At 46.4% G+C, this 57,671-nt stretch carries 49 protein-coding genes and 1 tRNA gene (2 of these 50 running past the window's edge); 26 read left to right on the top strand and 24 right to left on the bottom strand.

Going from position 1 to position 57,671, the window contains the following annotated elements; all coding sequences use genetic code 11:
• The 5 genes from Q369_RS0118200 to Q369_RS0118180 all read right to left on the bottom strand — a co-directional run.
• The coding region annotated (locus tag Q369_RS0118200; protein WP_051664136.1) for a ligand-binding sensor domain-containing protein crosses the window boundary (this coding region is incomplete at its 3' end): on the bottom strand, positions 1 to 2,249 show 2,249 of its 2,441 nt. Its footprint begins 192 nt before the window's first position.
• A 1,135-nt stretch (positions 2,250 to 3,384) separates the two neighbouring features.
• Positions 3,385 to 5,640, bottom strand: a complete 2,256-nt coding sequence (locus Q369_RS28420; protein WP_051664135.1) for a ThuA domain-containing protein — start codon at positions 5,638 to 5,640, stop codon at positions 3,385 to 3,387.
• Between the two features lie 31 nt (positions 5,641 to 5,671).
• The gene (locus Q369_RS0118190; RefSeq protein ID WP_031529211.1) at positions 5,672 to 6,856 is read right to left on the bottom strand and encodes a CehA/McbA family metallohydrolase domain-containing protein; all 1,185 of its coding nucleotides are present in this window, start codon (positions 6,854 to 6,856) and stop codon (positions 5,672 to 5,674) included.
• A gap of 91 nt (positions 6,857 to 6,947) precedes the next feature.
• Positions 6,948 to 9,116: a cation:proton antiporter gene (locus Q369_RS0118185; RefSeq protein WP_031529210.1), complete on the bottom strand. Its 2,169-nt coding sequence runs from the start codon at positions 9,114 to 9,116 to the stop codon at positions 6,948 to 6,950.
• A gap of 5 nt (positions 9,117 to 9,121) precedes the next feature.
• A complete protein-coding gene (locus Q369_RS0118180) occupies positions 9,122 to 10,048 on the bottom strand; it encodes a carbonic anhydrase (protein ID WP_084165778.1) in 927 nt (308 codons plus the stop codon).
• A gap of 347 nt (positions 10,049 to 10,395) precedes the next feature.
• Between Q369_RS0118180 and Q369_RS0118175 the strand changes: the two genes are divergently transcribed.
• From Q369_RS0118175 to Q369_RS29530, 5 genes are all read left to right on the top strand, one after another.
• Entirely contained in the window at positions 10,396 to 10,824 is a 429-nt protein-coding gene (locus Q369_RS0118175) for a hypothetical protein (protein WP_051664133.1), read from the top strand.
• Positions 10,825 to 11,257: 433 nt separating this feature from the next.
• Positions 11,258 to 11,788, top strand: coding sequence for a DUF421 domain-containing protein (locus Q369_RS0118170; protein WP_031529207.1), 531 nt, complete (start codon positions 11,258 to 11,260; stop codon positions 11,786 to 11,788).
• 65 nt (positions 11,789 to 11,853) lie between these two features.
• Positions 11,854 to 13,098, top strand: coding sequence for a cation:proton antiporter (locus Q369_RS0118165; protein ID WP_031529206.1), 1,245 nt, complete (start codon positions 11,854 to 11,856; stop codon positions 13,096 to 13,098).
• An 84-nt stretch (positions 13,099 to 13,182) separates the two neighbouring features.
• Positions 13,183 to 13,896 (top strand): aspartate/glutamate racemase family protein, encoded by a 714-nt coding sequence (locus tag Q369_RS0118160; protein ID WP_031529205.1) that lies wholly within the window; start codon positions 13,183 to 13,185, stop codon positions 13,894 to 13,896.
• A 101-nt stretch (positions 13,897 to 13,997) separates the two neighbouring features.
• Entirely contained in the window at positions 13,998 to 14,132 is a 135-nt protein-coding gene (locus Q369_RS29530; RefSeq protein ID WP_229206884.1) for a DUF1016 N-terminal domain-containing protein, read from the top strand.
• A gap of 283 nt (positions 14,133 to 14,415) precedes the next feature.
• Here Q369_RS29530 and Q369_RS0118150 read toward each other — a convergent pair whose 3' ends face one another.
• Positions 14,416 to 14,670, bottom strand: a complete 255-nt coding sequence (locus Q369_RS0118150) for a hypothetical protein (RefSeq protein WP_157488240.1) — start codon at positions 14,668 to 14,670, stop codon at positions 14,416 to 14,418.
• A 20-nt stretch (positions 14,671 to 14,690) separates the two neighbouring features.
• A complete protein-coding gene (locus Q369_RS27825) occupies positions 14,691 to 15,215 on the bottom strand; it encodes a DUF6934 family protein (RefSeq protein WP_035333655.1) in 525 nt (174 codons plus the stop codon).
• A gap of 313 nt (positions 15,216 to 15,528) precedes the next feature.
• Here Q369_RS27825 and Q369_RS0118140 point away from each other — a divergent pair, with 313 nt between their 5' ends.
• Positions 15,529 to 15,819, top strand: a complete 291-nt coding sequence (locus Q369_RS0118140) for a hypothetical protein (protein ID WP_031529201.1) — start codon at positions 15,529 to 15,531, stop codon at positions 15,817 to 15,819.
• A 199-nt stretch (positions 15,820 to 16,018) separates the two neighbouring features.
• Positions 16,019 to 16,708, top strand: coding sequence for a hypothetical protein (locus tag Q369_RS0118135; protein ID WP_031529200.1), 690 nt, complete (start codon positions 16,019 to 16,021; stop codon positions 16,706 to 16,708).
• A gap of 109 nt (positions 16,709 to 16,817) precedes the next feature.
• Here Q369_RS0118135 and Q369_RS0118130 read toward each other — a convergent pair whose 3' ends face one another.
• Positions 16,818 to 18,566 (bottom strand): RagB/SusD family nutrient uptake outer membrane protein, encoded by a 1,749-nt coding sequence (locus Q369_RS0118130; protein ID WP_031529199.1) that lies wholly within the window; start codon positions 18,564 to 18,566, stop codon positions 16,818 to 16,820.
• A 46-nt stretch (positions 18,567 to 18,612) separates the two neighbouring features.
• Positions 18,613 to 21,696 carry a SusC/RagA family TonB-linked outer membrane protein gene (locus tag Q369_RS0118125; RefSeq protein WP_031529198.1) on the bottom strand — a complete coding sequence of 1,028 codons (3,084 nt, stop codon included), beginning with the start codon at positions 21,694 to 21,696 and terminating at the stop codon, positions 18,613 to 18,615.
• A 198-nt stretch (positions 21,697 to 21,894) separates the two neighbouring features.
• On the opposite strand from Q369_RS0118125, the gene Q369_RS0118120 reads away from it, so the two are divergent.
• Positions 21,895 to 22,938 carry a phosphatidylinositol-specific phospholipase C1-like protein gene (locus Q369_RS0118120; RefSeq protein WP_031529197.1) on the top strand — a complete coding sequence of 348 codons (1,044 nt, stop codon included), beginning with the start codon at positions 21,895 to 21,897 and terminating at the stop codon, positions 22,936 to 22,938.
• Between the two features lie 53 nt (positions 22,939 to 22,991).
• On the opposite strand, the gene Q369_RS0118115 is transcribed toward Q369_RS0118120, so the two are convergent.
• From Q369_RS0118115 to Q369_RS0118100, 4 genes are all read right to left on the bottom strand, one after another.
• A complete protein-coding gene (locus Q369_RS0118115) occupies positions 22,992 to 25,352 on the bottom strand; it encodes a GH92 family glycosyl hydrolase (RefSeq protein WP_031529196.1) in 2,361 nt (786 codons plus the stop codon).
• Positions 25,353 to 25,579: 227 nt separating this feature from the next.
• Positions 25,580 to 26,542 (bottom strand): sodium-dependent bicarbonate transport family permease, encoded by a 963-nt coding sequence (locus Q369_RS0118110; protein WP_031529195.1) that lies wholly within the window; start codon positions 26,540 to 26,542, stop codon positions 25,580 to 25,582.
• A 10-nt stretch (positions 26,543 to 26,552) separates the two neighbouring features.
• On the bottom strand, positions 26,553 to 26,876 hold the full coding sequence (locus tag Q369_RS0118105) for a hypothetical protein (protein WP_031529194.1): 324 nt from the start codon (positions 26,874 to 26,876) through the stop codon (positions 26,553 to 26,555).
• On the bottom strand, positions 26,873 to 27,109 hold the full coding sequence (locus Q369_RS0118100) for a hypothetical protein (protein WP_031529193.1): 237 nt from the start codon (positions 27,107 to 27,109) through the stop codon (positions 26,873 to 26,875). Before Q369_RS0118100 ends, Q369_RS0118105 begins: the two co-directional genes overlap by 4 nt.
• An 86-nt stretch (positions 27,110 to 27,195) precedes the next feature.
• Here Q369_RS0118100 and Q369_RS0118095 point away from each other — a divergent pair, with 86 nt between their 5' ends.
• From Q369_RS0118095 to Q369_RS0118085, 3 genes are all read left to right on the top strand, one after another.
• On the top strand, positions 27,196 to 28,122 hold the full coding sequence (locus tag Q369_RS0118095) for a LysR family transcriptional regulator (RefSeq protein ID WP_031529192.1): 927 nt from the start codon (positions 27,196 to 27,198) through the stop codon (positions 28,120 to 28,122).
• A gap of 174 nt (positions 28,123 to 28,296) precedes the next feature.
• Entirely contained in the window at positions 28,297 to 29,226 is a 930-nt protein-coding gene (locus Q369_RS0118090) for an alpha/beta hydrolase family protein (RefSeq protein WP_031529191.1), read from the top strand.
• 9 nt (positions 29,227 to 29,235) lie between these two features.
• Positions 29,236 to 30,150 (top strand): helix-turn-helix domain-containing protein, encoded by a 915-nt coding sequence (locus tag Q369_RS0118085; protein WP_031529190.1) that lies wholly within the window; start codon positions 29,236 to 29,238, stop codon positions 30,148 to 30,150.
• A 205-nt stretch (positions 30,151 to 30,355) separates the two neighbouring features.
• On the opposite strand, the gene Q369_RS0118080 is transcribed toward Q369_RS0118085, so the two are convergent.
• Together Q369_RS0118080 and Q369_RS0118075 are read right to left on the bottom strand one after the other, a co-directional pair.
• The gene (locus Q369_RS0118080) at positions 30,356 to 30,772 is read right to left on the bottom strand and encodes a hypothetical protein (RefSeq protein ID WP_031529189.1); all 417 of its coding nucleotides are present in this window, start codon (positions 30,770 to 30,772) and stop codon (positions 30,356 to 30,358) included.
• A 275-nt stretch (positions 30,773 to 31,047) separates the two neighbouring features.
• Complete coding sequence (locus Q369_RS0118075) at positions 31,048 to 31,677, bottom strand: hypothetical protein (protein WP_157488239.1); 630 nt, start codon at positions 31,675 to 31,677, stop codon at positions 31,048 to 31,050.
• A 10-nt stretch (positions 31,678 to 31,687) separates the two neighbouring features.
• Between Q369_RS0118075 and Q369_RS0118070 the strand changes: the two genes are divergently transcribed.
• The 3 genes from Q369_RS0118070 to Q369_RS0118060 all read left to right on the top strand — a co-directional run bounded on the left by Q369_RS0118070 (position 31,688) and on the right by Q369_RS0118060 (position 34,326).
• Positions 31,688 to 32,065 (top strand): hypothetical protein, encoded by a 378-nt coding sequence (locus Q369_RS0118070; protein ID WP_031529187.1) that lies wholly within the window; start codon positions 31,688 to 31,690, stop codon positions 32,063 to 32,065.
• A gap of 86 nt (positions 32,066 to 32,151) precedes the next feature.
• Entirely contained in the window at positions 32,152 to 33,126 is a 975-nt protein-coding gene (locus Q369_RS0118065) for a T9SS type A sorting domain-containing protein (RefSeq protein WP_031529186.1), read from the top strand.
• A 9-nt stretch (positions 33,127 to 33,135) separates the two neighbouring features.
• Positions 33,136 to 34,326, top strand: a complete 1,191-nt coding sequence (locus Q369_RS0118060) for a tail fiber domain-containing protein (protein WP_051664132.1) — start codon at positions 33,136 to 33,138, stop codon at positions 34,324 to 34,326.
• Positions 34,327 to 34,627: 301 nt separating this feature from the next.
• Here Q369_RS0118060 and Q369_RS29775 read toward each other — a convergent pair whose 3' ends face one another.
• The gene (locus tag Q369_RS29775) at positions 34,628 to 35,101 is read right to left on the bottom strand and encodes a choice-of-anchor Q domain-containing protein (protein ID WP_310589012.1); all 474 of its coding nucleotides are present in this window, start codon (positions 35,099 to 35,101) and stop codon (positions 34,628 to 34,630) included.
• 207 nt (positions 35,102 to 35,308) lie between these two features.
• Here Q369_RS29775 and Q369_RS0118050 point away from each other — a divergent pair, with 207 nt between their 5' ends.
• Complete coding sequence (locus Q369_RS0118050) at positions 35,309 to 35,782, top strand: DUF1572 family protein (protein WP_031529183.1); 474 nt, start codon at positions 35,309 to 35,311, stop codon at positions 35,780 to 35,782.
• Positions 35,783 to 36,031: 249 nt separating this feature from the next.
• Here Q369_RS0118050 and Q369_RS0118040 read toward each other — a convergent pair.
• Positions 36,032 to 36,115: transfer RNA gene (locus Q369_RS0118040), tRNA-Leu, on the bottom strand.
• A 114-nt stretch (positions 36,116 to 36,229) separates the two neighbouring features.
• A complete protein-coding gene (locus Q369_RS0118035; protein ID WP_031529182.1) occupies positions 36,230 to 37,474 on the bottom strand; it encodes an ABC transporter permease in 1,245 nt (414 codons plus the stop codon).
• A 147-nt stretch (positions 37,475 to 37,621) separates the two neighbouring features.
• Between Q369_RS0118035 and Q369_RS0118030 the strand changes: the two genes are divergently transcribed.
• The 9 genes from Q369_RS0118030 to Q369_RS0117990 all read left to right on the top strand — a co-directional run bounded on the left by Q369_RS0118030 (position 37,622) and on the right by Q369_RS0117990 (position 49,228).
• Positions 37,622 to 38,908 carry an asparagine synthetase B gene (locus Q369_RS0118030; RefSeq protein WP_374754357.1) on the top strand — a complete coding sequence of 429 codons (1,287 nt, stop codon included), beginning with the start codon at positions 37,622 to 37,624 and terminating at the stop codon, positions 38,906 to 38,908.
• A 167-nt stretch (positions 38,909 to 39,075) separates the two neighbouring features.
• Positions 39,076 to 40,320, top strand: coding sequence for an efflux RND transporter periplasmic adaptor subunit (locus Q369_RS0118025; RefSeq protein WP_031529180.1), 1,245 nt, complete (start codon positions 39,076 to 39,078; stop codon positions 40,318 to 40,320).
• An 8-nt stretch (positions 40,321 to 40,328) separates the two neighbouring features.
• Entirely contained in the window at positions 40,329 to 41,771 is a 1,443-nt protein-coding gene (locus Q369_RS0118020) for a TolC family protein (RefSeq protein WP_035333680.1), read from the top strand.
• 160 nt (positions 41,772 to 41,931) lie between these two features.
• Positions 41,932 to 42,594: an ABC transporter ATP-binding protein gene (locus tag Q369_RS0118015; RefSeq protein ID WP_031529178.1), complete on the top strand. Its 663-nt coding sequence runs from the start codon at positions 41,932 to 41,934 to the stop codon at positions 42,592 to 42,594.
• A 114-nt stretch (positions 42,595 to 42,708) separates the two neighbouring features.
• On the top strand, positions 42,709 to 43,953 hold the full coding sequence (locus Q369_RS0118010) for an ABC transporter permease (RefSeq protein ID WP_031529177.1): 1,245 nt from the start codon (positions 42,709 to 42,711) through the stop codon (positions 43,951 to 43,953).
• Positions 43,954 to 44,252: 299 nt separating this feature from the next.
• Positions 44,253 to 45,419 carry an ABC transporter permease gene (locus Q369_RS0118005; RefSeq protein ID WP_031529176.1) on the top strand — a complete coding sequence of 389 codons (1,167 nt, stop codon included), beginning with the start codon at positions 44,253 to 44,255 and terminating at the stop codon, positions 45,417 to 45,419.
• 207 nt (positions 45,420 to 45,626) lie between these two features.
• Positions 45,627 to 47,000 (top strand): sigma-54-dependent transcriptional regulator, encoded by a 1,374-nt coding sequence (locus tag Q369_RS0118000; RefSeq protein WP_031529175.1) that lies wholly within the window; start codon positions 45,627 to 45,629, stop codon positions 46,998 to 47,000.
• A complete protein-coding gene (locus Q369_RS0117995) occupies positions 46,997 to 48,292 on the top strand; it encodes a sensor histidine kinase (RefSeq protein ID WP_031529174.1) in 1,296 nt (431 codons plus the stop codon). The genes Q369_RS0118000 and Q369_RS0117995 overlap by 4 nt, the downstream gene beginning before the upstream one ends.
• Before the next feature lie 114 nt (positions 48,293 to 48,406).
• A complete protein-coding gene (locus Q369_RS0117990; protein WP_051664131.1) occupies positions 48,407 to 49,228 on the top strand; it encodes a class I SAM-dependent methyltransferase in 822 nt (273 codons plus the stop codon).
• Between the two features lie 5 nt (positions 49,229 to 49,233).
• On the opposite strand, the gene Q369_RS0117985 is transcribed toward Q369_RS0117990, so the two are convergent.
• The 5 genes from Q369_RS0117985 to Q369_RS0117965 all read right to left on the bottom strand — a co-directional run bounded on the left by Q369_RS0117985 (position 49,234) and on the right by Q369_RS0117965 (position 54,607).
• Positions 49,234 to 50,259 (bottom strand): phosphotriesterase family protein, encoded by a 1,026-nt coding sequence (locus Q369_RS0117985; RefSeq protein WP_031529172.1) that lies wholly within the window; start codon positions 50,257 to 50,259, stop codon positions 49,234 to 49,236.
• Positions 50,259 to 51,458, bottom strand: a complete 1,200-nt coding sequence (locus Q369_RS0117980) for a site-2 protease family protein (RefSeq protein ID WP_031529171.1) — start codon at positions 51,456 to 51,458, stop codon at positions 50,259 to 50,261. The genes Q369_RS0117985 and Q369_RS0117980 overlap by 1 nt, the downstream gene beginning before the upstream one ends.
• A complete protein-coding gene (locus Q369_RS0117975) occupies positions 51,448 to 52,083 on the bottom strand; it encodes an HAD family hydrolase (RefSeq protein ID WP_031529170.1) in 636 nt (211 codons plus the stop codon). Before Q369_RS0117975 ends, Q369_RS0117980 begins: the two co-directional genes overlap by 11 nt.
• 117 nt (positions 52,084 to 52,200) lie before the next feature.
• Positions 52,201 to 53,154 (bottom strand): acetyl-CoA carboxylase carboxyltransferase subunit alpha, encoded by a 954-nt coding sequence (locus tag Q369_RS0117970; protein WP_031529169.1) that lies wholly within the window; start codon positions 53,152 to 53,154, stop codon positions 52,201 to 52,203.
• A gap of 34 nt (positions 53,155 to 53,188) precedes the next feature.
• Positions 53,189 to 54,607, bottom strand: a complete 1,419-nt coding sequence (locus tag Q369_RS0117965) for an MBL fold metallo-hydrolase RNA specificity domain-containing protein (RefSeq protein ID WP_031529168.1) — start codon at positions 54,605 to 54,607, stop codon at positions 53,189 to 53,191.
• 140 nt (positions 54,608 to 54,747) lie between these two features.
• Between Q369_RS0117965 and dacB the strand changes: the two genes are divergently transcribed.
• Both dacB and Q369_RS0117955 read left to right on the top strand, forming a co-directional pair.
• Complete coding sequence (dacB, locus tag Q369_RS0117960; RefSeq protein ID WP_031529167.1) at positions 54,748 to 56,214, top strand: D-alanyl-D-alanine carboxypeptidase/D-alanyl-D-alanine endopeptidase; 1,467 nt, start codon at positions 54,748 to 54,750, stop codon at positions 56,212 to 56,214.
• A gap of 45 nt (positions 56,215 to 56,259) precedes the next feature.
• Complete coding sequence (locus Q369_RS0117955) at positions 56,260 to 57,294, top strand: hypothetical protein (protein WP_031529166.1); 1,035 nt, start codon at positions 56,260 to 56,262, stop codon at positions 57,292 to 57,294.
• A gap of 39 nt (positions 57,295 to 57,333) precedes the next feature.
• On the opposite strand, the gene hslV is transcribed toward Q369_RS0117955, so the two are convergent.
• Positions 57,334 to 57,671, bottom strand: the 3' portion of a protein-coding gene (gene hslV / locus Q369_RS0117950; protein ID WP_031529165.1) for an ATP-dependent protease subunit HslV. The gene runs 202 nt beyond the window's last position; the window shows 338 of its 540 coding nt (coding positions 203-540); its start codon lies beyond the right edge, outside the window — the gene reads right to left on this strand; it ends in the stop codon at positions 57,334 to 57,336.

Raw genomic sequence — 57,671 nt, 5'->3', positions numbered from 1 at the left:
GTCTGATACCATAGTGGTGGGACCGTTATCTCTATACTCACGTACTCGTTATTGCCTCTTCCAAAGCCATTCTGCTTGCGAACATGTAAAACATACTTGCCGTGTTTCAACTGCAAAATGTTAATAACGTCACTGGAAGCGTCGATAGGCAACCATTCCTGGTGGCTGGGCGTAGTGTTCGGGGCAGTTAATGCGTAAGAAAAGTGGATATTTTCCGGACTTCCAAAATATGGCGTGGTTACAAAGACTTTTAACTCTCTTTGATCCTGCCTGAAAATGACATTATTATTTTTCAGTATAGCAGCCTGCCCGTTTATTTGAATTCGGTCCACCATAATCCTTTTGTCGGGCAACTCGGTAGAGATTTGCTCGGGTTTGAACCAAACCAAACCTTTGATTGAAGGTAAAGATAAATACCCATTAGCGAGTCGGACTGCACAAGGTGAACAGCCGCCATTAAATTCATTGGTGTAGAAGCCGTCGGCCTTGGAGTAATAATGATAATATGGTTTTACCTGTGTTTCCGAATAGTCTAAGAGATCTTTCTTGAGTATTTGAAACAGGCCCCGGTTTGTAGAAATCCAGAAGAATCCTTTCTCATCTTCAACAATGCAGTGCGCATTAGCCAAGTGTCTGTTCCTATCGAGCGGAAAGCTCGTTAGTTTCCCATCTTTAAGCAGGAAAAAACCATCCTTATAGGTTGTGACCCAAATCTCATCGCTGTTACGGGGGATGTATAAGCTACGGATGTAAGAGTTTTCCAAGCCTTTGATGTAAGAGACCTTTCGGCTGGGGATATGTATTTTATACAATCCCATGCCAGTTCCCACCCAAAGTATATCTTCGGTTTGCTGCTGAATCCAGGAAGCGTGTGTCATGGGGTGCGCCACGAAAAGCTTGGGCTCGGCAGCAGGGTCGGCGGGATCCAGCGTGTATAACCCGGCAGATCTTAGCCCAATCCAGATTCTTCCATCTTTTCCCTCGTACAGTTGGGTTATTAACTCTGGTAAAGTCCACTGTCTTTTGATTCTGCCACCTGGTTCCGTTTCAAAGATGGTGTTGCGCTTCTCACACCATAGATTACCCCTGCGATCAACGAGTAAAGTCGTAAGATCTGTGGTACTAAGACTTTCTATTTGACGGGCTGAGATCTCATCACTTGATTCATCGTGGGAGAACACAGTTCCATGGCTTGTAAAGACGCTGTTGTTAATCGCTACCTGACTATAGAAGACATTATCTGCTCCTTCGAAACGTGCATAGACAGGCCGGAATGGCTTCTTCTTCAATACAAACAAGCCATTTATCAAACTTCCCAGGAAGATCCGGCCTGTTTGCTGATCAAAGTGTACCTTGGTAATTTGATTGGTCTCAAAATCGAACCCTTCCAGTATGAGACTCGTTTTAAGTTCACCTTTTGATCCCTCATGTACCGTATACAGTGATTTCCCGAGCTGGATATATACTTGGTCTGTACAGTTGTTCCAGTGAATCACGCGTTTGTTACCTTGGACATGCAAGGGATCATCGAGAATGTTGCCCGAAAGGCTTACATACTCACGGAAGGAAGGTGACGTATCTGCCAAGCGAGAAAACACGCCGTTCTCAAAAAGGTATAAGTTGTTCTTCAATCGGAAAAACCCCCAGAAATCCCTGCCTGCTAACGGAAAAGATCTGATTCGTCTTTGGCCCTTAAAGAACTCCACGTTCTTCTTATCATATACAAAGAAGTGATTATCACCAGTTGGAATGACGAGCTTCGATTGGAAAATGTGATCTCGTCCAAGACTTGGCAAACCTTCTGTCAAATAGAATTCTTTGCCTTGCAGGTTGAGGGGTAGTGGTGCCATTCCCTTCGTGTACCAGCTGCTGTCTACTGCCGCTTGACCATTGATAATCCGGATAAAGGTTTTCTCGTCATTAGCTGCAAAGAAGCTTCCGTCAGGATGTGCGGGATTTATATGAAAGGATGCGATACTCCGGTCGAAATGCCCTTTTCCGAAGTTATCAAAAATCTTAAATCTCCTCCCGTCAAACCTGGCCAGTCCACCGTCAGTCGCTAGCCAAACATTACCCTGAGCATCTGAGGTGATCGATTTGATACTATTTTGAGGCAGGCCATTCTCATCGGTATATTGACGCACCTCGTATGCGGAAAGGCCGCTTACCTCTGCAAACTGGGCTTGACTAACAAAGAAATGAAAAGACAACGCAAACGCTAAGAGATATGAACTAATGGTGAATTTCACTTTAACTACAATTTCATTTGTAAAGAATTCCTGAGACCAAATATAGAAAGCGTACTACAAGGGAATGTTATGAAAGCGAGAAATGTGACTCAAAATTGAGATCCAGGCAACAATTAAGTACAAGGTTTCTTGGGTAAGTCTTATTTAGTAAGAAAGATCCGGCAGCCGCCTTGTAGGAGTGGGGTTACGGGAAAATAGCGTCTCCAAAAAAAAGACGCACACTTTACTTTGCAGTTGAATACCAAAGTTCCCGGTGGTACGGAACTGAGGTTCAATGTGGTAAAGAAGGTTGCTTTAAGTGCGTCGTTCCTGAGAAGTGATCAGCAAAAATTGTGTAAGTCAAGAAGTCCGAACGGATGAATGGCTTCAATCCCCAGTCAGCCGCTGTGAAGAAGCTTGTGAAAGAATTAAGGAACAAGTTTGAATAGAAGTTGAACAAATCACTAACCTAATCCAGCTTTCCTGCCCATTGGATACCGCTGATGATGTGACGCATTGCGTTGGGATTCGTGAAGGTGCTGGCATGATTGCCAACTTTCCACCATCAAAGCGGCCTTCTGCCTAAAGGTCGAGTGAAACTGCGGGGTTCAGATGCGCCCCGGAAATACAAATATAGATGCGAGGTACTAAAAGATAAATGCCTGGCGATAGCTATGTCCTGGACAGGTACACAAGCATGAGAAGAACGATGAATATCAAGGTATATGTCCAGTCTCTCCTGCCAAAACGAGAGGGATCGTCATGGGTCATTTTTTGTCCGGTGTGTGATTCAAATAAAAAATAGTCCGGGCTGGATTTCCAGCCCGGAGTGGTAAACGTTACCTGGTAACGGCTACTCCGTGTGTGCTGATAGTGCGGTCGAGATCGATCTGATCGAAATCATCGCCTCTGAGATGTGGGAGTATCCTTCAAAGATCAGTGTGTGCAGTTCAGTTACTGGGGCAAAACTAGAAATAGTTTCTATGGAGTTCAAGAAAAAAGCATTGAGATGTAATTACATGTTTGTAGTAATTATTTTACATATATTGTAGCGTGGTAAAAACTGTACTTAGTGAGCTCCTCCCGATGATGCAGTCCCACGCACTGCATTTCCCGGACGGGCAATCTGCCGGAGCTAACCTGAACAAATCACTAACTAATCCAGCTTCCCTGCCCATTGGATACCGCCGATGATGTGACGCATTGCGTCAGGATCCGTGAAGGTGCTGGCATGATGGCCCAGTGCGGTATAGAACATTCTTCCCTTCCCGGCCGCGTGCGTCCAGGAAATAGGGTGGTCACCGTCCATTTTACGCCAGATCGACGGGTATGAACTTTCATTGAGACTTAGCAGCACCTGGAACCCTGCTTTGCCCCGGACGTTTTCTTCGAAATTGTACCATTCATCTTCCTTTTGCCAGCGGGCAGGAAGTCCGCTGGTGGAAGGATGGTCTGGCGCTTCGGTGATAAGCTCTGCGTGCGGGGTATGGACGGGGAAAAACGTATGATCCCGAAATCTCGTCCCCAGCATTTGCCCATACCAGTCCCAGTGATGCTCGGTATCGGAAGCCGAGTGAATGCCCGCATATCCGCCGCCGTTTTTCATGTACATTTCAAAAGCTTGTTTTTGGGTGGTAGTCAGGATTTCTCCCGTTGTGGAAAGGAATACAACCACCTTAAAATGGGGCAGGTATGTTGAGTTGATCAGCGCGGCGTTTTCAGTGGCGTGCACATCCCAGTCCCGTCGCGCGCATTCGGCTTTGATTGCAGTAATTCCGGCTTCAATGGAGCTATGACGAAATCCGGCAGTTTTGCTGAAAATGAGTATGCTATTGGCTTTATCCACAGTCGGCGGTGCAGGAATATCACGGCCGGCAATCGCATTTTTCAGCCTGTATACATACCATTTTCTGGCCACCTGATTATTTCTTTTTTGAACGATTGTTGCCGCTTTTTCGATGGATTGAAACTGTCCGGAATAAATTTTCGCAGGATCAGTAAAGTTGTTGGATGGAGAAACGAAGTAAGCATGGGTGCCCGGCAGGATGCGGTCATACTTTTCGTTGAGCCATTTGAATTTGTGCAAATCATTCAGCTCGCCCAGACCTACCAGGTTCATTCGCAATGGATAAGCCAGATAATAGTATAAATGTCCGCCCGGAAACCAACGGTTAACTACCAGCGGCGCATCGGCAGACATGCTATTTTGCTGCATATCCTGGTCCCTGATTTTCTTGAATGCGGGCAGGAGCTGGTCCCAGCCATAAAGGTCCAGCGTGGGATCGTCACTTCCGACTTGCAGCGCCGACTTTTTGCCAAAGGTTCCGGGATAATAATGGATTATGGGAAGACCTGCCAATACAACCAGCAGGATCAGCCCTGCGGAGGTCGTCACCAGCCGTTGCGGAATCTTGCTTCTGGCAGAAGCGAAGCTTTGATCCACAAATGCGGCTGACAGGAGCATTAAACCAATGTATCCAGGTCCGCTCCAATGCGGGAGTGTATCGCGGAAAAGGGAGCTTGCAGTGGTACAAACGATGAGCGGCAAGCTGCACCAAAGCAGCAGCTGCACATCCATGCGCTGGACATACAGGCGCCTTTTGACAATGGCATACAACAACAGCACGTAAATGCTGAACTGAAAAGGATTGCAGTACAGCATTTGTCCGATAGTGGTTCTCAGAAAGGACTTCGCATTCACTCCCATTCCGTTGGGCTGGACCCGTTCGCTGTGAAAATGCCAGGTGATAAAATCGTTGTTGATATTCCAGATCAGAATGGGAGAAATCAGGACTGCTGTAATGATCAGCGACAAATACAAGGATGGTTTTTTGAGCCAGGTTGGCTTGTTGAAAACTATAAACGCCAGAAAGCCTGCCCAAAGAAAAACGCCGTGAACCTTGCTCATCACAGCAAGCCCGATCCAAATGCCAATCCATACCAGATACCTGTTTTGCTTTTGAGCGGATTGGCTGCGGATACTTTGAAGCATACAAAAAAGAGCCGCAAGCCAGGAAACAATCTGAACAGAATCGGGTAGGATAAAGACGCCGGAGATAATGCTGGTATAAATGGAGGTATTATAAAGAAGCGCCGCAATAACCCCGGCCTGCACATTTCGGATCATTTTGCCGCATCTGGCAATGAGCCAGGTATTGATTGCCGCGCCGAGAATAGCGGGCAGGCGCATCAGGAATTCGTTGTAGAAGTGGAGATTAGCCGTAAAGACCCGGATGAAAATACCGACCAGAGGCGGGTGATCGAAATGGTTCAGATCCGGCTGGACGGCGTAGGTGAAATAATACACCTCATCATTCCCCAGATTTGTGCACCAGGCAACGACACTGCGTATCAATGTCGAAATCACGACTATCCAGAATACTGCGGACTTCTTGTTGTGTGGGAGCAGCATAAGCAATCTCGTTTACTGACTCATCCTTATTTCACCTGAGCGACAAGCGCCTGCGTCCAAACTGCTGACTCTTCTTACCGGAAATCTGTACGAATAAAACCAATGCCCAAAGAGAAAGCACGGCGACACCAAGTGCCCGGTAGAAAATGGTTTCTCCTACATTTTCATGTGAGACAGGTGCACGGTACCCCGTTTTTGGAATAAAAAATACCGGGTTCAGATAAACAGTTGTACCGTTCTCAAATTCAAAGGTGGCGCGGGCGTAATGATCGGAAGGAGAGAGCCGGTAAACAATCTGGTCGGTATCGTTAGTTGATGTCAGTACCTTCCCGTTCTGACCAAACAATGTCACGCGGTTTGCAGCCTGGCTCATTCTTATCAATATAGAATCACCCTTTACATTGACGCTTTGCAAGAATGGTAAGGAATTAATCAGCTGTCCGGGGCCGATCTCAACACCGTAGCTTCGTCCCGTTCTTAATGCAGTTAAAACCTCTTTTGCTGAATTGACAGCAACATTAACGAATGTACACATGCGGCCCACACGATTTTTCGTCAGCACATTATGGGTGTCATCATTGCCAACTACAAACACTGCTTTTCCCGCCGAAAGGGCTGCATCCCATTGTTTGGTAGAAACCACCGACGGACTAAGCACTTCCATACAATTGTATCCGGTCAGCTGCGCCAGGTCTTCTTTTGTATAGCCATTTTTTAAAGCAGGGTGGTTCAGAATCACAAGCTCTCCCGATTCGCTGAGGTGTTTGAGTACATGCTGTTTGTTATGGACCGACTGCGGGAAAAGGTAATCAAGCCAGAGCACCTTATCCGAGCCGAGGACAAGCTGATGTGTTTTGTTGATATTGTATCCATGCTCATAGGCGGGAATGTAGTCGGGATTGGATGAATGGGTTGTGTCGATGTAATGGTAATTTGAAACACAATGCACACCATAGTTCAGGGCTTTATACGCCTCGTGAATGTCTTCTGCACTTCCATGTCCATTGGTAAAACCCTCCCAGGCACGCGAATGCGCATGGAAATTACACTTCACCCATTGAGATGCAGCGGCTGAGTCGTAGGGGTTGAAAATGGTTGAACCTTCAAACGGCACAGGATCATCGAATTGAAAACGGGCGCAAAAAAGGTACTGCGAAACGAACAGCCAGAGTACCCATGTGAGGAATGCGAGCAGAATGAAGCCGGGTATTTTCATGCCGGCAAAGATGGCTTTCTCGTGTTACTTCAATATTACCCTAATAAGATATGTGCTGCTATTTCCTCCATTATCAAAATAGCTACCCGGCTCAATTACCCGGTTTCAAAATATTACGGATCAGTTTATCTCCTGTTTTACTAATTTGGTTAATGCCTTTTTGAAGAATTTCCCCGGTACGTTCAGTCTGACCTGTTTGTAGAAAATCTGCTTGAAGATCCGGATACATCAACAGATAGTTGTAGTCACTGAAATATCTGGCGAGATGGCGGGGAACTTCTGCCAGAGCATCATGATAACTTATATTGCCTGGCCGCGCGCCGATGACGACAAACAGATCCTCTGTCCGAACTTCCCGGGACAGGATCAGGAAATCACTCCAATTGTCGAAAACTGTAAACTGTGCGCCCGGCCCCTTGTTGGCCTGGTTATAAGCCTGGATTGATGCAAGTGTACTTTCTGTGCTGTGATAATGGACATCACAATTCAGCTGTTTTCCAATGGTCGATATCCGTTCTATCAGCAGGGGGAACGACGCTTCCATTTCCACCCGCTCAGAACATACTACTGTGATTTTCCCGATGGTGTTGAGAGGTTGCATGCCATGGATCAGGTACACAATCTGTGGGCATCTGGCTAATAATTTCTGTGATTTTAAGCCGGTTACCGAACCAGGGTTTTTCTCGCCTTTCTGCTGGCCTATAATCACTTCATGAATCCTTTTTTCTTCCAATGTGTGCTGAATGCCGGAAACGTAGCTGACATCGTAGCGGATCAGCGGAGATATGATTACATCCGTCGCAGCTGCTGTGGTAACCATTTTGTCCTGGTATTTTCTAAGTCTGCGTTCCTCCGACTCGCGGTCTGCGGTTTCTGAACTGATAACTGACAGCACAAAAATATTCTGTTCCTGTTTTCTGGGCTGCATTAGCAATGCCAGCTCAATCATCGGATCTATCGTATCTTCCTTGGAAGCCGCAATGAGGATATTCCGGGCGTCTTGTCCCGCCGCCTGGCTTGCGCCTTCATTGAGTTTGCGGGCTAACCTGACAGCTGCGCGACTGGTTTCGATAGAGGCGATTGTACAGGTAATGAGGATCATGATCAAACAGCCATTGAGCACATCTTCATTCAGTAAACGAATCGGTTCACCCAGTTCATTTTGCCCGATAATAATGTTGTAGCCGACCAAAACTGTCGCCAGGGTAGCCGCAGCACGCGCGGCGCTTAATCCGAAGATCAATGTACGCTCGTCGCCATTCATTTTGAATGATTTCTGAGTTAATAACGCCGCCAGCCATTTTGATCCCAAAGCAACAACGGTCATGATACCGGCCACTTTCAACGATTCAGTACTCTTGAAAAGCACCTGGATATCGACCAGCATGCCGACACCTATTAAAAAGAACGGAATGAAAAGCGCATTGCCGACGAAATCAATCCGGTTCATCAAAGGGGAATGATGCGGGATGAGTCTGTTCAGTGCCAGTCCGGAAAGGAATGCGCCGATAATGGGTTCAATGCCGGCAAGCTCCGCCAAAAATGAACCCAGAAATACCATTGCCAGCACAAATGTGTACTGCGCAATGCTATCATCGAAATGCTTGAAAAACCAGCGCGCTATAATTGGAAACACAAACCAGACGATCAATGCGAACACAATGACCGACACGATAAGCTGTATCCAAAAAGCCTGGTTGATCTCGCCCTGGCTCATTTTGGCAATAACAGCCAACACGAGCAACGAAAGAATATCTGTAATAATCGTCCCGCCGACTGCGATAATGGCCGCTTTTGTCTTGTGAACATTAAAACGTGCCGCGACCGGGTAGGAGATCAGCGTGTGTGAAGCCAGCATACTGGCAAACAGGATACTGGAAATCCAGCTAAACCCAAGCAGGAAATGGGCAGCGGGGGCCGCGATGACCATTGGAACTGCAAAGGTAAAGACTCCAAAAATCAGGCTTTTCGAGCTGTTCTTCTTGAACTCTTTCATGTCAATTTCCAGTGCGGCCAGAAACATGATGTAGATCAATCCTACTGTTCCAAACAGGACAATGCTGCTGTCACGCCGGAGCAGGTTTGCGCCATGTTCGCCGACAGCCACGCCAGCCAGGATGAGTCCAATCACATAAGGGACCTTGATTTTATTGAGCAGCAGCGGAACGAACAATATGATGAAAAGCACCAGAGAAAATATGAGTACCGGATTGCTGAGCGGAAGCTCAAACATGCTTTCTGCATTTAATAATATGGCCATACGGTCTATTTTTTAGCTGATGGAGTGATGGGAGCTTCACGTTCCAGAATGGTAACCGAACGTTTGCTGGCGTCGTAAAAAGCGCTTTTCAGAGCAACCTTGCCGCTGTCTGCCAGCATTTTGATCTGCGGGCTGCTTTGAAGAATCTTTTCTAGCGTAAGCCGCGCCTGGCTTTGCGCGATGTTGTTTACAAAATCTTTGTTAGCGGAAGAACGATCCGCGAACTCCGGCGCCGTCTTCGTGGCTGGCGACAGTTCATTAACAATGCTTGCGAAATTGGCAGTCTGAACATTGTCCACAGCTGCTCCTATCATGCGGCTGCTGCTGCTGGAAAGTACAAATATCACCTTTGTGCGACTATAATTAACCGCATATTCCATGACCGCGATCTGTTTGGAATCAACCAGACAAGCTGGGCTTGATAACTGCATAAACATGGAGCGATGCAGATCAAAAATTTTTTCGACTGATTGGTCAAGATCAATGTCTGTCACTAGCAGAATGGGTTTTACTCTGGCCAGGGTGTCGGGGACTTTATTGTTCGCACTATAAACAAAAGAGGAGTCTTTGAAAAAGCGGCGATGCCCCGCCATTAAGGCTTGAAAAACACCCTTGGGCGAGTGCTGATATACAGAGTCAAACACCATTTCGCTGGTCAGTCTTGCGGAGTCTTTACCGCTTAAACTGATCGTGCTGTCGGCTGCGGCTAGTGCAGTACTATCTGGCGTCCCGGCCGTTTTTTCATCAGCAGAATTGCAAGACAAAAACCCGAAGATTATCAATGGTAAAAAAAATGGCAAGAGATATTTATTAGCAAAGTGTAGCATATGTTTTTCAAAGATTTCGCGAATTGCATTTACTATAATACACAAAAACATCGGTTTGTATGTGGAATAATCGAATAGATGATATATTCTAAAAATATCAGCCATGCAGTCGCCGGTGAAGACGAGGTTTTACATCTTGGTCTGACTGGAAAATATTTCCTCAAAAGTTCCTGTTTAAGCCTCACTGAGAAAATTGTTCCCGGTGTAGCAGTTCGGACTCGGGCAGCAAGCGTGACAATCCTATTTCGAAAGGGGTACACACAGCACCGGATCACAACAAAAGCCTAATTTTTATTTTAAGTCAGGTATTTAAGCGGCGGGCACGACAGTTTTGGATAGTTTTCCTATGTGGCGCAACAGTAAGGGTAACAACCGTAAGTAAGGTGAGGCTAGTGTTTTAAATGCCCCATCAAAATAAAATAGTAATCAAGACCAATTATCAAATGCGAACAATGAAAATCCGATTTCAAAATACCCGCTTTTTACTGAGTTTATTTTTTATCCTATTGCTTTCCGGAATGTCGGCTTGTTCGAGAAAGATGACGTTTAGTAAATCGGCAATTGTACCTGCGGCGGAGGGTAATGTAAAAGTCAAAAAAGACAAAAATGAAAATTATTCAATCGACTTATCAGTGCGTCATCTTTCGCCCCCTGAAAGGCTGGTTGAATCTCGGGACACGTATGTAGTGTGGGCCAAAACAGAGCGGAACGGCCTTAAAAATCTGGGAAGGCTCAAAAGTTCGCGCGGACTATTCAGAAAGGAGCTTAAAAGTGAGTTAGAGACGGTAACAATATTTGAACCGCGAGGCTTTTTCATTACTGCTGAAAGAGCCGCTGATATTGGTTATCCCGAGGGGCAGGTGGTACTGACAACTGATTGAATTAGATCCCAAAATGAAACCTGTGAAAACAGTCAGATTTTATGGATTGTCACTATTAGTCTGTTTAGTTGTAAGAAGGACTCCGATGTGCCAAGTTTCAGGCTTGAAATGAATTGATCATTTCCTATTGTGAGCTTGAAAGAGTTAAATACATCAAAGAATAAGTTTTAGCATGATCGAATCTTTTGTGATTAATTACTAGAAATTTACCTGTGAAATTGTGAATCGATTTTTTTCAATTAAAGCCTGTATAGCATTGACTTCATTTGTATTATCTCTTCGCGTTGCAAGACGATAATATTGTCTGCTAAGTCCCTTACCTGTGGATCTTTGAGTCAGCTTTGCTACTCGTCAGAATTGCAGCGGAATGGTGTGGGATCATTGCTTCCAGATATTTAGCCAGTCTTGTACATCATTAACCACCGAATACATTATGGATCAAATATTTTTTAGCAGCTGGGAGAGCCTGATGCGCACATTTATCATTTGCATTCTGGCCTATTTCTCACTCGTACTGATGTTGAGGATTTCAGGAAAGAGGACATTATCTCAAATGAAAGAGTTTGATTTTATCGTGACGGTAGCGCTGGGATCAACGCTAGCGACTGTGTTATTAAATAAAGATGTGGCTCTGGCCGACGGCACACTGGCACTGGCGCTTTTGATCTTTCTTCAATACTTATTGGCAAGTGCCTCGGTGCGGTCCAAGTCATTTTCCAGACTGATCAGTTCCGAGCCGACTCTCGTGTTTTTCAAAGGGAACTTCCTAAATGATGCACTCAAAAAAGAAAGGGTCACAGAAGATGAAATTCGGTCGGTATTAAGAAGTCAGGGTGTAACTTCGATTTCCGGCATTGAGGCTGTTGTAATGGAGTCAAATGGTAAGTTTACTGTTGTAAAGGATGGTAAGTTGTCGGATCCGGATTCACCGCTGTCGAATGTAAAACCAGTAAGCGGCCATTGATCTGCAACCCGTCGCGCATAAATCAATAACGGCTTTTAATTTTTAAACGAGCAATATTTTACCCCATGGAATTATTTGTACTTTTCTCAATCCTGATTTCGCTTGCAGCATTCTTCTCTTACATCAATGTCCGTTTTGTCAAGCTTCCTTCCGGGATAAGCCTGATGCTGATGGGTTCCGTAGTTGCATTGGTGGTGATCTCACTAGGGCAGGTTTCAAGTCGCTTTTCGGCAGTGGTATTCAGGGAGCTGGCGCTGATCGATTTTTCTGAATTCATCCTGGGGATCCTTCTGAGCTTCCTTTTATTTGCGGGTTCGCTGCATATGCACCTCCCTGATCTGAGAGAATCAGCAAAGACAGTTACCAGCTTTGCTGTAATCGGAACAATACTATCCACCTTCATGGTAGGCTACGGATTCCACTTCCTTACAATACTTTTTGAGGTGGACATTCCGCTGGTTTTCTGTTTGCTCTTGGGCGCATTGATTGCTCCCACCGACCCGATTGCAGTGATGGGTATTTTGACAAAAGCAAAATTGTCCAAAACCGTTGAGACCAACATTGTGGGCGAATCGCTCTTTAACGATGGGATAGGCGTGGTGATTTTCGCTACTTTATTGCAGATCGCTTCCGTAGGGATTGAGAATTTTGGTGCTCCGCAAATCGGTCTGCTGTTTCTTCAGGAGGCTGGGGGCGGCATTGTTGCTGGCGGCGTTATCGGTATTGTAGGTTACCGGCTGATGAAATCCATTGACCATTTTCAGACAGAAATTCTGATCTCCCTGGCGATGGTGATGGGTGGGTATTCACTGTGCCATTTTCTGCACGTTTCTGGTCCGTTGGCGATGGTAGTAGCGGGTATTATGACCGGCAACCGGGGCAGGGCCCGCGCAATGAGCGATATCACCAAAGATTATCTAGGTAAATTCTGGGAAATCACCGACGAGATCCTCAATGCGATCCTGTTCCTGCTGATCGGCTTGGAGATTGTAATGGTTACCTTCGAAGTAAATTACATGATTATCGGGCTGCTTACAGCCATACTGATCATTATAGTCCGGTTTGGCGTGCTTTATTTTACTGCCACCGCTTTCGGGTTTATCAAACAACTTGGACCAGGTACTTTGAAAATAATGACTTGGGGTGGTTTGAGAGGCGGAATTTCGATTGCACTTGCGCTGTCGCTGCCGTCCAGTCCATATAAGAACATCATCGTGTCGATTACCTTCGTGATTGTGCTCTTTTCTATTATCGTACAAGGTCTTACGATTGGTTCATTGATCAAGAGACTAGCGCAGGAAACCAAATAGAGGTATACTGCCAGGTTGATAAATGTTTAAAGTCGTTATTTTGTGAAACGACATTAGCATTCAAATCAATTTTACCAAACACTAATGACCGAAACCACACGATTAAAGACTATCGGCCTGATTGGTGGTCTTTCCTGGGAATCCAGCGCAGAATACTACCGCATTATCAATGAAGCGACGCGTGACCGGCTGGGCGAGTTCTATTCTGCGAAGATTCTGATGTATTCGCTGAACTTTGCGGAGATCGAGCAGTACCAACACCAGGGACAATGGGATTTGGCAACCCAAGTGATGATTGACGCCGCTCAAAGACTTGAACGAGGCGGCGCTGACTTCATTTTGATCCTGTCCAATACCATGCACCGCATGGCTGACGAATTGCAGGAAAGTATCACGATACCCTTATTGCATATTGCTGACCCGACAGGGGAGGCCATCAAAAAGCAAAACATTGACAAGGTCGGACTCTTAGGCACAGCCTTTACAATGGAAGGCGATTTCTATAAACGACGCTTGCAAAACCAGTTCGGCTTGGAAGTACTGATTCCCAACTCAGAAGACCGGGCGACCGTTCATGACATCATTTATCAGCAACTTGTGCGCGGGCAAGTTTTAGAATCATCCCGCCTTGCATATAAGCGGATCATTGAAGATCTGGTCGACCGGGGTGCACAGGGTGTCATTTTAGGGTGTACCGAGATTATGCTCTTAGTCCGCCAGGAAGATAGCCGCGTTCCTGTTTTCGATACCACGACATTACACGCCCTGGCGGCAGTGGAGCGATCACTTAGTCATTGATGATTATCAATACGAAAAGCTAAATTGGCGGATTGCGAACTGAATCTGAATGAGCAAGGAGAATCGTATTGTCCTTTGGTCTGAAAAACGCGTTTCCTGATATGGGTTTGTCTCCGCGGAATCTTTGGGATATGAAGCGCTTTTATGAGCATTATTATCAGGCAGATACAAAACTGCGGCAGGCTGTGGCAGTTTCGCCTTGGGGACATAATTTACTGTTCCCTGGTGGCGATTGAACGGAAAATTGACAGTTTCAAAGCCTCTTTACATGATCGTCTGGGAAAAAGCGAGAATGAAAACCCTTCCATCGGCATTATTCGCTGCGCCGATAAAAATCATTGGGATGTTTAAATAGCTTTGCTGGACATTAATAAGCCGATTGGTGTGGGAATATCAACTTTTGTTGCCGCAGGAGGAGTTGCAGAGGTTGGTGTTGAGGGAGTTGAATGCGTAAGCCGAGCATTTTCCTGACGTCAGGAAAATAGTTTTTTGAATAGGTAGCGGCGGAATTTGCCCTGGCTAGTCTCTTTTGGGGACTGGGTTTTTATCGACAAAATTGCCCATATCCTCTGCCTGTTCTAGAAATAAGTCAGGCATGACAAAAGGCTTTACGTAAGATTCTTGATTCGCTACCTTGCCATCTGTATACTTGGAAGCAAAAATACTTGGTCTTGCGCTGCTAAAAACCATAGGTTTGGTAGGGGAGATAAATTCTTTGTTCCCAATCAAGAACTTAGCAGTTTCTTTTTGTCTCTTTGTCGTTTGAGTTGCCATATTGCCCTCTCTGTTGATTATCAAGGTAATCCTTTCTTCAAATTTAACGAAAATGCGTCATAATTGGTGCCTTTTGTGAATGGAACCCATTCGCCCTTCCAATCTGGCCAATCTCCCTCTATTTCGCCTTCCTTGTTTTTGACAGCTTTAAACCCTTCGATATTATACCGCTGTACCAAGTAGTCGAAGTGTTTGTTAATGCCCATCTGATACAAGCGCGTTCTTAGACGCATTTCGAACTCGTTAGAATCTTCCTTCTTCCTGACTGAACCGGTGGCCAAGAGCTTTATTTCAGGATGGCTATCAATGTATTCAAGTGCCTTTTTTGCCACCGTTGCTAAAATCTGGTCTCGATCACCATCATTAACCGAAATTTTATCATCGATCTTATTAGTCTTGCGATCCCAAACCCCGAAGCCGAGATTGTATTCATTGTCACTCCCGGGTAGCTTCACAATAGCGATCAGCATATTGTGATTGCCTTTACTATAAAACTGGAAGGCATTTTCGGCATAGGCAACGGTATCGTAACTCGGAAGGTTCATGCATAGACGGCTATACCGCAAAGCTATGGAAAAAACCTTCCTATTTATTTTCTCGCAGAAGCAGCTTTATCTTCATCAACTCATGTGTTTGTAAGGTCTTACCGTTAGTTCATTCCCTCACTGCCGATCCAAATTTTCCCCTATATTTGCCCCGCAAACTTTACAATATTACTTATGGAATTTTTACTAAAAATCAGGCCAAAATGGCCTTGGAGAGGCATACGGGTGCAAGTCCCGAAGCCTGATCGAAAATTCCATTCGGTAGAGTTTGCGGTGACCTCTCCACTCTTTTTCACATTTTTATCCATTTCAAATGCAAACTCTACCGAATGGAGAAGGTGTCGACTCGAATGCAAATTCAGTCAACCCGACGAATAATGCACGTGACGCATTGGATGTCGGCGCTCCGCTGACGCAGTCGCAGGCAGATTTTCTGTATATCGTCGATTGTCAGGGCTGTCGGGAATTATCCCACTCGCTCAAATTGATCCACGATCTGGCGCTTTATCACTCTAATATCCCGTTTGATCAAGCTGAAAAGTCCGCTCTTTTTGACCTGAAAGTACTTTGGGAAGGGCTCGAAAAAATGGGAGCGAAAGCCTAGATGTTGAGGACTGTTGGCGACAGTCCTTTTTTGTTGCTTCAGAACTTGTTCACGGCTTCCGCCGGCTGTGAGAGCAAACCACTTACGCTGCCCGCGGCACGATTATGCTACAGATGAAAGAAACTGACGCAGAGACGTTTGTCCCTGCCGTTCGCTCTTGATTTTCAGGGGCGGGCATTCCAATCTATTCGCTACAATAATGAGTCAATTTAAAGTAAAAGTGTTGTCGTTCGCGCAAATTCAGGAGCTGCCGGGATCGTGGGAAAAAAGTGATCTGATCAATTTGTTGAATGCGATGGATTATGATAATCCCTCTGAAATCAAGGATGCTGAGCTGAAAGAAATGTGCATGATGTCGCTGACGGACTTTGAGCCCGAGGAAGCCGCCAAAATCGTTTTGGATTACACCATAGCCGATCGCCTGACCGACGGCCAGATCCAGAATTTGTCACATGAAATCCTGACTGAAAAACTTTGGGAGGAATATCCCGAGCTGCATTTACATCCTGATCTTTTCCGGTCTACCCAATTGCTTCACGACGCTTACAATGGCAAGTTCCCGCGCACAGAGGCAGTCCGGTTCTCCATTGAAATAGAGGGAGATGTAACCATTTTTGATGAAAACCCGGAAGCTCCCATTCTGAGGATACTGGCAGCGGGCATGTCCGACCGCAGTTTGGTGAAGCGTCTCTTTTCAGACCAGCTAGAAGGCGATCGTTTCGAAGAGGCCAAAGACATTCTCTGGCAATTGAACGTCATTTCCAAAAGTGAAACCGCTGTTACCTACGACATTGTGAGCTCGGAATACTTGCTTGGCGATATCAAGTACGCAGACAGTTACGAAGCCGAAGCCCATGCTGATGTGGTGGAGGATGAGGATGCGGCCTAAGATTCTTGACCAAGAGCTCTGCTAATGCGACCTTAAAGTTGACTAATGGTCAAAACAAAAACGAGGCTGTCCCAATTGAGACAGCCTCGTTTTTGTTTAATATAGGAATTTAATATCCCTGATTTTGTACCAAAAAGCCTTCCTGGCTGGAAGCTCCGTCAATGGCTCTCTGAGGAATTGGGAATAACCGTTTGTTGACATTGTTATCCGTTTTTCCTGTCCAGTTGCCTTCATATTTTCCAAAGCGGATCTGGTAGTTTCTTCTGAAACCTTCCCAATACAGCTCGAAGCCCGACTCGCGGAACAATATGTCGAGGTTAATGCTCGTCAGCGCTTTTGGAGTCTGGGCTGGCCGCGCATTTCTTGATGTTCTTAACTTATTGATGTCCGCCAAAGCTCCGGCATTATCACCATTTCTCAGCTTCGCTTCCGCACGCATCAGGTAAATCTCGCCCAGGCGGATCAGCACCAGGTCGACACTGCTGTAACTGCAGCAATTGTTTCCCGTGTGGCTGAACTGATACTTCGAAAAGCGATAGCCTGTGTTGTGCAAACTGCCCGGGCCGGTAAAGTCAACATTGCGGGTGTGGTTCACATAGGTCAGGTTCGCTCCGCTGGTTCTCCTGTTGATCACCGGATATATTCTTACTTTGCCGTCGGAGGATTTTAAAATATTGCCGCTTCCGTCTTTTCTGGGTCCCCAGATGATTCCACGCAAAATTCCCCTGTCCATTTCAAACTGCGTGGCCTCTACGGAGTAATAATGCTCCGTGTCATTCAATGGCGTAACTCCTGTAAGGTCTTTCAGATTTTCAGGGACAATGGTGTTTCTCTTGAAAAAACGCGCATCCGCATCAGCAGGGTCCGTGCTGCCATAAGCATCAACCCAGGTTTGGTAAAAGTCGGAAGTTGCTGCTACGGCGTCCGTTCCACGCGTATTCGGGAACTCCGGTCTTGGTATCTGATCACCGGATATAGACCAATATGCCCACCGCTGGTGATCGGTTTCCAGCACTCCCCGCTGGTCAAGCGCAAAGATCAGTTCCGGGCTGGTATGGTTGTCGTCACTGAACAAATCGAAGTATTCAGGAGCCAGTGAGTACGGTCCGGCAATGATTTCATCGGTGTATTTAATTACCTTGTCCATATCGTCCTTCCGGAATTCGGGCGTACCATACGGATTGCGATATACGGCAGCATTCAAATACAAACGCGCCAGCAAAGCTTTCACCGCATTCTGGTTCAGCCTGCCCGGATATTTGTCTTTGCTGATCACATCAACTACCGATAAAAGCTCGCTTTCGATATAAGCGATAGCTTCCTGTCCTCTCAGGATTTTGGATACATCACTCGAAAGCTCTTTTGTGAAAACCAGCCCCCAGTTGTCCAGCGCCAGCATATTCAGGTATGCTTTCATCGCAACCATTTCGTAGTAACCTGCCTGCGCCTCGGCATTGCCATTTTTAGCAGCTGCATTCAATCTTTCGGCAGCAATGACAGCTCTCGATAGAGTAAGCGTGATTTGCGTCCAGGTATCGGTTACGAGGCCATTACTTGGCGTCATCAAATGCTGGTGAACCGCGATGAACTTACCGCCGTCGTACCAGTCGGTACCACCCCGATAAGGAAGGATACCTTCGTCGGAAGCCACCTCCTGCAGTCCGAAATTGTTGGTATGCAGCCACACCCCGGCGCGGAGCAAACCGTATACCGGAGCTATGGACCCGCTTACAAGCTCAGCTTCGCCTGTTCCCGTGAGGGATTCGTCAAGTATTTCTTCATCCAGGCTTGTACAACCGATAAAAGCCAGTAGAAATGCGGCTATCGTGAGCGCCCTGTAAATTCCTGTATTTTTCATTACAATTTGGTTATCAAAGAATGATAGATAAATCCTTTATGTTTTGTTAAAATGTCACATTCAGACCCAACAGAAACGTTCTTGCTCTCGGGTAGGTAAAGCGGTCAATTCCGAATGTCTGGATACCGCCGGAAGCTGATCCCGTATTCACCTCCGGATCGAAACCTGAATAACTGCTGATCACAAATAAGTTCTGTCCCGTCAATGTAAGGCTAACCCGTTGAATCGAATTTCCCAGCCTGGTTCCTGCGAGATTGAGGTTGTAGGCCAGCGTGGCATTGTTCAATCTCATGAAAGATCCGTTTTCAAGATACCGGGTCGAAACAACATTGGCATTGCTCAAAGCCTCATTGGGATATTGAATGGCAAAATCAGTAGTGTTGTTTGATTTGGCCAATTGCGCCCTGCTGAACAAGGTCATAGTGGTGTGGTTGTAAATCTTATTGCCAGCCACGCCATTGAAGTTCAAACCCAGGTCAAAAGCCTTGTATTTGAGATTGAGGTTATATCCATAAATAATCTTAGGGATCGCGCTGCCTACTACTGCACGGTCATTGTCTAGTATCGCGCCGTCTCCATTCGTATCTCTGAATATATTTTGGCCGTTTTCCGCATTGATCCCGTCAAACTGGTACATATAGAATGCCCCCAGAGGTTGATTATTGATATAACCGTTAATCGTAGCCCCCGACTGGCCAGAACCCTGCGCTGCACCAGTTGCCAGGACTGCGTAGGGAGATTTCTCAACTTTATTCTGAATGTAGGTCAGGTTACCTCCGATGTTGTACGAGAAGTCACGCTTTGGATCGCTGCCGTAGTTCAATGTCAGCTCCACACCATTGTTCAGGATTTTCATATCCGGGATATTAGTCCAGTAGGTAGAAGTAGGCTGAACAGGGTCTGATGGAACCACTTCCAGAAGAATATTGGAAGATTGTTTATTGAAATAATCCAGCGTACCGGTCAGTCTGTTTTTGAATAACGCGAAATCAATACCGAGGTCAATCTGCGTGGATACTTCCCATTTCAAATTGGGATTCGCCAATCTTGTGAAGATAATCCCGTAAGGATACCCTTGCAGTGCCGTAGCATCCGTGTCAATCGGGTAAGTACTTACACTCCCGGCTCCTGTTTGCAAACGCTGCTCTAAATAACTTGCCTTGGTAATTTTGGATGGAATTTCCTGATTACCAGTTTGTCCCCAGCTGGCACGTAGTTTCAGGTTGTTAAAAGCCGAGCCGTTCATGAATGCTTCCTTGCTGATATTCCAGCCCAGGGCGAAAGAAGGGAAGTAACCGTATTTGTTATTCTCTCCGAACTTGGAAGATCCGTCGGCGCGTAACGTACCGGTAAACATGTATTTATCAGCATATATATAGTTTACCCTCCCGAAGAAAGATTGGAGCTCATTCTTCAAAGCATCCGAATTGACGGCCGTGGGCAGTGCAGTAGTACTGGTGTGATCCTGATAAATAGGGTCAATGTTGTTGTTTGCAAAGCCGCGGTAAGTCGTCGTTCTGCCTTCATCCAAAAACTTTTGGAATGAATGACCCGCCAGGAGCGTCACATTATGATCTTCACGTATCCAGTTATACGTCAATGTATTCTCGACGAGCTGATTGGTATTTGAACTCACTGTATTGTCCAGCACACCCTGGGAAACGTCGGACTCATTGACAACAGCCGGGAAAGGTTTGTACTGCTGATTTCTGTTGGTAGTTGAATAATCGACACCATAATTCAATTTGTACGTAAGGCCGTCGATGATTTCAATGGATGGAGAAATATTGGCCAGAATGCGGTGGTTAATTGCCTTGTCGCTGAACAGATTGTAACGGGCAAGCGGGTTTAATGCATTTGTGTTCAGCACGGTAGGCACCCCATTGGTTAAAGGAGCGATCGTCGGATTCAAACTAAGCATATCGCTCATGGTCGATATGATATCCGGCCGTAAATTCTCCGTGCGGGAAGCGGTTAAGTTATAGTCAACATTTAATCGGCCATTGAATGCCTTTTGATTCAGATTCAATTTTCCCGAATACCGTTTCAACCTGCTGTTTTTCAGGATCCCTTCCTGATCCTGGTAACCGACAGAAGTGAAATAGGAGAAATTTTCACTATTGGCTCCGCTCATCGATAAGTTGACGTTGTTTGAAACACCTCTCTGCGTCAATTCATCCTGCCAGTTCGTATTTGCTCCGAAATCCTGCAGCGTTCCGCCCGTAGCTACAACTTCCCGGCGGAAAGCATCCGCATCGAAAACATCGATTTTATTGGCAATGGAAGATATTGCCGTTGAGGCCGACAAACTCATTTGTGGTCTTCCCTTACCCTTTTTTGTAGTGATTACCACAACCCCATTGGATGCTCTGGATCCATATACAGCTGTCGCGCTGGCATCCTTCAATACGTCGATACTTTCAATATCGCTGGGGTTGATGAAGTTCAGCGGATTGGTGGGAACACCGGTAGCGGAATTGTCCAGCAAAAATCCGTCAACCACATACAAGGGCTGCGTTCCTGAACGAAGACTACCGATACCCCTGATAATAATGTCTTGCGCAGCACCGGGTTCACCGCTATTGGCAGCAATGGAAACACCCGCCAGTTTACCTTGCAGCAACTCGCCAGGGTTGGTCACGACGCCCCTGTTGAAACTTTCACTGCTGATAGAAGAAATAGCGCCGGTAATGTCCGACCTTCTTTGGGTGCCGTATCCAACTACAACGACTTCATTTAACTGCGATAGGTCCTGGCTGAGCTGGATAACGATCGACGATTGCCCGTTAAGCGGAATTGCTTTGGTGGCATATCCTACGAATGAAACTTCGAGAACAGCGGCGGCATCGGCGTCGATCACAAATTTACCTTCGGCGTTCGTCGACGTACCCTTTGTTGTTCCTTTAACAACAACAGTCGCGCCTGGCAGCGGCATACCCGCTTCATCTGTAACAGTACCCGAAACGGACTGTGCGACAGATCTTGAATTTAACAGAGAGTTTTCAGCCTGTAACGAAAGATTTGTATTGACATTCGCATAGAATGCCTGGGTAGGGTTAGTACTGAGTACAGCCCAGGGCAAACATGCGGAAAGACATACGAGCTTTGATAGACGTAATTTTGAACGCATAGAATTTAAGTTTTTACTTATGATCAGGGTTTAAAATTACCGTCCGAGAGGCGAGAGGAGCGTTAATACGCGTTATCATTGTATTAACAAAAGGTTACCAGGTTTTTGAAGCGGGGGCGCAGTGCTGTCTGGTAACACAAATTTAACACGGTGGTCCTTTTTCGCCGGCTACCTTTGCGTAGTACAAAACCATCGCCAATGAAAGCGCTACTAGGTCTGTTGCTCACGTGCTGTTTTCCTGTTTTTGCCCAGACGGACAACAATTTAAAGATTAACAAAACGCAGATAATCGGTTCACACAACAGCTATAAACAAGCTATTGAGCCGTCGTTGTTCAAGGTGTTTTCTCAAAAGGATTCCGCTGCGGCAAGCTCGCTCGCCTATGAACACATTCCGATTACAGCACAGCTTGACCTTGGCTTGCGCAACCTTGAAATCGATGTGTATCCTGACGAGAAAGGTGGGAAATATGCGAATCCGAAAGGACTGGAAATGGTTGCTGGTCAAAAACCGTATGATCCGGAGGGCAAAATGAAGCAGCCAGGGTTCAAGATCCTGCATGTACCTAACCTGGATTTCCGAAGTCATTATTTCACGTTAACTGATTGTCTCGACGATCTCAAAGCCTGGTCAGAGACGCATCCCGATCATACACCGGTTTACATTACCCTTGAAGTAAAAGGGAAAATTGCGAAGGCCGGCGAGGCTGAAGGCATTGTCGCCAAAGACTTTGACGAGCTTGATCAGGTACTGCTTGAGCACCTGGGGAAAGCGCATATCCTTATGCCTGACATGGTAAGGGGCGAATACGAAACCTTGGAAAGCGCCGTGCTGCACGATAACTGGCCGACACTAAAGGAAGCGAAGGGGAAATTCGTGTTTGTGTTGGATGATTCGGGCAGTAAGAGGGACATGTACATGGCTGGCCACCCATCGCTGAATGGCAGGACAATGTTTGCCAATGCATTGCCCGGCACACCGGAAGCCGCTTTTCTGATCAGAAATAATGCCAAATCGGCCGAAATTCCGGATTTGGTTAAAAAAGGCTATCTCATCCGCACCCGCGCCGACTCCGATACGCGTGAGGCGAGAAGGAATGATAAATCTACTTTCGAGGCGGCCTGCAAATCAGGCGCTCAGATCATTACTACGGATTACTACCAGAAAAGCACCCATTTTGAATCCGATTATTCTGTTAGCTTTGAAGGCAGTACCTATTTTAGGAAGAACCCGCTTTTTTAGGTAATCAGCGCGTAGGTACCTGCTCGACCGCCATTTTAACAGTACAGTTTGCATTACTGTGGTGAAGGTATTTTCGTTGCCGTACCCCAATTTACATTTGGCTGAGATCCCATTACAAAGGTGAGCTTGCCGCCCTTCATTAACTCGTCGCGGTAGAGCCAGCAATTATCAAGCGGTACCCCGTTGAACTTTGCAGACTGAACATATACATTCTCCTTTGAGTTGTTTACCGTTTCAATGACCAATGGTTTATTGTTGCCTAACGTAATGGAAACCTTCTTGAATAATGGACTTCCCAATTGGATAACCGGCCTCAAATCGGTAAAACCTTTTACGTCAAACAAACCGAGCGCATTAAGCACATACCACGATCCAAGCTGTCCCTGGTCTTCGTCCTGCCCATATCCATAACCGTGGATAGGGTCGGTACCGTAAAACTCGTTTCCAATCATTCTGGTCCATTTTTGGGTTAACCAGGGTTTTCCCGAAAAGTTGAATAACCAGCTGGTGTGTAAGTTTGGCTGGTTTCCGTGATTGTAAATAGAATTGATACCTGCGAAAGCATCGATCTTTTTACCGCCGCCAAAACCCAGTTTTTCCGAAACAGTAAAAATACTGTCAAGCCTGGCGTTGAAAACGTCCTTTCCGATCAGATCGATCAGTGCGGCCGGATTGTGAGGTACATAAAAGGTGTATTGCACCGCATTGCCTTCCTGGAATCCCCGCCAGGGCTGATAGGGATCAAACTGCCCGATGAATTTACCATCGGCAGTCTTGGGATGCATTAATTTGTTTTGTGGATTAAATATTTGCCGCCAGCCGTTTGACAACCCGATGAATTGATGGTAGTCCTCTGTTTTACCCAATGCCCGTGCCATTTGCGCCGCTGCGAATGCACTGAAACTGTATTCCAGCGTGTGGGAGCCTGCGAAGTTTGAACCGGTAGAATCGGTGACAAAGTCTTGTCCTTTCCTTTCCGTAAAAGGCACAAATCCATGGTCGAGAAATGCCTTGGTGTCCAGCTTTCCCGAGCCTACCGGGCGATCGCGGTAGTTCAGTTCATTGGCCTTCACTGCCTTGTAGGCCAGGTCCACGTCGTAGTTCCGGATGCCTGCATTGTAAGCACCCACGATCGCCAGCCCGACAAAGTTGGTACCTACTCCTGACACGAATTCACTGTTGGCAATGCCGTCGCCAAACCAGCCTTTATCCCTGAAAATCTGCAAATGGGTGTTCACAAAGCTTCCGTACCATTCCGGATACGACAGCGACCACAGCTGCGTAATGTTCCAGAAAGCGCCCCAGATCGCATCTGTATTAATAAATTCGGATTTCGGACCGTCGCCCATTTGCGCAGGTAACTGCCCGGTCTGCCCTCCATGTTTCGGATAAGCGCCATTCACATCACTGGCTATTCCCCTGCCCAGCAATGCGTGGAAAAGGCCTGTGTAAAACTTGATTTTGTTAGGCTCATCGGGATCTTCAACCACAAACTTGCCGAGCTGCTGCTGCCAGGTTGTCTGGGCCAGGGCTTTTGCTTTCTCGAAAGATAAATCCTTTGCCTCGGCCAGAAAGTTCTGTTTCGCATTGGCAGTGGACGTATATGACAAGCCGGTTTTTACTTCAATTGTTTCCCTGTTCTTTGTTTTATAGTTAAGTACCAGTCCGGCGCCTTTGCCCGTCGCGACGTTTTGATTTTCAAATACCTGATCGGCTGTGAAAGCGGTAACATGTTCCGGCTTTTTGCTAATCTCTCCGAAAAAATACATAGCTACTTTACCTGCCGGGTCGTAGATTTTCACATACTTGGGATACGTGATCACATAGCCTTCAAAGTGCGTATCGTCCAGCATTTTAATGCTGGCATCGGTTACAATGTCGCTTTCGCCTTGCTTGTTACCAATATCCAGGACGATATGCGACTGATCATTCTGCGGGAAAGTGTAGCGCTGAAAGCCGACTCTGCTGGTAGCGGTGAGCTCGGCGGTAACTTTGTAGTCATCCAGCAAGACTTTATAATAACCCGGCTGCGCGACCTGATTTTTTCTGTCAAATCTGGACCTGTAACCTGTATTTGTTCCTTCCAGGTCGCCGGGTTTGGTTTTCAATGCACCGGTTGTGGGCATGTAACTTACCCCGCCTATCTGCCATTCATGAAAATGCACAAACCCTTCAATCGAATTTTGGCGCGTGTCGTACCCGACAGCTTCCCAGCCCGAAGGATTGCCATAGTGCCCATTGGTGGACGGCGCCAGCTTTGCCATTCCGTAAGGTACAGCCGCAGGCGTGTAAAAAAACCAGCGGCTATGCGCAGTACCAATATCAGGATCAACATATTTCAGCAGGTTTTGCGCCGAAACCTGCGCCCATTGCATTATCAGCAAAACAAGGGATAAACTGATCTTAACTTTCATACAAATACTTCTGAACTAATGATGTGATATAAACTTCGCTGATGATAATTGTCGATAACAATAGGAGAGAACTGTTGTTCGGGGGCAAAATTTACCGAAAGTATTTTTGTTTTCTGCTATTTTAATGACCGAAGAAGCTTTTGTAAGTGGTGTTTATCTGGCGATTTATAGTAAGTGATAAAGTGGCAAATCGCACATAAGCAAACCCAAGTATCGACCAATAACTTTCAGAAATATTTAACTATCAAAAAGTAAATGGGCATGCCGATGGTGATGTTCACGGGGAATGTCACTGCAAGGGCCATGGGTAAAAATAAGCCGGGGTTAGCTTGGGGGACCGTTATTTTCATTGCTGCGGGGACTGCAATGTAAGAGGCGCTGGCTGCCAGCACGGCGAAGATAAAGCGGTTGGCAATGTCGGCGGTGACCAATGAACTTAGCAGGGCGAATATGCATCCGTTGGCTAGGGGAATCAGTACTGCAAATAGAAACGGGAACCAGCCAAGTTGAAAGAATGATTTGAGCTTGCGTCCGCTTGTGATCCCCATATCCAGCAGAAAGATTGCCAGAAAGCCTTTGAAGAGATTATTGGTAAAAGGCTTAATTCCTTCCGCTTGTTTTGCATCAGCGAAATACCCGATCAGCAGGCTGCCCAAAACCAGCAGCACGCTGCCGTTTGTAAGGGAGTGCTGTATCACCGACCGCTTCGTAACCGCATTGGTTTTCTCTGTTTCAAAGAATGAAATTAGAATTAGCCCGACGATGATAGCAGGAGATTCCATTAAAGCCATGACAGCGACCATGTACCCGTGGAGGGTAAGGTGAAAGGACTCGAGGTAAGAAACTGCGGTGACAAAAGTCACCGCACTTACCGAGCCATACGCAGCAGCAACTGCCCCCGCATCATACACTGCAAGCTTCGTTTTCAGGATGAAAAAGGTGTAGAAAGGGATTGTCAGGGCAATGAAAACCCCAAAAAACATTGACCAGATGATTTCATGGTTAAACATTTCATGGGAAAGCTCCTGTCCTCCCTTGAAGCCGATCGACAGCAGGAGATAAATTGAAATGAATTTGGAGGAGTTTGGGGGGATTTCGAGATCACTTTTGAGATATACCGCGATAATTCCGAGAATGAAAAATAGTAAAGCTGGGTTTGTAAGATTTTCACCGAGTAGATTCAGATTCATATACTAGATTTTAGCTATTTGTTTCAAAAGCGTTTTCTGTGCTACCAGAACCAATCTGGGGTATTAGCTCGACCTGAATTGTCGAATGTACTTTCAGGTTACACCCCGTGGCCTTCGCCAGATCTATCAAGGCAGCAAGTTCCTGGTGAGTTTGTGCCAACTCTCTTACCCTTTCGTCATCGGAGCGGTCTCTCGTGCCGAACCGCTCCTGCTGACTGAAACTTTTCCTATGGTGGAAAGTGATTTTAGAGTTCACCAGGCTAAGCAGTACTTCTTTGGCTTCATCGGGCTTGAAAAGCCCTTTTATCAATTGGAATCCTTCTGTAGTTTTCATAAAATCGATTTTGAGCAGTGATTAAAATGCATTTGTGAAACCATCATTGACCTTGTCCCAGGAAAATCCTGGTGTACCATTGAATTGTAGAGGTTTTCGGTCAGATAGACCTGCTCAACTAGCTCAATGAAATCCATTTCCAACTGTGCGCCGCCCCACAGAATGATCTCGATCGTAGCATCCATGATTTCGGGCCCGATGCCGTCCCCTTTTGCAACTGTAATCTTTGTCATGAATTTTCTCTTTTTTTTTGCAAAATTGGATGGGGAAATCCATTTATTTTTATTTATGTTTTAAATGATATCCATAAGATTTATTTATGCATTATACCTTTAATCAGTTGCAGATCTTCCTGGTGGTAAGTCGGCTTAAAAGCGTGACCAAGGCGGCAGAGGCATTGAATCTGACGCAACCAGCTGTTTCGATCCAGTTGAAAAACTTTCAAAATCAATTTGATATCCCATTAACGGAGGTGATTGGACGAAACCTGTTTATCACAGAATTTGGCAGGGAGATTGCGCAGGCAGCCGAGCAGATCCTCGACCAGGTTAATGCGATCCAGCATAAAAACCTGGCTTATCTGGGTCAGCTTACCGGCAGCTTAAAACTGACAGTGGTATCGACCGGAAAGTACGTGATGCCCTATTTTCTATCTGATTTCCTGAGGCTTCACCAAGGCATTGAGCTGGTCATGGATGTGACGAATAAGGCCAGGGTAGTGGCGAGCTTGCAGAACAATGAAGTCGACTTTTCACTCGTGTCGATCTTGCCGGACAAGCTCCAGATCGACCATCTTCCTTTATTGCAAAACAAGCTTTTCCTGGTGGGTAATGCGGATAGCAGCCATTCCGGGGAAGGTTTGATCGAGCATAGCGCGCTGGAAGACCTCCCGCTGATCTACCGGGAACCGGGATCGGGAACAAGGCAAACCATGGAGCGATATCTGGAAAATGCGCAGTTGAAAGCGCGAAAGCGAATGGAACTAACCTCCAATGAAGCTGTAAAGCAGGCTGTTCTGGCGGGGCTCGGATATTCTATCATGCCTCTGATTGGTATAAAAAATGAGCTGTTAAACGGAACGCTTAAAATTCTACCGATCAAGGGCTTGCCGATCAGGACGGAGTGGAGCCTGGTCTGGCTGAAAGAGAAAAAACTTTCACCCGTAGCGAAAGCCTATCTGGAATTTTTAAAACTGGAAAGGGCCAATCTGATCAGTAAACACTTTGAATGGTTTCAAATGTACTGATAAGCTTGCCGCCACGTGAATGCTTGTCAACCTCTTTACTTTCCCTCCAACATCCCTCATCAGGTGATGGATTCATTTCCTGAGTTTGGCTACGCAATGCCCCGATTTCACTACGCCGAGGAGACGAAGGCTGATGACCTTTGCCTATCTCAAAATTCAAAATCAATAATAAAAATGAAACAGTCACAAACACCCATCATGAGTTTTAGTCCGGTTGTATTACCAGTTGCCGGCCGTCACGTAGACCTTGAAATAAAAGTTTCTGCTCCTGCTAGCGGAAACAACCTGCCGGTCATACTTCTTTCGCATGGACATGGGCCCTCTAACTTTCTCTCTTCATACAGAGGATATGGCCCCATGGTAGATTTCTTCGCGGCAAATGGTTTTGTTGTCATTCAACCTACTCATCAAAATTCCCGAGCACTTGGGCTCCCGTCATCGCTTCCGGAAGCACCCTTGTTTTGGAGTTCACGGGCAACGGACATGCAATTTATCCTGGATCATTTAGACGAAATTATTTCAACAGTACCTGGCTTAACCGGAAGAGTCGATAAAGAAAAAGTTGCTGCGATCGGCCATTCCATGGGCGGCCAGACCGTAGCCATGCTGGCTGGCATGGAGGTAACTGATCCCGCAACAGGTAAAATAGTGAATGCCGCAGAACCGAGATTAAAGGCGCGGGTGCTGATTGGCGCCTCTGGTGGACCCGAAGGATTTAACGGGGTCAACAGACAGCACTATCCTGTGTTGGCCGCCGGCAATTTCAGCACGATGACTTTACCCGCACTCGTTGTGAATGGGGACAAAGACATAAACCTCATGTTCTCTGATGTGGACAATTGGCGTGCGGACGCTTATTATCAAAGTCCCGGTCCGAAGGACCTGCTGACCGTGTTCGGCGCCGAACACATCTTTGGTGGCATATCAGGGTACGATGCCCGCGAGACAAGTGATGAAAATCCGGAACGTGTTGCCTTTGTTTGTGAAAGCATTCTTGCGTATGTTCGGAGTACATTCGATCCGAACGATCCAAGTTGGGAAAACGCCAAGAAAGCGCTTAACGGCGTACCGGGTGCATTAGGCAGCATTGAAAGTAAATTATAAACAGACAATATGAAGGATGAGATGTCTAACCATCGATTCAATTCCTTATCAAGGTTGCATAAGGCGCTGGACATACCGGCACCTATGCACCCATTGGTAAGTTTAATCAATAATGCTGCAGGGACCATTCCGCTGGAAAGACTTCCCAGTCCCCACATTCTGAATTTTTACAAGATCTCCTATAAGATGAACTTCCAGGGGAAGTTTAAATACGGGCAGCATTACTACGATTTCGATGAGGGGGGAATGTTCTTTGTTTCGCCAAATCAGATCACAGGAGGTCACGCCCCACTTAGTGATCAATCCGGTTATACTTTACTTTTTCACCCGGATTTTTTATTGGGTTACGAACTCGCCAGGAAGATTAAAGAGTATGGATTTTTTTCCTATTCTATTCATGAAGCGCTGCACTTATCGGAGAAAGAAAAAACCACGGTCATTTCTGTTTTTGAAAATATTGAAGAAGAATTAAAAGACAGAATTGATAATTTCAGCCAGGACGTTGTTATTTCTCAGATCGAATTGCTGCTGAATTATGCCAACCGGTTTTACAGCCGGCAATTTATTACCCGTAAGGCGGTAAGCAGCGATCTGCTTCAAAAGGTAGAAGGCATTTTACACGCCTACTTTCAGTCACCACCCGCGAAAAAGCAGGGGCTTCCAACTGTCCAATTTCTGTCTGAGCAGTTAAACGTGAGTGCGAGTTATTTAAGTGATATGCTGCGATCACTTACAGGGCAAAATACGCAGCAGCATATTCATAACCACCTGATTGAAAAGGCAAAGGAACAGTTATCAACAAGCGACGCTTCGATAAGTGAAATAGCGTATGAATTAGGCTTCGAACATCCCCAGTCTTTTAGCAAACTTTTCAAGCTCAAAACCAGTGTATCGCCTTTGGATTTCAGGCGTTCTTTCAATTAGAGTATGTATGAGTGTAATTATTAGATTGTCTCAGGAACTCAGTGCGACAGACAAAAAAGATACGATGAAATCCGAGATAACGATTTAAGATATTTTTTCGCCCAAAAACGTATCAAAACGTGATCCTTTTTTGTATAACAAAACGGACGTTTATGAGACTTTTTGCCATCTGGTACAACTTGTGCCGATGAAGAGAATCTACCAATTATTTGCTGGCCCGGATGGAGGCGATATGTGTATTTCTGCTTTTACCTGCAAAATTCAGATACAGTTTGTTACCGTTTATACTGCCGATGTATAAACCATCCTTGTAGACAATGTATTCACCCTCACCTTTTCGAATATCAAATAAACCTAAAGGATCTGTATACGGTGTTCCCAGTGCAATCCCTTTTCGTAGAATACTAATTTGGTATTCATCTACTTTTGTAATTTCCAACTCGGATGTAATAGCAACCTTTCCATCCATCAGTTGGGGAAAGTTGAGCGTCTCACCTTCTATGTTATCAAGGGTGGTGATTTGATATATACCAGAAATATCCGGTAACACTACCTCATCAGCATCTTTCTGGCAGGCAAAAAAGGTACTCCAAATGACAAGTAATAAAACGGTCTTTCTCATAAAAATTCAGTTTTACCACAAATAAAAAATATGCTAGATTATCAGAATGTTAAATTTAATCTACTACGTTAAAACGAAATAGGATTCAGACAATTTCGAAATCCAGTAAAGCAGCAATGCTAAAAACTTTCCAACAATAGCAACTGTGATGCAAACGGAAGTGGAAATCACCGATACAGCTACATTGATCAGCCGGGAGACGACCGCACGCGTTATTACGGGTTAAAATGTAGTGTAGGTGTTTTCGATAGCGAAAGCAGCTGCTGGACGAAGTGTTAGATCTTGTTCAACTTGTGAATCACTTCAACCACCTCTTCAAAAGACAGCTCATTTACTTCTTTGTTTTGTATATCGATTTTGTTTGTCTCGATCAGTTCTCTTAATTGACCCTTACTTAAATAGTTGCCTAGGCAGCCATCCTCCACTCTTGGAGAGTCCCTGGGTACATAAACAGTTGCGTTAATAAGCAAAATTCTCTTTTTCTCACCTTTATGATCGATCCAGCCTTTGTTCCACTTTGTGGACTCTGTCGCCAGTAAGCCTGCTAAACTGGCTCCGTGAGCTGTTTTGTTAAAGAACTCTTTGGGAGAATCTTTGTCAATAAAAACTGCTGAAAATCTTCCAACTATATCAAATCGGGCAAACATATTCCAGTTTTGCAGATCGTCTGAATATCCTAAATTAAAATAGTCAACATCGTTGTATCGGATTGCCCATGGCAATAAGCCTCTGTTCTTTTTACTAGTCGCAGGATTGAGAATTTTTTTGGTATGTACGTGCCGGTCACTTTCAGATTTTATAATTGCCTTAGTGTTAACCTCCTTTCGGTTCAAAAAATCAGTAGTATTCGCATAAAAGGCTAACGGTTTTTCTATATCCTGGGCACTTGAAATCGACACAGACACGATTAATAAAATGAAGGAGATCGTTGATTTTAGCATTGCTTTTGTAAGTGATTTTTTTAGCGATAGTACTGGAACATTTATTAAAACAACTACCGATACCGGGCGAGCCAAAGAGATTCCAGGTAACAAGAAACCGCCTCAGCGAAGACCTCATGATGGACTCGACAATCAGCTTCCTTTTGAATGGAAAGAATTGCTGCTGGAAAAAAGATACAACAACAAGTGGCTGTCCGAAAAATGGAGTACAAATGATAGCTGCCCTCTTGCCGATCGGCGCACTTTCAACACAATATACGGTTATAAAGCTTTCCTGAGAAGTATAAACGGGGCACGCCAGCCAATTTTTTTCTTTTTAAATGATAACGTTTCGACTACTTCGAATAGCTAAGATTCTAAAACAATGAGGTTAGAATTAATTCGACGATAGCTTTTGCCTATTCAAGTACTAAATTCTTTTTCATTAAACTATTTACTATGATAAAGTACTATCTTATCCTTTTACAATTGGCATGGCTTCCCGCTAAACCGGTGCAGGCGCAGTTTTTTGCGGGTGCCGGGGGTTTCTTCATCTCTTCGGGGACACAGGTCAGCCTGAATGGCTTGACGATGCAGCCAGCTGCTGATTTCACCATTGCTTCAAACAAGCTGACCATCTCCGCTACACCTGTAACAGGCAATCCGGCGAGTATTGCAAAGGTTTACACGTTTAGTCAGCCTGTTGACTATGTCGGAAATCTTGGACTGAAATATTTAACCAGCGATTTGAATGGGAATAATGAAAGCACTTTGCAGCTGGCGCATGGTAATCAGACCTTTGTTACAACCACTGGTGGCGTAGTGGATCCAGTTTCACATTACATATTTGCCAATCTCGCCAGCCTGACAAACTTTACATCCGTTACAGCTGCGCAGGAAGGCGCTTTGCCGGTGACACTGGTTGCATTCCGGGCGCACCGCATGGAAGGCATGACATGGCTTAACTGGCAAACTTCGGCGGAGGAAAACAGCGACTTTTTCGAAGTCCAGCAAAGCATCGATGCCCGCAAATGGAATTTCTTAGGTAAGGTGAGTGCCTCCAGAGACAGCAAGGAATTAAAGGACTATTCTTTTCAGGACGCCGCCCCGCGGAGCGGCCGACAGTATTATCGCTTGAAAATGACAGATGCCGACGGAAGCTATGCCTATAGCGCTATCCGCAGCATTGATCTTGGGTCTGTGGAAATAGCCAGCGTATATCCCAATCCGCTAACAGACAAATTCACCATTGCCGCAGCTAAAAATGCAGTTAGTCTGGAACTTACTGATGTTACAGGACAGCACCTGCTGAATCTTCCCAAGCCTGTTGACGGCCAGGAGGTCAATATGGAAAATTATGCGGCAGGGATCTATCTGTTACATTTCAAAATGGCAGACGGTAAAAAGGATGTTGTAAAAATTTTTAAATACTAAATCATAACAATGAAAAAATCTATCCTATCCTCTCTATTTATTGCAGTTTCCTTCTACGCCAGCGGCCAGGTGGGAATTGGTACAATAACCCCTAAGGCCGGTCTTCACGTTGCAGACAGCAGCGTTCTTTTTTCAGCCCCCGGGGACGTTAGTTTAAGCCCGTCCGGTATTCCCGCAACCGGTGAGGGCCGCCGCATGATGTGGTATGCAGACAGGGCAGCATTTCGCGCAGGATATGTGGGGGGCGGAGCAAGTACTAACTGGAATGACAACAACATTGGCAACTATTCCTTTGCTGTGGGGTTCAACACGGGTGCGTCTGGAGAAAGCTCTTTTGCTGTCGGTCAATCCAGTATCGCGTCTGGTAACTACTCGGTGGCGTTAGGCGCTGGCAGTAATGCTGTTGGAGAAAGGTCCATGGCGGTCAACGGCACTGCCTCCGGCATCGGCGCAATGGCATTAGGTTATTTCGCGGAAGCTGCTAACAATGATGCATTGGCACTAGGGTCCTTATCCGTAGCAACTGGAATGGGATCCATTGCAATTGGGCCGTCTATCGCCAGGGGCTCTTACTCCGTTGCAATCGGCTTGGTAAACTCCGCCTCGGGAGATTTTTCAACTGCATTGGGCAAGAATGCACGGACACGCCATCGTGGATCTTTTGTAATAAGTGACGCAAGCGCATCATTCAGTTCCGACAGTGCATATAGTACTACTATTAACCAGCTTACCATGCGATTTTCTGGTGGGATGCGACTTTTTACGGATCAGCAAATGACTTCCGGTGTAACCTTGGCTGCCGGAGGCGGGTCTTGGAATGTAGTAAGCGACAAGCGCAAAAAAGAAAACTTCAATACTTTTGATGCCGAAACTATCCTGCAAAAAGTGGCTAAAATGCCGGTGACCACTTGGAATTACAAAAGTCAGCCGACCACAACCCGACACATTGGTCCGATGGCGCAGGACTTTTACGCCGCATTTGGACTCAATGGAATTGGCAGCGACACGACCATTAATTCGTCCGACATTGATGGTGTAAATATGGCGGCTATACAAGCCCTCGAAAAGCGCACCAAAGCGCTGCTGGAAGAAAACCAGCAACTTAAAGCCAGGCTGGAAGCACTGGACGGAAAGATGGCCGCATTGGAGAACAGAATGTCAGACGCCCGACAAAAAGAAGAAGTAGTTACTTCAAGATGAGTTTGCGGACGCTGGCTGAAGACAGAAAGCAAAAAACGGAACTTTTGACGATTTTTCGTCTAAGTTCCGTTTCGTACCGGCAACGGAACAAATGTCGAACCAGCTGCTTTACAACCTAAGGAAAATTTCTCAGTTAAGTGTCTGAAAATGAAATCCGGAACCCTAGCTGCATGTTGACCTCAGTACGGTAGGTGGTCATTTTTTCTGTACTCTCTGACCTCTCAATCTTTCTCTCATTTGTTTGTTTTACACCCTTCACTGTCCATACAGACCCTTGAAGTCAATCTGGCATTAACGGAATCTAAGGCACGCTTACTGCACCACCAACCGGTGTACTTTGCCATTGAAGCAGCACGGAGTGGGCTGGCTCAACCTGAGCTGTGAAACTTATAAGCGAGACGAGCAAGGCAGTGGCGTCGAACTCATAGGCACCCATATCGATGCGTCCTCCATCGAAACGGGGATTGCCCGCAAGGTCGGTGGCTCCATTGATCGCGCTGGTGCTGTTGGGGTCACCTGCGTTTAGGGCCTCTGAACCCATACGAAGCCGGCAATTGGTTGTGTTTACAAACGGCGAATTGGTGGTGGTCAGGTTGCCCGTTCCGGCGTTATAGCCTGTTATCGTCGATTCGAATAAGCAATAACTGGTCAGGATGAGAGCACCCTGTTGGTTGTTGAAGGTACTGGTCTCGCCGTTACCCCATACTACACAATTGGTCAACACAGGGCGGCTAATTCTCCGAAAACTAACGAATGAGTGGGCTGCTGTTACCATTAAAATCGCCGTCGTTGAAAATAGCTCAATATTTCGGACCATTAATAAATTACAACGTGTGAATACTTGGTACAGGAATGTAAAAATATTAAGAATCATATCTCAACAGCACGGCTACAATGCTTCTTGTGAACTAACGGACATAGCACGCAGGAATATCTGGCTATTAACTAATTTCACGGACCGAAAAATTAAAACAACTCAGGAATGGAGAAGGAGAATTATCAAACCTTATTTGCAAGGGATCTTAGCAAATTAAGCAATGAAATAGCGCAATACCACGATGAAGAGCAGCTATGGGTGAAGCTGCCGGGCACTTTGAATAGCTCCGGTAATCTCTGCCAGCACCTGATCGGCAACCTGCGCACTTATGTAGGGCTCACGCTCGGCGGTTTTGCTTACGTTCGCGACCGGGATGCCGAGTTTAGCGGCAGGTACTTTACAAAAAGGCAGCTATTGTCCGAGCTTGAAACTTTAAAAGAGATTGTATCTGCAACGATCAATATGCTGGACGAACAAAAGCTAGCATCAGGTTACCCGCGCGAAGTTCTGGATATGTTTCCCGAGCAGACAACGGATTTGATCTTGCAACATTTACTGACCCACTTTTCCTATCATTTAGGCCAGATAAATTACCACCGCAGAGTTGTGATAGCAGGTGTTGGCCAAAATGAAATTTGATGAAGCGAAAAGCCTTGTGTAGTCTTCCGCTAAGCGTTTTGCTAATGCATGTGGTGCGAATACAACTATGGGGTAATAAAGAAAGTATTTGCAAAAAGTCTGAGCCCCGATGACGCTTCCGGAGCACTCGGTCAGGTGGTCATCCCTCCCGATAAAAGAGAAGTAACTGGGCTTAAAAGCGCGAAAAAATAAGCTTTTATAGAACTTTAACACGAAAAAAGCCCCTCAACTTGCGTTGAAGGGCTTTTGTACCCAGAGCCGGAGTCGAACCGGCACGAGTGTAACCTCATTGGTGTTTGAGACCAACGCGTCTACCGATTCCGCCATCTGGGCATTCTCTTACTTGTTGGGAGTGCAAAAGTAGACAGAAAAACAGATTAAGCAAGTTTCAGGGAGAAAAATTTAGTATCAAATCAGACTTTAAATGCCGGTAGGCTGCTAACTTCTTTATTCATAGCGCAATGCTTCGATCGGATCGAGGCGCGATGCTTTGATAGCCGGGTAGATGCCGGAAATCACACCTACAAACACACAAACTGCGATTCCCATTGCCATCCAAAGCCACGGTACAACGAACGAGCTGTCGCTGCTGATGGAGGTGGAGATCACATTTCCAATGATAATTCCCAGGAACAATCCGCCGATCCCACCTAGAATGCACACCACAATTGCCTCAATCAAAAACTGAAAGCGGATTACCCGCGGCGTAGCGCCCAGTGATTTACGGATTCCTATTTCGCGGGTCCGTTCGGTTACCGAAACGAGCATAATATTCATCAAGGCAATGGACGCGCCAAGTAGCGTAATAATGCCAATTCCGAAACCGCCCAGGCGAAGGTAACCCGAGACTTCTTCGAAATCCTTTGCAATCGCATCGGCGCGATCAATTTCAAAGGAATCCTCCTTGCCAAGCGGGTCGTGGCGGATCGTGCGCATGATGCCGCGGGCTTCTTCCACAATAAAATCGCCGTCGGCGATATTGGGGGCAGAGGCTGTCGTGCTGTAAGCAAGTGTCCGGTTTGCGGCCAGCCCGCGTGCGTTTTCCAATGGAATAAGAATGATGCGGTCCGAGTCATTGTCTCCGCCCAGCGATCCTTTCTTTTGCAAAACACCGATCACCTTGTACCGGCTGCCCATAAATGTGATTTCCTTGTTGATCGGATCGGCGCGCACGAAAAGCTTGCGTGCTATTTCCTGCCCGAGCACAGCCACATTCAGCGACTTCTCCATGTCGTTGCGGTCAATATTCCGGCCCTGATCGATCTTATAACCTTTGATCCCGATATACTGATCGTCTGTTCCAACTACACTGCTGTTTGGATTAGTCTTTTTTGACTGGTAATTAACCTGAACTGCGCCTGCGATATCCGAGGAAAGTGAAACCCGGGCGTCGTATGAATCTTTAAACTTCTGCGCAAATGCGACTGCCTGGCGATAATTAATCGCTGGATATTGCTTGCTCCGCCTGCCACGACTGAAAAACCCGTCATCATAGCGGTTTCGAATTGTGAATGTGTTGGCGCCGAGATCCGCAAAGCTGCTGTTTACGGAACTTTGAATTCCCTCAATGGCTGTTAGTATACCCACGAGTGAAGTAATGCCGATTGCAATGATCAGCGCGGTCAATACTGTTCTCAGCAGGTTACTTTGAATAGACCGGAGGCCTTCGTCAACATTTTCTCGGATATTCATAAGTAGGATAGCGAATGCACCAGAATGTATTGTTCGTCGTTAAAAAGACCGGAGTCCCGAAATAGCAATCAACGTTTCAGACGGTCTATGTTTCTGACGAGTTGATTTTATTTCTATATTTAATCATTACAATATGTAAAACTGCGCATGAAACCGGAAAGAATCAAACCAGTGATACGCCTGATTGTCCCGCTTATCATTTTTTTGGCAGTCTCATTCAAAGGGATGTCCAACAGGATTTTAATCCCAATGGACGAAAGCCAGAAGAACCATTTGAAGGCTTATGGAATATCTTTCTGGATATTGAAAAATTTTGAAATGGAAATGGACTGGCTGCTCAACTACCGCGGGGGCAGCTTTATGGTGGCGCACAGCCAGCAGCTCGCTTCCGAAATGACGGTGCGGGGCGTTAGTTTTGAGGTGATATCAGAAGGGCAAGCAGGGCAGATACTCTCACAGATCAGCGCTGCGGACGTGAACATGGATGCAGTAAAACTGCAAAAAGCGCCGAAAATTGCGGTTTATTCCCCCAAATCTAAATTGCCCTGGGACGATGCGGTGACGCTGGTGCTGACTTATGCTGAGATACCTTACGATGTGATTTACGACGAAGAGGTACTGAGCACCAAACTGCCGGAATACGACTGGCTGCATTTGCACCACGAAGATTTTACGGGGCAATTCGGAAAGTTTTATCAATACAAGGATTTTCCCTGGTACCGCGAGCAAAAGAAAGAAGCTGAGGAAACTGCAAACAAATTCCAGTTTGCCAATGTGCCGCAAATGAAGCTGGCAGTAGCCAAGCGGATCGCCGAGTTTGTGGCGGGAGGAGGATATATGTTTGCGATGTGCAATGCGACGGATACATTTGACATTACCCTCGCCGCTGACGGGATTGATATCGTGGATGCGATGTATGATGGTACCCCGGCAGATCCGACAGCAAACAGCAAGCTGAACTACGATAACACGTTCGCATTCCGGGATTTTAAAACCATTCCGTACCCTTACGAAATCGAATTCTCGGACATTGATAACCAGCCCGACGAGCGTGGATTGAACGAGTCAAACGATTTCTTCTCGCTCTTTCAGTTTTCTGCCAAATGGGATCCCGTACCCAGCATGCTGACGCAAAATCACAAGACAATTATCAAAGGATTTTTGGGGCAAACAACTGCATTTAAAAACAGGCTGATCAAACCGGAAGTGATCATCCTGGCGGAAAATAAGTCAGCGAAAGAAGCCAGATACATTCACAGCACGCATGGGAAAGGCTTTTTTACATTCTACGGCGGCCACGATCCTGAAGACTACCAGCATCGGGTGGGAGAGGAGCCAACTGATCTGAACCTGCACCCGAATTCGGCAGGGTACCGGCTTATTTTGAACAACATCTTATTCCCGGCTGCAAAAAAGAAGAAGCTCAAAACCTAGCAGCCATTTTCCTGTTCTATAACACACAAACCGTGCGGATCCGCACGGTTTTTTGCATTTGCAAAATGAGGTAAAGTCTTGTTAGTAAGTGATTTATCAATTGGCATGATATTCGGATTAAGTAAGGTACTATTAGCCATGAACCTTACTTAAAACGAAAGCCTCCAATGGACCGGGAAATCGCCCCCCACTATCTGAAAAACTCGCGACATCGACGCTTGCTGCTGATTGTAGCAGCCGCCGTCGCGCTCGGGTTTGTGATTTACTTTTTTAGAAGATCGCTTTCCAGCACGTTGGAAAGCGCGCGGATCAGAACTGCTGTGGTTGAAACCGGAGATGTTGAAAATACATTAACCGCAAGCGGAGAGATCATTCCTGCTTACGAGCAAATTTTCACCAGCCCAATCCGGGCGAGCATCAAGCGCATTTTGATCACGCCAGGTACGCAGGTTCAGCCTGGCCAGGCGCTGGTGGAGCTTGACAAGTCGCTGACAGAGATCGAGTTTGAACGTTACCAGGACCAGCTAGAATTGAAGCGGAATGGGATCGATCAGCTTAAAATGAAGTTGAATAAGGATTTGTTCGACGCAGAGATCAATGACCGGATCAAGTCTTTGAACATTAACAAACTACGCGCCGATTTTGAAGATGCAAAGCGCCTGCAAAAAGTAGGTGGCGGTACTTTTGAAGACATTACCCGTGCAGAAAATGCATTGAAAATAGCGGAACTTGAAAAAAGCCTGTTGGAAAACGACCTGCGCTACAACCGCGAATCAATGGGCGCCAGCCTGAAAGAAACCGAACTTGGCGCGCAGATCGAAGGTAAAAACCTGAAAGAATTACAGCATAAGCTGAAAATGGCCGACATCGTCGCCGATCGAAAAGGGGTACTTACCTGGGTCAATGAAAATATAGGTTCCTCGGTGAATGAAGGCGAAATGCTCGCCAAGGTGGCTGACTTGGGAAGTTTCCGGGTAGAAGGCAGCTGCTCCGACGTATATGCAGATCAGGTTAAGACAGGTTTGCCCGTCATTATCAAGGTGAATGAAGCTGAACTGCGCGGCATGATCGCCCAGGTGAAGCCTTCCGTGAAAGACGGGGTGATCGGATTTACCATTCAACTGGAAAATGCGAGAAATGAATCGCTCAGGCCCAACATGAAAGTAGAGGTATACGTGGTGACCAACAAGAGCAGCAAAACCTTGCGCGTAGCCAATGGGCCGGCATTTACCGGGAAGAGAAAGCAGCATGTATTTGTCCTGCAAAATGGCGTAGCGTATCGCAGGGCTGTTGAGCTGGGGTTATCGAATTTCGATTTTGTAGAAATTAAAAGCGGTTTGAAAGTGGGAGAAAAGGTGATCCTCAGCGACCTGAATGCGTATGAACATCTGGAAGAAATTACCATTCAATGAGCGCGGCGATGAAAAACTTCTTCCTATTCATATTTACGCTTCTGACTTTCTCCGCTTACGGACAAGTTCAACAGCTGACGCTCCCCGAGGTGGTGGATATTGCACGCGAGAACTCGATTGCTTCCAAGCAGGCTGCTACCCAGAAGAAAACGAATTACTGGCAGTACCGTTCTTTTCTCGCAGATTATAAGCCGCAGCTTAGTCTGAGTGGCACGATCCCGGGATTTACAAGAAGTTATATAGAAGTAGTGCAGCCCGATGGTACGATCCTGTTTCAGCCCGTTTCCAACAACAATGCATTGCTGGGATTGTCACTCAGCCAAAGTATCGCGCTCACCGGCGGCAAGGTTTACGTGCAGCAGCAAATGCAGCGATTTGATGATTTTGCAAGAAACACAACCCGGTATAATGGGGTACCTTTTGAGATAGGCATTGACCAGCCGCTTTTTAGATTCAACCCATTGAAATGGGACAGGAAGATCCAGCCGCTCAAATACCAGGAAGGCAACCAGCAGTTTGTACAATCCATGGAGCAGATTGCGCTGGATGCTACGGGCTACTATTTCGAGCTGCTGGTCGCGCAGGTCAATTTGCAGATTGCCGAGAAGAACAGGAGTAACAATGATACTTTGTACAAAATCGCGCAGCATAAACTGGAACTGGGTAAAATCTCGCAAAATGATCTTCTGCAACTTCAAATGGGTTTGCTCACAGCGCAAAAAGACCTGGCGTCTGCCCAGCAGGCCGCGGCTGTTGCCTCACTTAAATTGAAATTGTTTATGGGCTTGCGGGACGAACGTGCGATTGCATTGGGGATCCCGCTGGAAACAAAGGAGTTTGAAGTAGATACCCAGGTTGCGCTCGACGAAGCTTTTGCAAACCGATCAGCAGCAATCGGGTTCAGGAGGAAGCTTCTGGAAGCGGAGCGGGACGTGCAGTCTGCCCGCAAGGATAATGGCCTGAATGCGTCGCTGGTCGCCACTTTCGGATTATCGAACCAGGGCAGGGCGCCGGGTGATGTATATATCAGTCCGCAGGATCGTGAGTTCGTCGAATTGCAGCTGGTATTGCCGATCATGACGTGGGGCCGCAACAAAGCCAGGACGGAAGTAGCACGCGCAAACCAGGAATTTGCCCGACAATCGGTAGAGCAGGAAAAATTGACCTTTGAACAGGAAATATTCACGCAGGTAACCCTTTTACAAATGCTTCAAAAGCAGGTTAAACTCACCCGCCTCGCCGACGATATCGCCGCCGAAAGGTACCAGATCGCCAAAGAAAGATTCATCCTCAGCGACCTGAGCGTAACCGATCTCGGCATAGCCACACAGGAAAAAGACATCGCCCGAAGAGATTACGTGCTGGCACTAAGAGACTACTGGCAGTCCTATTATAGTTTGAGATTGTTAACATTATACGATTTTGAGAAAAAGGGGAAAATAGGGTATTAGGAGGAAAGGGAAGAAGGAGGAAGGGGACGAAGGGGAATATGAATGTTTACCGTTGGAAACCTGACCTATTTCAAAATCAATATTAATACCTTTCCTCCCTTCCTCCATCCTCCCTTTCCTCCAAAAAAATTCAATCATTCAATCATTAAAAAAAACCGCCATGATTAATCTTCAAAATGTTGAAAAAGTTTACCGGACCAGTTCCATTGAGACACTTGCTTTGAATAACATTAATATTCATGTCAAAAAAGGCGAGTTTGTGTCTATCATGGGGCCTTCCGGTTGTGGGAAAAGTACGCTGCTGAATATAATGGGCTTGCTCGATGAGCCTTCCAAGGGGCACATTGAAATTGACGGCAGCCGCGTCGAGCAGTATTCTGACAAAAACCTGGCCCAGCTTCGCAATCAGAAGTTAGGTTTCATTTTCCAGAGCTTTCACCTGATCAATGACCTCTCGGTGATAGATAACGTGGAAATTCCGCTGCTTTACAGGAACAGCTCTGGCAAAGAGCGCAGGGAACTGGCGCAGGAAGCACTTGAAAAAGTAGGATTAAGTAACAGGATGAAGCATTTTCCTAAACAGCTTTCCGGTGGACAAAAGCAGCGCGTCGCGATTGCAAGAGCAATTGTGGGTAAACCTGAAATCATCCTCGCCGATGAACCAACGGGAAACCTGGACAGTGTAATGGGCAATGAGATCCTGAGTATCCTTCAAAAGCTGAACAACGACGGCGCAACCATCGTCATGGTAACCCACGACGACGCCATGGCCAAAAAGACCCACCGCCTAATCCGCCTTTTCGACGGAACGCAAGTTGGATAGAATGGAGGAAGGGGAGAAAGGAGGAAAGGGACGAAGAGAAAAGGACAAAAGCCCATCTTCCATCCTCCATCCTCCTTTTCCTCCCAAAAATGTAAGATTTAACAACAAAGCACAATGTTAGCTAACTATATCAAAATCGCCTGGAAGGTTCTGCTGCGGCATCCTTTCTATACTTTTATCACGCTGTTCGGCATAAGTCTTACATTGACTGTGCTCATGGTACTGACCTCCTTTTTGGATCATGTATTGGGAACGCATTATCCCGAGGTGCGGCGCGACAGGTCGCTTTATATCGGGACTGTCATGCAAACGGATTCCACGATGAACACCATGTCGTCAGGACCGGCTAGTTTTGGTTTTTTGGTTAAACATGCGAAGTCCCTGAAATCAGCGGAGCGGGTCAGTATCTTTTCCAATTTCAGCTTTTCCAACACTTATGTGAATGGGAAGCGGATCAAGCTGAACACCAAATACACCGACGCTGATTTCTGGTATGTAACTGGTTTTGAGTTTCTGGAAGGCAAGCCTTATAACGAGACCAATATTGCAAATGGGGACCGTGTTGCCGTGATTACAGACGCATTGCGCGACCAGTATTTTGAGCAGGGTTCAGGATCTGTGGTTGGGCGTAATATTGAAATTGAAAACATAGTCTATAAAGTGATCGGCGTGGTAAGAGGCGGGCCTCCAACGCGGGTTTACACTTATTCGGATATTTACTTCCCCTATACTGCGCCCAAAAGCAACTATGAAAACAAGGGAATGCGCGGGCGATTCATCGCAATCGTACTCGCGAAAGACCGGGCCGACCTGCCTGCCATTCAATCAGAATTTGACAGCAATATCTCGCGTATTCCATTTGCAGAGATCCAGGACGGGCAGAAGTTTACCGTGCTGATCGTAAAAGCTGACAAGTACTTTGACCATTTTCTCAATACATTGGCAAGATCCGATTCACAGAAGCTGCTCTTTTACGCAGTCGTGACGCTGGTTCTTGTCATGTTCATGGGTTTGCCTGCTATCAACCTGGTGAATGTCAACGTGAGCAGGATACTCGAAAGAGCTTCCGAGATTGGTGTCAGAAAAGCTTTCGGCGCACCGTCCAAAGCATTGCTCTGGCAGTTTATCATTGAAAACGTCTTTATCACATTCATCGGCGGCACATTCGCATTAATCCTGTCTTTTGCAATAATCAAAATGATCAATGCCAGCGGCTGGATAGCCTACGCCGACCTGACGATCAACCTGCCCGTCTTTGTAATCAGCATTGCAGTCTGCCTAGTCTTCGGTCTACTCTCCGGAGTTCTCCCCGCATTCAGAATGTCAAAGCTGAGGATTGTGGAGGCTTTGAAGGGGTGATAGGGGGAGGAAGGAGGAACGGGAGGATGGAGGAAGGATTAAATGGAGTTTATAAGTCGATGAGTTTATGAGTTTTTAGATCGATCCTCCTATTACCAAATGTCATTCATCACAACATTCTTTTAATCACTCATTAACTCATAAACTCATTCAACGCACCGGCGACACGGTCATTCAACCATTCATCGCACCGGCGACCCGGCGGCCCGGAGTGCTCAGGGTGACAATCCCTTCGACTGCGCTCAGGGTGACAAAAATTTTATTCACTTATTCACTCATTCAATCATTCAACATTAAATATGCTCTCACATCTTTTCAAATTGATTTGGAACAAAAAAGGGGCTCATGCTTTGCTTATCGTGGAGATATGGGCTTCGTTCCTGGTTTTATTCGGCGTGCTTTCGCTGATTGTCTACAATGTTCGTAATTACATGAAGCCTATTGGTTTTGAGTATGAAAAAGTATGGGTTGTCGATTTGGCGAATAATCAGGATACGGTCAATGTTGCAGGTAAGCTGAACCGGATTTTGGAGCGGATCAGGACCTACCCGGAAGTGGAATCTGCGTCTAGGATGAGCAGTAACACACCGTTTTCGGCCAATCAGATGAGCAATTCGGTAAGCTATAAAAAGGTAAATGTCGGCAGCGATTTCTATTACAGCGATGCAGAATTGTCTAAAACCATCGACCTGCCCACTGTCCGGGGAAGGTGGTACCGCGAGGCTGATCTGGTTTCCAAGTTTGTTCCTGTGGTGATCAATCGCGCATTGGAAGACAAGCTGTTTCAGGATGAAGTGGGTGTGGGAAAAGTATTAGGCGGGCCCGACAAGTCTTCGTTCAAGGTAGTGGGGGTTGTGGAGCGTTTCAAGGCAAAAGGTGAATTCATGTCCGACAGCCCGGCTATGTTTCAGCTGATCAGAAAAGACGATGCCTGGAACTCCAACGTGCTCATCAAAACCAAACCAGGAACAGACGCGCATTTCGAAGCGAGGCTTGTGAAAGATATTGCCCTGATGGCGCCGGGGTGGGGGATAGAGGTGAGTTACCTGACAGAATCTCTGAAAAACAGGCATAATCTGACGCTCGTGCCGGTAATTATATTCCTGATCGTAAGCGGATTTTTGCTGACCAATGTAGCCCTCGGACTTTTTGGAATTTTAAACCTCAATATTGGTAAAAGAAGAAATGAGATAGGACTGAGGCGCGCAATGGGCGCGACCGAGGGAAAAGTAGCTGTTCAGTTTCTGGGCGAAATATGGGTACTCGCCAGTTTCAGTCTCATTCTTGGCCTCTTGTTTGCAGTCCAATTCCCGCTCATGCACGTTTTCGACCTCGACAATGAAGTATATATCACCGCGATCTTGGCCGCAATCGTAGTTATTTATATCATTGTAACCCTCTGCGCCTGGTTCCCCAGCAAACAAGCCGCAAGCATACACCCGGCGGTGGCGCTGCATGAGGAGTAATTTTGAATGATTGAATGAGTGAATGAGCGGTCGCCGTCGCGAAGAATGACCGGGTCGCCGGTGCGATGAACGAGTGAGTTAGTGAGTTAGTGAATATGCTGTTGTGGAACGGGCCGTGGGGATGGAGAATGTGCAGGTATTCCTGCACCAGCCCAGTAAGAACGCCAAAGTCCCTTCAGGGATTTAGGGCAAAAAGAAACCAGAAAAATGCTCCTGATAGTTGACGACGATATTGCAATTCGTACTTCTTTGACATTACTCCTTAAAAGCGAGGGGTTTGATGTGAAGGGTGTGGGTTTGCCGGAGGAGGTTTTTGAGGTTTTGCGCACAGTTTTGCCTGAGTTGATTTTGCTTGATCTTAATTTTTCAATTGAAACTTCGGGAAAGGAAGGAATGCAGTTGTTGCAGCGGATTAAGAAAAGTTACCCGGCTGTCCCGGTGATTCTGATAACAGGCTGGGGGACTATCGATCTGGCAGTGAGGGGTATGAAGGAAGGGGCCATCGATTTCATTACAAAACCCTGGCAAAATGATTACCTGCTACAATCGGTCCGTACGATCCTGAATCTTTCGCAGCAGGAGCAGAAATCCGAAACCCGGCGAAAGCTGGAACAGAAGTATCATCTCGAAAATATTGTCGGGCAAGATCCTAAGCTGCTGGAAATACTCTCCACTGTGGGAAGAGTCGCTGCTACCGATGCGCCGGTATTGATTACCGGTGAAAGTGGAACAGGAAAGGAGCTGATTGCAGAGGCGATTCATTCCAACAGTAAACGGAAGTCGCGTCCGTTTGTGAAGGTTAACCTGGGCGGGATTTCGTCCACCTTGTTCGAGAGCGAACTTTTTGGTCACGTCAGAGGCGCGTTTACGGATGCAAAGTCTGACCGGATCGGGCGATTTGAAATGGCCAATAAAGGGTCCATTTTTTTGGATGAAATCGGGGAGCTTGACTTGCCGAGCCAGGTAAAATTGCTGCGTGTTTTGCAGGAAAGAACATTTGAGCCGCTGGGAAGCAGTAAAAGCAGGACAGTGGACGTGCGCGTGATTTGTGCTACCAACCGTAACCTGGAAGAAATGGTCGCGCTCGGTACTTTCCGAGAAGACCTTTACTACCGCATCAACCTGATCACCGTGAAGCTGCCCGCACTCAGGGAGCGGCCCGACGACATTCCGCTGCTTTCCGAGTTTTTTGTGAATAATCTTAAAACCATTTACCAGCGCCCCGACCTGCAACTCAGTCAGGCTGCATTGAAGTGGCTGAAAACGCTACAACTCCAGGGAAATATTCGTCAGCTGAAAAATCTGGTCGAAAGGACTGTACTATTATCTCCGAAAGACACGCTGGATATAGCCGATTTTAAGAAAAACCTGTCTGCGGGAAGCCAGCCTGCTGCAGCGAAAAACCTGCCGGAAGTAGGCAGTATTACGCTGGAAGAAATGGAATACCAGATGATCAGTAAAGCAATGCAGTTTCATCAGAACAAGATCAGCAAAGTGGCGCGCTCGCTGGGTATTACCAGGTTTGCACTTTACCGCAGACTTGAAAAGTATGGCATATCCTTCGATCCCGACGAACAATGAAGCTATCGACCCGCGCCAAATACATTAGCTACATTGCGGTACTGCATTTGGTGTTAATCATTTTGGTTGCCAACCTGCTGTCTGCAAACAAGCCTGCGTTCATTGCTTCCGAGCTATTCCTGTTGTTGTCTGCCGCCGCATCCATTCAGTTGTACCGAAACTTTATGCAACCTATCCAATTTGTGAAATCCGGGATCGAGGCGATCAAGGATAAGGATTTTTCGATCAAGTTCGTGCCGACGGGCAAAGGTGAGATTGACACGCTCATTGAAGTTTACAACCTGATGATCGATCAGCTGCGGGAAGAGCGTACCCGCCTGCACGAGCAGCATTTCTTTTTGGAAAAGCTCATTGAAGCATCGCCGATCTCCATCGTTATTTTAGATTACGACGAACGGATCGATTCGCTGAACCACAAAGCACAGGAACAGTTTGGCCCGGTATCAGCTGAACTGCGGGGAAAAGCATTGAATGAAACAAGCCTGCCGCTGCTGCACGAGCTGGTGGATATGCAGGATGGAGACTCGCGTGTGGTGAAAACAAATGGCGTGGTGACGTTTAAGGTGCAACGCTCGCATTTCATGGATAAGGGTTTTAAAAGATCTTTTTTGATGATAGAGGAGCTGACGAATGAGCTGCTCGAATCTGAAAAGAACGCGTATGGAAAAGTGATCAGGATGATGGCGCATGAAGTGAATAATACGCTTGGCGCTACTGATTCTATCTTACAAACCACCCGAAATATCCTGACCGATCCGGATTTTACCGAACTCAAAGAGGCGCTTGGGGTCGCGTCGGAGCGGAACCGGCGGCTTACCCGCTTTATGCGCAATTTTGCCGATGTGGTCAGGCTACCTACGCCCAACCGTACACCTACCGACCTGTCTTTGCTGGTTCGCGATGTAAGTACATTCATGCAGGCAGCGGCTTCCGAGCAGCAGGTCGCCATTCAGCTTTACTTGCCGGATGAGCGTATTATTCAGAATGTTGACACTGGCCAGATGGAGCATGTTCTGGTGAATGTGATCAAGAATGGGATCGAGGCCTGCGTGCCTGGCAATGTGATCGAAGTCCATTTGACACAGTCGCTGCTGCTGATCAAAAACAATGGCGCTCCCATTGAGCATGAAGTGAATGCGAGTCTGTTTAATCCGTTTTTCAGTACCAAAAAAGACGGGCAGGGGATTGGCTTAACACTGACAAAGGAAATCCTGGTAAACCACGATTTTGGCTTCTCTCTCAAAACGGAAGAAGACGGCTGGACCGTTTTTCGGATTGAAATGGAGGGATGATCAATGCAACCCGACCTTTCAAAATCTCATTTCCTCCTTTAATTAAACGAATCTGGATTTCTGATCTTAGAAAATGCTTCTTGGACTTCCAACAAGTAAGCATTCTATCGGTTCATGAAAAGTAAGATCACGGGTGGCGAAACGGAGCTTCTGTTTTCAGCCAAGATACTTCAGAAGTACGATGTTAATTATTACCGATGTAAGGAAACGGGGTTCATTCAAACTGAGGAGCCTTACTGGCTGGATGAAGCTTATCAAAGTGCGATTACAAAACTGGATGTTGGCCTTGTCCGCAGAAACTGCAACCTGGCTTATCTGACAGAGAAGCTCCTGATCAAATTTTTTGACTACAATGAGCGCTTTCTGGATTACGCAGGAGGGTACGGGTTGTTTACGCGTATGATGCGGGATAAAGGTTTTAAGTTTTACCACACAGATCAATTTTGTGCTAACCTCTTCGCCGAGTACTTCGATTTGAATCAACTAACAGGAAATACTCAGTTCGAGCTTGTTACAGCCTTTGAGGTTTTTGAGCATTTGGTTGATCCATATCGGGAGATAAACGATATCCTTCAATTAGCCGATAACATTCTTTTCACTACCGAAATTCTCCCTGAGAACATTGACCGGATAGCAGACTGGTACTATATCTCAGGTGAGACAGGCCAACATATTTCGTTCTATACCATCGAAGCTTTACAATATCTGGCAAGGCAGTTTGGTTGCTATTTTTACACAAATGGCACTACAACTCATTTGTTCACAAAAAGATTTTTGGAAACCGACCCGTTTTTTACGCCCGTTGTGCGGGAACCGTTTTTACTTCGTAAAGCCAGGAAATATGTCAGAAGGAATGATGAAAAGGAGCGCATTGAAATGGAAAGCCTGATCGGTCATGACTGGCAATACATTAAGAATAAGCTCAACGGGCTATGAGCAGGTTAATGCCTTCTGACCTTTATCGCAAATGCATTTGCCGGGTTTCTAATGAGCAGCTGTGCAATATCTTTTTCGGAAAAACCTTTTTGATTCAAAGCGGGAACAAGCTGGTCAGAAATGACGGTGTATCCCCTGAACTTGCCTCCGTCCGGCTCGCCGGGTTGATACCAGCCTGCGTCGTGCGAGATCAGTACCTGGCTCAGCAGGCGCTTGGTTTTTAGATGATCAAGCAGGTTGGCCATTTGATCAATGTTCTTTTCATTTACTCCGTCCAAACTGATCCAGCAACCTGTTTTTCCCAACTCATCCATTTCTTCGTAGCTACCATTTGCATGTACCCAAACGAAAGCAGAGGGACTTACGCCGGTTTCTCGGAGAATCTCGATTTCCTGAGCAGCAGGAAGCGCCGGGCCTGTGTGTGAGCAGATGGTAAGTCCGGTTTTCAGGTGCGTCAATGCAGCTGCCTTGATCAATTTTTGGTGAAGCTCAGACAACGCGCCACTATTTACGCCTGTTTTGATAAATCCGGGTTTTACGGTTGTTCCTTCAATACCATTTTCAAATTCACTGATCCAACGAGCTGAAAGTTGCTCAGCCGTTTCTGTGAAGGCCCATTCGGGAAGGTATTTGTTATCAGACGCACCATAATAGCCGGTGTTTGTCAGAATTTGAAGGCCGGATTGTTCCGATAGTTTTTGCAAAAGCGTCACATCCCGCCCAAGGAATGCCGGGGTGCATTCTACAATACTCTTGAACCCGCGTTTTTTGATCTCGATTAAGTAAGGAAGTACTTTTTTGATAACCTGCTCATGCTCCCAACGGTCTGGTGAAATCTTATCAGCACCAATAAAGTCGACCAGAACATGCTCGTGAATGAGCGTCTTGCCAAGTTTATTTGGCTTGATCCTGCCTTGAACCGTATTGATATAAGCTTCTGCAAATTCAGGCACAGTGAAAAGGAGCACCGCAGCTGCCGAATTTCGAATGAATACCCTGCGTGAATGATCGGTTTCGCTACTTCGTCCCATTATTCAATAATGATAAATGGAGTCGGGCTGAATGAGATTACAAATATGATCAGGGCGCAAATTCCCAGGATGATCCGTGGCGTGTCGAGCGGCTCGTTCTGTTCGGTTTCGGGATGTTTGATTCCCAGGAATCGGCCCAGGATAAATACAAACGGCAAAAGGCCAGTCGAGCCCTGCAAATCGGGGCGCAGGTAGGATAATGCAAATTGAAGTACGACGATGATAAGGCTGCACATCAATGCAGTACTGAGATTGTCGAAAACCCTTTTGAAACAGATATAAAGCAGGTAAATGTAGAAAAACAGATACAGCAGCCGTCCGTAAAAAATCTCATCGCTGCCAGTCGCGAAAGACTCTGCGCGAAAGAGTCCAAGGCCAGCATAGAACGCAAATAGCCCGAACAGAATGGGCGCGACAACGTCGAATTTCTTTTTACCAATTAACCCGTAAAGAATGTGGCCGCCGTCAAGCTGACCGATTGGGATCAGGTTCAACGAGGTGAAAAACAATGCAAGGTATCCCGCAAGCAGGTAAGGATAATGCTGCATTTCGTAAGGGTGCGGCAGTCGTTCGGGATTGGCAACGTAAGTTTTGAATAGCCAGAAAAGAATGTTATCGCCCAGCACAAGGTTCCCGGAGGAATTTTCATAAACAAACTGCGGATAGCTGGATCCAAACCGCGCATATTCGGGATGTATCGTAAAGATGTAATCTACTGGCGGTAAGTGCGTGAATCCGTACCAGAGTACGGCCAGTGCCGCAATAAAGCCGGCCAATGGACCAGCAATGCCGATATCGAAGAATTTAAGCCGGGACTTTACAACAGAAGTAATGCGAATGAATGCACCCAGCGTGCCGATACTTTGCGAGATGCCAAACCACATCGGAATGTAATAAGGCAAGGTAACTTTGACCTGATGCGCCCTTCCTACAAAATAATGGCCGAACTCGTGAATGGTTAGAATGGCAAGAAACGGGATCGAAAAGTGGAAGCCTTGCTTGAATTGCTCCCAGCCCATTAACCGGGTTTCTGTTTCTGCGGATTTTGCAGCATCAACCCCGCCCAGAAACGCGAAGAAGTGGTAAACGAATGAAAATTTATTTCCGAAAATCCATTCAGCGCCGGCCAAAGTGGTCGTAATTACCGTCACAATGAAAAGTATCCCCTGAATCAGATAGGTGCGTGTACTAGACTGCATAATCTTTTAGATATTCCAGAATGGTGGTCGGCTTTTGAACGTGAATAGTACTAATACCCAGCTGAGCCGCACCCTGAATGTTGTCGTAGTTGTCGTCCAGGAAAAGTGTCTCCTCTGCTTTGATGCCGGCCTGATCAAGCACTTTCTGGTAAATGCGGGTATCCGGCTTCATGAGGCCCATTTCGTAGGAAAGAAAGACCGTTTCAAAGAGATCTTCCAGCCTGTCGACGCTCGTTGAAGCTTTCAGGATCTTGTTTACCTGAGTAATGTGAATGGAACTGGTGTTGCTCAGCAGGAAAATCCGATATTTTGTTGCTAGTTTTTTAAGCAGCTCCACGCGCTCGGGAGGCAGGTCAAGCAGCAGGCTGTTCCAGGCTGTATCTATTGCTTCGTCCGACAGGTCAGAGAAATCCAGAATTTTCCTCATGAAATCACGAAAACCCGCTTCGTCGAGCGAGCCTGTTTCGAAATGCCGGAAAATATCGTTATCCCTGAATATTTCCAGTATTTCGCTCTGTTCCCTTCCACTCAGTTCCGCAAACGATTTGGACGCAACGGGAACATCAATGTTTAAAATGACGTCACCTAAGTCGAAAATGATGTTCTTGATCTGCGGGTTTTTCATGCTGGTAGCGGTGAGCTGTTAGCGATTAGCTATTAGCCCTTAGTTTTTGATCTGTTCTTTATTTCTCAATTAAGTCGACGGCCAATAGCTAACGGGCTAACAGCTAGTAGCCAACTCCTACTCAACCACAACGCCCATTGCGCAGAATTTCTCGATGCGTTGGTCAATGCGGTCTTGTTCGGTAATGTTTGAAAGTTCTGATATATTTCCAAGAATCACTTCTTTCAGCTTTTCTGCCATCCAGTTGTGGTCCAGATGTGCGCCGCCGAGTGGTTCCGGGATAATTCCATCGATCAGGCCATTTTTCTTCATATCTCGGGCCGTGATTTTCATTGCTTCTGCTGCCTGCTCTTTGAAATCCCAGCTTCTCCAAAGGATAGCGGAGCAGTTTTCAGGAGAGATCACAGAATACCAGGTATTTTCCAGCATCAAAACACGGTCGCCGATCGCAATACCCAAGGCTCCGCCGGAAGCACCTTCACCGATTACAATACAAATCACCGGCACTTTCAGCATAAACATTTCTTTCAGGTTCCGCGCAATCGCTTCGCCTTGTCCGCGCTCCTCGGCTTCCATCCCTGGAAATGCACCCGGTGTGTCGATCAGGGTAACAATGGGCTTATTGAATTTCTCTGCCAACTTCATCAGGCGCAGAGCTTTGCGGTAACCTTCGGGATTCGGCATTCCAAAGTTCCTGTGTTGCCGCTGCTTGGTGTTACGGCCTTTTTGCTGACCAATGAGCATAAAAGACTGGCCGCCCACATTTGCAAGTCCGCCGATAATGGCCGGATCGTCGCGTACCTGGCGATCACCGTGCAATTCAATGAACTCATCGCAGATCAGCTCGATATAGTCGAGCGTGTAGGGGCGGTCCGGGTGACGTGAAAGCTGAACACGCTGCCAGCGCGTCAGGTTTTCAAAGATCTCTTTTCGAAGATTTGTGATATTGTTTTCCAATAAGGAAATGGCGTCCGAAAAATCCACATTGTTTTCTTGCGCCAATGTCTTCATTTCTTCGAGCTTACGTTCGAGCTCGGCCATAGGTTTTTCAAAATCCAGGTATGTTCTCATCTTTTAGGTTCTGGTTGGTCGGGGAAAAGCGTTTTCAGAGTTCGTAAGTGGTTCCCCTCACAGGTATTTCTACCGATTTATAGCCATTTTCTTGAATCTTGCTTTGGAATTCAGCCATACTTTGCTGCTCTCCATGAACCAGGAACACGCGTTTGAGCTTTTCCGGGTCTTGCATTTTTACAAATCGTAGCAGATCATTCTGATCTCCGTGGCCGCTAAATACGTCAATTTTTTCAATATTAGCCAAGACAGGCAATTGCTTTCCGCGGATCGAGATTGTCTCCTGTCCATTAAGCAGCCGCCAGCCCAATGTGCCTTCGGAAGCATAGCCGATCATCAGGATTGTAGCGTATGGATTACCGATATTAGCTTCCACGTGCTGCTCCACCCGGCCGCCTTGCACCATTCCCGATGAAGAAATGATAATGCAGGGTTCATTGTAGTTGGATACTGCTCTGCTTGCGTCTGCACTTTCCAGATATATCAGGTTCTCAAAATCGAAAAGCATATCGTTATCCTCCTGAAAATTACGTGCCTCCTTGTTCAGCATTCTCACATGCTTCTGGTACACTTTCGTGCTGCTGTGCGCAAGCGGGCTGTCAGAAAATACTTTGATAAACGGGAAAGACTTATCCAGATACAGCTGATTGAGCGTGTACAGCAATGCCTGCGTGCGACCAACGCTGAACGAAGGGATAATAAGCCGGCCCGGAATATCAATGCAGGTACGTCTGATCACATCTGCCAGCGCATCCACCGGTGTACCGGTATTTTCATGCAGCCGGTTTCCATAAGTAGATTCGCAGATCAGATAATCCACCTGCGGAACTTCCTGCGGATCGATCAGCAATGGATAGTTTTTGCGGCCGATATCTCCTGAAAAGCAAAGCCGCTTTTTTTCTCCGTTTTCGTAAACTTCAAGGACGATGTGCGCCGCTCCCAGTAAATGTCCCGCCGGGTAAAAAGTGACAGTCACGTTATCTGCAATGCGGTAGCGGTTACCAAAAGCGACCGGCACGAAGTTGTCCATTGCTTCCATTACGTGCTTTTCAACATAATAGTCTTTTGGTACCTCTTTTTTCTTGCCGCGCTTTTTAGAAGCTCCCTGGCGCGCATTGAGGCGTTTCTGGTGCAGGTTGGCGGCATCTTTCAGCAGCAGTGACGTGAGCGCCATTGTGGGCTCCGTACACACAACCCTGCCTTCAAAACCCTCCTTATATAGATTAGGAATGTTGCCTGAGTGATCAATGTGAGCGTGTGTTAAAAGTACTGTATTAATGAGGCTTGGTTCAAACGGAAAGACACCTTTTTGCTCTTCATATCTGTTTTTCCTGCCAATCTCATCCAGATCAAAATCCGAGCCGCAGTCAATCAAAATCCGGTAGTCGTCAGATTCCAGCAGGAACATGCTTCCGGTCACTTGTTGTGCAGCTCCCCAGAATGTCAATTTCATATAAAAATGGGGTGAAAACCTAATTTGGTTTCATGCATCCGACAAAAGTACCAAAAATCGGGCTGAGATTTGGGCTTAACTTATTAGTTTAGATTCTTGGGCCAAAGTTTTGCTCCTGTCAACAGCTTGTATATATAACTATGAATCTGCGTATTTTCCTGTGTGCTATCCTTTTCTGTCCCGTTGTTTTTGGTCAAAAAATAGATAGTACCGCATTGAACAACCTGCGTGACGCAGCGCTGGAATTTCAGAACAGCGAAATGATGCGGAGCGGAACGCTGGCGATCAGCATTAAATCGGTCAGGGATAAAGCGCCTGTTTTCGGTCTGCACCAGGAAATGTCGCTACCATCGGCGTCGACTTTGAAGCTCGTGTCCACAGCCACAGTACTGGCTGTTTTTGGAGGCGATTACAAATTCCAGACTTTCCTTGAACATGACGGACAGATCAAAGGAGATACCCTGCTGGGTAACCTGTACATTCGCGGAACGGGCGACCCTTCGCTGGGCAGCGATAGGTTTCCGGGTTTTCTCAAATCCGCGGAGCTGATCAATCGCTGGTCCGCAGCTGTCAGAAACACCGGAATCAAGCATATTAAAGGAAAAGTACTTCCTGATGCATCGTTTTTTGACAATGCAACCGTAGCCAGTACTTGGATTTGGGGAGATATGGGAAACTATTACGGAGCAGGCGTGCAGGGACTTAATTTGAATGAAAACCTATATCGTGCAAAGTTCAAGCCGGGCGTGGAACCGGGCGACCCGGCAACTTTTCTGGGCATTGAACCGGCTATTCCCTATCTCACATTCACCAACCGGGTAACTACAGGCGAAAAGGGGAGTGGCGACAAAACGATCCTCTATTCCAGTCCGCTCGGGAATCAGGTGGTGCTCACGGGAACAGTTCCTGCCGGCGTAGCGAATTTCACCGTCAAAGGCTCAATTCCAAACGCGGCCGAGTATGCCGCATTTGCATTGAAAACGGAACTGGCCAATGCAGCAATCCGTATTTACGACCAAAGTCCGCCATTTTCAGGTGTGGCGACTGGCAATCAGAGAAAGGTTTTGGATGAATATAAATCCCCTGCATTGCGGGAGCTTTGTCAGCAGACGAACTTTTGGAGTATCAACCTTTTTGCAGACGCATTCTTAAAGCAGGCGGGTAAAAGACTTACCGGTAAGTCGGATTTTGATAATGCCGCACTGGCTGTAACAGGCTACTGGTCTGGAAAGGGAGCTGATCTCCGGGGATTTTACATTAAAGATGGCAGCGGGCTTTCGCCCTCGGGTTCCATTACAGCGGGCAGCCTCACCGAAATATTAAATCTCGCGAACAAAGAAGCGAGCTTCAACGATTTTTACAAGAGTATCGCGGTTTTGGGACAAAACGGTACAGTCAGAAACCTGGCAAAAGGGACTCGGGCTGCGGGGAATGTACACGCGAAAAGCGGCTCAATCGAAGGTACAAGGGCATACGCGGGTTATTTTACAACGAAGTCAGGCGCATTGATGAGCTTTGCAATTATTGCCAATAAGTACATGCCGGGTAGCCAGCGCATTGTTTCCGAGGAGCTTGTAAAAATGATGGTCTTAATGGCGCAGTTGTGAGAAGTCTTGCTAGCTTTGTAGGTTAGCTCAACTCTCGGTTACAAGATGAAAAAAATTGACGTTTGCGTCATTTACTACGGAAAGCCTTATCAAACCATCATTTCCATACTCTCGCTGCTTAAATTCAGTGGTCAGCACATCAAAAAGCTTTACATTACCGTAGAAAAGTCGCAGCCTTTCGACAAGTTCGGGGATGTTTACCATGTGATTAAAACGATTACGCCGCTGATTGAAGTTGACCTGTATTATCCCAAACACTTTTACCAGCTCGGGTATCTAGACTACGAGCGCACCCGGCGCGACACCGCATATCGTTACCAGATTCCTTACCAGTACGCACTCGAAAATGCGACAGGTGACTATCTCTTTATCATGCATAATGATATGGTTTTCCGTCGTGATATGATTGGTGAAATGCTTCCTGTATTCAGCGACCCGAATGTGGCTGGAACTGGTTCAATCGGTCAGTGCTGGTCTTGCCCGGGCTTTTCCGCTGGCCTCTGTCACGGCTCCAAATTTGAGCAGTATGTTCCGACGCAGGAAGAAGCGATATTGCTGCATGAAAAATACAATACGCCGCGGAAGGAAATGGATATTAGGATTTTGAAAACAGGTCGTGTTCACCCGATGCCAGAGTGCCGGCTCAATGAGTATGCCTGTATGATTAACCTGGATCTGTACCGAAAAACGACGCTGCCGAAAGGTGATAATGTTTGTTTTGGCGGGAATTGGGGCTTTACTGCCGATTTAGGCACAGGGTGGTTTCACCAGATGGTCAACCAGGGATTCCGCTTTCAGCATTTTGTCCTCGAAGATTACGCTACGCATTCACAGTTTAATCCGATCGGACAGGGAATACACGCCTATTCCAAAGAAGAAAACTATAATTTGAGCGAGCAGAATGCATTGGAATACCTCAAAGCCAACTATGGAACAGACGCTGCATTGGATCGGAGCTATAAGCGTTTGGCAAAATTGAGGGTGGTAAAAGGGAAGTTTGGCAAGTTCCAAGCGCTATGGACCCATAGGGTTAAGAAGGTTTACAAGATTGTAACCGGCTCAGCTGACAAGGATATATAGTTTATCAGCTGAGCGCAGTCTTCTTAAGTAAGGTCGCATTTACTTCACTTCTTCGATCACGAAATTGTGGTTGGTATAAATACAAAGATCGGCCGCAACCGTGAGCCCTTCTCTTACCATTTCTCCGGCTGAAAGGTGAGGCGCGTGTTTTTTCAATGCCTGCGCGGCGGATAATGCGTAATTTCCACCAGAACCAATTGCCGCAATGCCATTTTCAGGTTCCAATACGTCGCCAGTTCCTGAGATAACCAGGATTTCATCTTTGCTGGCAGTGATCATCATCGCCTCCAACTTTCTCAGGTAACGATCTGTGCGCCAATCTTTCGCGAGTTCAATAGCGGCGCGTTTCATATTGCCGCCGTATGCATTCAATTTTT

The organism is Dyadobacter crusticola DSM 16708, assembly GCF_000701505.1.
Lineage (GTDB): Bacteria > Bacteroidota > Bacteroidia > Cytophagales > Spirosomataceae > Dyadobacter > Dyadobacter crusticola.
This window is presented reverse-complemented; position numbering and strand designations above follow the sequence as displayed.

What these genes read in the sequence shown, in the direction of transcription:
- Q369_RS28420 (WP_051664135.1), bottom strand. Translation starts at nt 5,640, where the DNA reads ATGCTGCTCCCACACAACAAGAAGTCCGCAGTATTCTGGATAGTCGTG.
- Q369_RS0118190 (WP_031529211.1), bottom strand. Translation starts at nt 6,856, where the DNA reads ATGAAAATACCCGGCTTCATTCTGCTCGCATTCCTCACATGGGTACTC.
- Q369_RS0118185 (WP_031529210.1), bottom strand. Translation starts at nt 9,116, where the DNA reads ATGGCCATATTATTAAATGCAGAAAGCATGTTTGAGCTTCCGCTCAGC.
- Q369_RS0118180 (WP_084165778.1), bottom strand. Translation starts at nt 10,048, where the DNA reads ATGGCTGATATTTTTAGAATATATCATCTATTCGATTATTCCACATAC.
- Q369_RS0118175 (WP_051664133.1), top strand. Translation starts at nt 10,396, where the DNA reads ATGAAAATCCGATTTCAAAATACCCGCTTTTTACTGAGTTTATTTTTT.
- Q369_RS0118170 (WP_031529207.1), top strand. Translation starts at nt 11,258, where the DNA reads ATGGATCAAATATTTTTTAGCAGCTGGGAGAGCCTGATGCGCACATTT.
- Q369_RS0118165 (WP_031529206.1), top strand. Translation starts at nt 11,854, where the DNA reads ATGGAATTATTTGTACTTTTCTCAATCCTGATTTCGCTTGCAGCATTC.
- Q369_RS0118160 (WP_031529205.1), top strand. Translation starts at nt 13,183, where the DNA reads ATGACCGAAACCACACGATTAAAGACTATCGGCCTGATTGGTGGTCTT.
- Q369_RS29530 (WP_229206884.1), top strand. Translation starts at nt 13,998, where the DNA reads ATGGGTTTGTCTCCGCGGAATCTTTGGGATATGAAGCGCTTTTATGAG.
- Q369_RS0118150 (WP_157488240.1), bottom strand. Translation starts at nt 14,670, where the DNA reads ATGGCAACTCAAACGACAAAGAGACAAAAAGAAACTGCTAAGTTCTTG.
- Q369_RS27825 (WP_035333655.1), bottom strand. Translation starts at nt 15,215, where the DNA reads ATGAACCTTCCGAGTTACGATACCGTTGCCTATGCCGAAAATGCCTTC.
- Q369_RS0118140 (WP_031529201.1), top strand. Translation starts at nt 15,529, where the DNA reads ATGCAAACTCTACCGAATGGAGAAGGTGTCGACTCGAATGCAAATTCA.
- Q369_RS0118135 (WP_031529200.1), top strand. Translation starts at nt 16,019, where the DNA reads ATGAGTCAATTTAAAGTAAAAGTGTTGTCGTTCGCGCAAATTCAGGAG.
- Q369_RS0118130 (WP_031529199.1), bottom strand. Translation starts at nt 18,566, where the DNA reads ATGAAAAATACAGGAATTTACAGGGCGCTCACGATAGCCGCATTTCTA.
- Q369_RS0118125 (WP_031529198.1), bottom strand. Translation starts at nt 21,696, where the DNA reads ATGCGTTCAAAATTACGTCTATCAAAGCTCGTATGTCTTTCCGCATGT.
- Q369_RS0118120 (WP_031529197.1), top strand. Translation starts at nt 21,895, where the DNA reads ATGAAAGCGCTACTAGGTCTGTTGCTCACGTGCTGTTTTCCTGTTTTT.
- Q369_RS0118115 (WP_031529196.1), bottom strand. Translation starts at nt 25,352, where the DNA reads ATGAAAGTTAAGATCAGTTTATCCCTTGTTTTGCTGATAATGCAATGG.
- Q369_RS0118110 (WP_031529195.1), bottom strand. Translation starts at nt 26,542, where the DNA reads ATGAATCTGAATCTACTCGGTGAAAATCTTACAAACCCAGCTTTACTA.
- Q369_RS0118105 (WP_031529194.1), bottom strand. Translation starts at nt 26,876, where the DNA reads ATGAAAACTACAGAAGGATTCCAATTGATAAAAGGGCTTTTCAAGCCC.
- Q369_RS0118100 (WP_031529193.1), bottom strand. Translation starts at nt 27,109, where the DNA reads ATGACAAAGATTACAGTTGCAAAAGGGGACGGCATCGGGCCCGAAATC.
- Q369_RS0118095 (WP_031529192.1), top strand. Translation starts at nt 27,196, where the DNA reads ATGCATTATACCTTTAATCAGTTGCAGATCTTCCTGGTGGTAAGTCGG.
- Q369_RS0118090 (WP_031529191.1), top strand. Translation starts at nt 28,297, where the DNA reads ATGAAACAGTCACAAACACCCATCATGAGTTTTAGTCCGGTTGTATTA.
- Q369_RS0118085 (WP_031529190.1), top strand. Translation starts at nt 29,236, where the DNA reads ATGAAGGATGAGATGTCTAACCATCGATTCAATTCCTTATCAAGGTTG.
- Q369_RS0118080 (WP_031529189.1), bottom strand. Translation starts at nt 30,772, where the DNA reads ATGAGAAAGACCGTTTTATTACTTGTCATTTGGAGTACCTTTTTTGCC.
- Q369_RS0118070 (WP_031529187.1), top strand. Translation starts at nt 31,688, where the DNA reads ATGAAGGAGATCGTTGATTTTAGCATTGCTTTTGTAAGTGATTTTTTT.
- Q369_RS0118065 (WP_031529186.1), top strand. Translation starts at nt 32,152, where the DNA reads ATGATAAAGTACTATCTTATCCTTTTACAATTGGCATGGCTTCCCGCT.
- Q369_RS0118060 (WP_051664132.1), top strand. Translation starts at nt 33,136, where the DNA reads ATGAAAAAATCTATCCTATCCTCTCTATTTATTGCAGTTTCCTTCTAC.
- Q369_RS29775 (WP_310589012.1), bottom strand. Translation starts at nt 35,101, where the DNA reads ATGGTAACAGCAGCCCACTCATTCGTTAGTTTTCGGAGAATTAGCCGC.
- Q369_RS0118050 (WP_031529183.1), top strand. Translation starts at nt 35,309, where the DNA reads ATGGAGAAGGAGAATTATCAAACCTTATTTGCAAGGGATCTTAGCAAA.
- Q369_RS0118035 (WP_031529182.1), bottom strand. Translation starts at nt 37,474, where the DNA reads ATGAATATCCGAGAAAATGTTGACGAAGGCCTCCGGTCTATTCAAAGT.
- Q369_RS0118030 (WP_374754357.1), top strand. Translation starts at nt 37,622, where the DNA reads ATGAAACCGGAAAGAATCAAACCAGTGATACGCCTGATTGTCCCGCTT.
- Q369_RS0118025 (WP_031529180.1), top strand. Translation starts at nt 39,076, where the DNA reads ATGGACCGGGAAATCGCCCCCCACTATCTGAAAAACTCGCGACATCGA.
- Q369_RS0118020 (WP_035333680.1), top strand. Translation starts at nt 40,329, where the DNA reads ATGAAAAACTTCTTCCTATTCATATTTACGCTTCTGACTTTCTCCGCT.
- Q369_RS0118015 (WP_031529178.1), top strand. Translation starts at nt 41,932, where the DNA reads ATGATTAATCTTCAAAATGTTGAAAAAGTTTACCGGACCAGTTCCATT.
- Q369_RS0118010 (WP_031529177.1), top strand. Translation starts at nt 42,709, where the DNA reads ATGTTAGCTAACTATATCAAAATCGCCTGGAAGGTTCTGCTGCGGCAT.
- Q369_RS0118005 (WP_031529176.1), top strand. Translation starts at nt 44,253, where the DNA reads ATGCTCTCACATCTTTTCAAATTGATTTGGAACAAAAAAGGGGCTCAT.
- Q369_RS0118000 (WP_031529175.1), top strand. Translation starts at nt 45,627, where the DNA reads ATGCTCCTGATAGTTGACGACGATATTGCAATTCGTACTTCTTTGACA.
- Q369_RS0117995 (WP_031529174.1), top strand. Translation starts at nt 46,997, where the DNA reads ATGAAGCTATCGACCCGCGCCAAATACATTAGCTACATTGCGGTACTG.
- Q369_RS0117990 (WP_051664131.1), top strand. Translation starts at nt 48,407, where the DNA reads ATGAAAAGTAAGATCACGGGTGGCGAAACGGAGCTTCTGTTTTCAGCC.
- Q369_RS0117985 (WP_031529172.1), bottom strand. Translation starts at nt 50,259, where the DNA reads ATGGGACGAAGTAGCGAAACCGATCATTCACGCAGGGTATTCATTCGA.
- Q369_RS0117980 (WP_031529171.1), bottom strand. Translation starts at nt 51,458, where the DNA reads ATGCAGTCTAGTACACGCACCTATCTGATTCAGGGGATACTTTTCATT.
- Q369_RS0117975 (WP_031529170.1), bottom strand. Translation starts at nt 52,083, where the DNA reads ATGAAAAACCCGCAGATCAAGAACATCATTTTCGACTTAGGTGACGTC.
- Q369_RS0117970 (WP_031529169.1), bottom strand. Translation starts at nt 53,154, where the DNA reads ATGAGAACATACCTGGATTTTGAAAAACCTATGGCCGAGCTCGAACGT.
- Q369_RS0117965 (WP_031529168.1), bottom strand. Translation starts at nt 54,607, where the DNA reads ATGAAATTGACATTCTGGGGAGCTGCACAACAAGTGACCGGAAGCATG.
- dacB (WP_031529167.1), top strand. Translation starts at nt 54,748, where the DNA reads ATGAATCTGCGTATTTTCCTGTGTGCTATCCTTTTCTGTCCCGTTGTT.
- Q369_RS0117955 (WP_031529166.1), top strand. Translation starts at nt 56,260, where the DNA reads ATGAAAAAAATTGACGTTTGCGTCATTTACTACGGAAAGCCTTATCAA.